We start from the raw sequence: 55,351 nt of genomic DNA, 5'->3' as shown, positions 1-55,351 counted from the left end.
ATCGCATTTCTTGTGTTCATGGCAATCACATTTCTTGTGCTCACGACAATCGCATCTCTTGTGATCACAGCAATCACAATTCTTGTGCTCATGGCAATCGCATCTCTTGTGTTCGCAGCAATCACAATTCTTGTGTTCATGACAATCGCACTTCTTATGTTCGCAACAACATTTGCATGGCGGACATGGCGGACATGGCGGACATGGTGGACATGGTGGACATGGCGGGCATGGTCGACACGGAGGACTTGGTGGCTTAGGCGGAGGACTTGGTGGCTTAGGCGGAGGACTTGGTGGCTTAGGTGGTAGAAGTGGCTTTATTGGTGGGCACGGACGTTTAGGTTCGCATCTACATGGCTCACAGTCACAGTTACATTTCTTCGTTATATATCACCCATTAAATTTGAATTATTTAGGTCTTCTAACTATCAATATGTTCAATGTGGATAGCTTGTCAGTGTTTTTGACTATACATTTTTTATTTATTTAGATGAAAACTAGTAAAAGATTTTAGCCTAAGAAATATGTTTACTAAAATAGAAAAGGTAACTCCCGGAAAAAATAGGAGTTACCCTTATAGTTTAGTTAAAGTGAATCAATTACTTCAGTTGAAATTATATCTTATTTTACTGTTTTGAATCATCATACCTATTACTACAATACCAAACTACTGTGAAAGGTCTTCTAACTATCAATATGTTCTATTTGGGCAGCTCGTCAGTGTCTTTGACTGTATTTACCTTTTTTATTTAGATGAAAATATGTAAAAGATTTTGGCCTAAAAATTATAAAATCTAAAATAGAAAAGGTAACTCTCAAATACAAGAGTTACCTTTAAAAAATTATAGTGAATTAACTTCCTCAGTTGAAATTACTTCCTTATTTGATTGTCTTTTATGCAACCATTGATAAATAATTGGAATTACTAAAAAGCTATTTAAAGTAGATGTGATCATCCCACCGATTACAACAATTCCTAATGTCTGTGAAATAACTGTATCACCTTGGTGTGAAAATGCTAGTGGTAATAGTGTTAAAATCGTTGTTGCTGCTGTAATTAAGATTGGTCTAATCCTTGAAAGACTACCAGAAATAACGGCTTCTTCAGTATTCATACCGTTTTTACGATTACGCTCAATCTTATCAACTAGTACGATACCATTTGTTACTACAATTCCAGTTAACATTAAGACACCGATTAGTGCTGCTAAATTCCACTCTCCACCTACTATTACTAAAGAGATCACAACACCACTTAATGCTAGTGGGATACTTAATAATACCGAAACTGGAGCTCTCCATCCCTTAAATAATGATGAAGTAATGACCATTACTAAAAGTATAGAGAAGGCCACGGCAATTGACATATCAAAAATCATTTCTTTAACTTGTTGAGTAATACCTCCCATTGAGTAACTCACTCCTTTAGGAAGAGCTTGTTTACTAATGACGTCATCAACTTGTTTTGAAACTTTACTAATGTCATTTGAAGTAATTTGACCTGTAACGATTGAATAAGGCTCTCCATTGCGTTCATTAATCGTTGAAGGAGCATTATCTTTCGTAATAGATGCAATTTGTTCAAGTTTGACGGTTTTATTACTACTTGTTAAGAAAGTTTCATTTTTAAGGGAATTGATAACATCCTCTGGCGATGCATTTAATTGAACTTGAGTATTTCCACTACTAATTTGATCAAGATACATATCAACTGGCAGACTTATATGGTCAACTACAAATGTAGCATCTTTAGATTGTGACATATAACGGTTAATTACTTTCGTTATATCTGCTAATTGAATTCCATTTTGTTCAATTGCTTGTTGATTAAATGTAATTTTATATTTTGGAAGTCCAAATGTTAAATCTACTTTTCCATCAACACTTAGTCCATCAATTTTAACAAGTTTTGATCTCATTTGATCTGCAATTTTATCTAGTGTAGCTTGATCAGAGCCAGTAAATATGACTTTCAATAAAGAATCATCACCAGCAATACTTTGACTTGAAACAGTATAAGCTACATTTTTAGATAATTGTGGCAGTTGTTTTCCAAGTTCTTTAATGACTTGGTCTGAGTCTTTTTCGTTCTTTAAAACAACAGAAATGTTAGCTACGTTAGGTTTTTGTAGGAAACCACCGCCTTGGTCAAATACATCATCACTTTGTGGCGTATTAGTTGATCCAAAATTAGATAGATAAGATTTTACTTTTGGATTTCCTTTTAATTGATTTTCTACCTTTTGAACCTCAGAATCAACCTGCATTAATGTGCTTCCTTGAGGTAATTCAAGTTTAATTGCCACTTGACCAGTTTTAGCACTTGGTAATAATGAGACTGGTAAAAACGAACCAAATGCTACTGCAAAAATAAATAATAAAGCTGAAATGAAAATTGTAAGTTTTTTCTTTTTTAATGATGATACTAAGATCGGTTTCATTATTGGTTCTAAAGAAACAGCATTTGTTTTCTTTGTATTATTTTTCCAACCCATTAGTGCAAGTGCTGGAATAACAAGGATTGCTACAAAGAACGATATAATTAAAGAGATAACAACAGACCAGGCAAATCCGCTATATGAAGCACTAATAGCTCCACCTACAAAGGCAATTGGAATATAAACAGCAATTGTTGTAAGTGTTGATGCTAAAATCGCAGGTGTCATTTCATAAACTGCTGAACTTAATGAGTATAATAATGATTTATCAGGATTTTGTTCTCTTTTACGGTACATATTATCAAGGATAACGATTGAATCATCAACAATACGACCCATTGCAACAATTAAACCTGAAACGGTTAAAATATTAAGTGTAATACCCATTGATTTTAGGATTGCTGTTGTTGCTAATAAAGAAATTGGTAATGAAATTGCAATGACTAATGTTGATTTTACATTGCGGAAGAAGAAAAATACGCAAATCATTGAGAAAAGACATCCAAGTAAACCTTCACGTATTAAACCGTTTAATGAATCATTTAATTCTTTTTCACGATCTAATTGAGTTGTCAATTTTACAGTACCGTCTTTTACTTGTTGTAAGCTTTGAATTCTTTCCTTCACATTTTTTGCTACATCTGTAATATTTGCACTTTGTGTTTTAATAACGTTTAATTGAACACTTGTTTTTCCATCTGTTCTTGCAATCGTTTTTACATCATTAAGGGCGTGAGTAACAGTTGCGAATGCTGAAAGTGGAATTTGATCACCATCTGAATTTTTGATTTTTACATCATTTAACTGTTTAACATTTAAATTCCATCCATCAAATTTAACTGGAATAGACAATTGATTTTGTAAGATTGTTCCTTCAGGTAAAGATGGAACTGATACAGCTAAAGCTTTATTTAAGTCATCTAAAGTAAGTTTATATTTTGCTAGATCCTTCGTTCTAACGGTTAGTACGTATCCGTCTTTTGCACCACCAAAAACTGATACATCAGATACGCCTGGTACTGTTTTAAGGTGTTGCACAATATCCATTTGAGTTACTGATTTTAAAGTATTATCATCTAATTTATCACTAGTCAAACTGTAAGTTAGGATTGGGAATGAACTAGTTGTAAGTCTAGTAACTAGAGGTTTAGATGTAATTGTCGGAGGTATGTCCGCATTTTCTAAAGCTTTATTTACATCAATTTCGGCTTGCTTCATATCTGTATTCATTGGAAAATACAGACTCATAAAAACTCCACCATCATAGGAGCTAGTTTCAATATCTTGTAAACCTTCTGTTGTTCTTACAGCACTTTCAAGACTATTAGTAATATTTTGTTTTACTTGATCGGCCTGATACATAGGTAGACGCATGCTTACAGTAAGAGTTGAATTGTTTATACCTGGTAAATAATCGCGTTGCATTTGGTAAGCTGAAATAGCACCCCAAGATACAATCATAACGACACAAACAATCATTAAAATTGCTCTTTGCATGGTCCCTTCTATAAATTTTTTCATCTTAAACCTCCTAAGCTTTTTATAAATTGAAAATTATTTCATAAATCAACTCCATGTCATTGTAAAATTCCTAACTGAAACTTTAATGAATAATCAATTAAAATTAGATTAAAATGCTAAAAATACGAATCAAAAGTTCTATAATGGCATGTATAAAAGGAACTTCTAAGACTAGAATCAGTCTTAAAAATAGAATAGAGTTTTTCGAAACACTAAAACTATTAATAGAAATAGGTGAATAAAATGAAGAAAATCTTAATTATCGAGGATGAAGTGAATATTGCTCGAGTTTTAAAATTAGAAATAGAATATGAGGGTTATGAAGTGTTAGTCGAACATAATGGAAAAGCTGGTCTAGAGTCGGCTTTAAGCAATAATGTCGATCTAATTTTATTGGATGTTATGTTGCCTGAATTGAGTGGAATCGAAGTATTAAGAAGAATAAGAAAAACAAATCAATTTGTACCCGTAATTTTATTAACAGCTCGTGATGCTACACATGATAAAATTATCGGTCTTGATTATGGTGCTAATGATTATATTACGAAACCTTTTGAAATCGAAGAAGTATTAGCAAGAATACGTTCGTGTCTAAGATCAAGTAATCTTGTTCATGAATTTAAGAAAAACGAAGACGAAAATCCCACTTTAACGATTGAGGATTTAGTTGTTAATTTAGAAGCTAGAGAAGTAAAGAGGAATGATAAAGTCATTTCATTAACGCCAAAAGAGTATGATTTATTAGTTTATCTATTAACAAATCAAAATAAAATTGTGACAAGAGAAGGGATCATAACAACCGTTTGGGGTTATGAGTATGAAGGGGAAACAAATGTTGTTGATGTGTACATTAGACATTTAAGAAAGAAAATTGAAGAGGACTTTGACGTTCCTTTAATTCGAACTATTCGAGGTGTGGGGTACACAATGAGGAAGGGTTAAGATGAAAATAACGACTAAAATAAATTTGCTAATTACTTCATGGATCTTAATCATTCTTATTTTAATAAACGGGTTAGTTTTTTATTTGTTTATGAAAACAACTGTAAATATGGAAGAACATGTTGTGAGTCAAAAGGCGCATGAAATCTTAAAAAAACAGGATATTCCTATAACATTGAAGATGAATGAAGAGGCATTGTATCCGTTTATGTCAAATCATTCTTATATTCGAATCATTGATCCAAATTCTAAAATTGTGACAGAAATTAGTAATGATAAACTACTGAATCGCATTAAACCTAAGTTCACTAAAAAAGAAGAAACGAGACTAATTCCTTTTAGTGAGCATCAAAATATAGTCGTACGTGTACCGATTTTACAAGACCAAAAAGTAATTGGAACGTTAGAAATTGGAGAGTTGTTAGTAGGACTTGAAGGTCGAAAAGATATGTTATTAACAATAATGGCAATTGTTACTGGCGTTTCTGCAATTTTATCAATGATGGCTGGAAGTTGGTTAACTCGAATCATAATGAACCCAATTACTTCTATGATCACTACAATGGAAGATATTGAAAAAAGTGGGGTTCCAAAAAAGATTTTAATAAAAAATGAAACAAAAGATGAATTGCACAAAATGGCAAGCACGTTTAATCGAATGATTAGTAGGCTACAAGACAACATCGAAAAACAGAAGCAGTTTGTTTCAGATGCATCTCACGAGTTAAAGACTCCTATTACGGTTATTAGTAGCTTTGCTAACTTATTAAGAAGACGTGGTTTTAAAAATGAGGAAATGGCGACAGAAGCAATTGAGACAATTTATTCTGAAGCCAACCGTATGCAAGATTTAACAAAAACGTTATTAACTTTGGCCGAATCGGAGAATTTAAAGAATATCGAAATGAATCCAGTCGATCTAGTTGCTTTGTGTAATACGACTTTAGTACAGCTGCAAAGTGTGTATAAACGAGAAATTACTTTACACGCACAAAAACAGAAAATATTTATAAAAGGTAACGAACTTAAAATTAAACAAGTCATTATTATCTTCTTAGATAATGCTATAAAATACAGTACTGAAAAAATAGAAGTAAATATTAGTTGTACTAGTGAAACAGCTATTCTTCAAATAAAAGACTATGGAATTGGTATTCGAGAGGAAGAATTAGAAAATATATTCGAACGATTTTATCGAGTTGATAAAGCGCGTAGCCGTGAAACTAGTGGTGGCACTGGACTCGGTCTTTCAATTGCTAAAAATATAATTAGCTTGCATAATGGGAAGATTAATATAAAAAGTCTTGAAAATGTAGGAACAGAAGTAGAGGTAGTATTTCCACTAGATGAGAATAAGAGAAAATAATCAGTACAGAGTATTGAAAATTGAGGTTTTAATATGAACGAAATCATCCATTTATTAAATGAATATGGCTATATTATCCTATTTTTATCATTAATGTTGGAATTGATTATAGTTCCTATACCGAATGAAGCATTGATGAGTTATGTAGGTGTTTTATGTTTTCATGGGAAAATGAATATTGTATTATCCATTATTTCTGCCGGGCTTGGAGGAGTAGTTGGGGTAACCATTTCTTATTGGTTAGGATATAAACTTGGTACACCGTTTTTTCGTAAATTTGGACACTATATCCATATGGGTCCAGAAAAGATCGAGAAAATGTCAAAATGGTATGAAAAATATGGAAAGGTATTATTACTAGTTTCTTTTTTTATTCCGGGAATCAGACATTTCGCAAGCATTATTTCTGGAATCATTAAATTACCGTATCGATCCTTTGCTGTCTTTTCCTATATTGGTGTATTTCTTTGGATTGGAACCTTTATATGGTTAGGGCAGGCCATGGGACCTCAATGGGATATCTATCAAGTAGAAATTAAAAAGTGGTTAGTATTAGGTAGCATATTATTAGGATTTATAGTGCTCGCTTTTTTTGTTGTTAAAGCAAATAAGGAAATAATTAAAGAGTCATTACTATTAATTTTTGAATCAAGTTTCAAGAGATTTAAAAGCTTTATGAAAATAAAATTGATCATCTTAATCTGTTTAATTTTTTTCGTTACGTTTTTTATCTTAATGGTCGGGTTAATTCAAGACACAATTAGCAATGAACTTGTTAAATTCAATTCCATATTCAAGACCATTGTTTTTAATTTATTTAATCAAAATTGGCATGGAAGTATGAATTTTATTTATTCATTATCGACTTGGAAGGTTTTAGTGACGATTTCGCTTGCTACAATCTTAGTGATTTTGATAAATAACAAAAATAAGTGGCTAGAATTGCTCTTTTTTATCGCTAGTTTAGCTGGGATTCTTATCCTATCCATAGTGATTCCTTGGATATTCAACTTTATGCTCGGAGGTAATGTAAGTAAAAACTTTCCTAATGAAAAGTCTATGTTGATTTTAACAGTATTAGGTTACTTCATTATTATGTTAATTCGACATAACAAAGCTTATCTACTTAATATCGTAATGTTCTTCTGTTTTATATTTGTTGTTTTACTATTTTCTATAAGCAGTGTCTATTTGCACCACTTATTGCCTAGTGACATTGCTGCTGGGTTTGTATTCAGTTCGGTTTGGTTAAGTGGAATCATATTTTCACTGGAATTGTTTCGATTTGTATCGCTTTTAAAAGTGAATATGCGTGAGGAAAAATTGTTAAAAACGTAAACCCAATAAGCATTCATAATTGGAATAGTGAAAGAGAATCCCTGTAGTATTAGTTGTCTTCCTACGGGGATTCTTTATTTTTGAATGTGACAATAAGTTCTTGATCTTAAATTATGCAGTTAACAAATTACAATAATTCAAGATGTGACGAATGTTTAGTTTACGTTTTCAGTAACTTCAGAAATAGCGTGATAAAGAATATCTAACATTTCGTCAAGCTCCGATTGCTTTGAAGCTAATGGAGGCATAAATACAATAACATTTCCAAGGGGGCGGGTGAGTAGTCCAAGCTCTTTTGCTCTTTTGGTTACTTTCACACCAATTCGTTCGTTCCAATGGAAAGCTTCTTTAGTATCCTTTGATTTTACTAGTTCAATTCCAATCATCAATCCACTTTGACGTATATCTCCAACATGTTTTAACTCATTAAATTGCATCAGTTTCTCTTGGACATAAGATGAGATTGTTTCGACATGTTGTAATAATTTCGTTTTATTAAATAAATCTAGATTCGCTAATGCAACAGCGCATCCAAGGGGATTACCTGTATAACTGTGACCATGAAAGAAAGTTTTTTGTTCTTCGTATGTACCTAAAAATGCTTCATAAATTCTGTTAGTCGTTAAAGTTGCTGCTACTGGTAAATAGCCACCAGTTAGCCCTTTTCCGCAAGTTAAAATATCTGGCGTAACTCCTTCTAGTTCACAAGCAAACATTTTTCCGGTTCGACCAAATCCTGTTGCAACTTCATCAGCTATTAACAATACATCATACTTTATACATAATTCCTGTATAGCTTTTAAATACCCTTTTGGCATGACAATAATACCACTAGCTCCTTGAACAATTGGTTCAATAATTAATGCCGCAATTGAATTAGCCTTTTCGATGAATAGATCTTCAACCTCGTTTAAATAGGATTTTATTATTTCTTCTTCAGTTCCCACATATTTTGAACGATAAAGATGTGGATAGGAAACCTTTATACTTGGGAACAGTAACTCGTTATATGCTTGATGATATAAATCGATTGCTCCTACGGACACTGCTCCGATTGTATCTCCATGATAAGCTTCCTTCATCGTAACAAAAGTATTTTTATCGGATTTCCCTATGTTTCGCCAATATTGATAGGCCATTTTAATCGCAATTTCTACAGAGGTAGCTCCTGAGTCTGAATAAAAAACTTTCTCTAATCCGCTTGGAGAGATTTCAACTAGTCTCTCTGCTAAAAGAATAGCAGGTATATTGGCCATTCCAAGAAGTGTTGAATGGGCAACCTTTTCTAATTGTTCATGAATTGCTTCATTTAATTCTTGAATATTATGACCGTGAACATTTAACCAAATAGAGGATACCCCATCGTAATATTCATTGCCTAATACATCATATAATTTTCGATCTTTTCCATGTGAAATAATTAGCGGATCTTCGTTTAGATAATCCTTCATTTGAGTAAAAGGGTGCCAAAGATACTGCTTATTTTTTTTTGATAAATCTTGATAAAGTTCATGCTTCATATATGTTCCCCCTTGCTTTATATGTTAACCAATTATTGTAGTTAGGTTGACATATATTTCAATTGCATGTTAATTTAATTTTGTAAGTTTGTCAAATTTTGCTAGTTTGTCAAACTCATAATTTAATAGGGGGGATACAATGCAAAATAGGACTTTATCATTAACAGTAATATCATTATTTGCCTCACTAACATCAATTGGAGCTTTTATTAAGATTCCCTTACCAGTAATTCCTTTTACGCTTCAAGTACTTTTCGTATTTTTAGCAGGCTGCCTTTTAGGAAGTAAAAAAGGAATGATGAGTCAATTACTGTATGTTGGAATTGGATTAATCGGAATACCAGTATTTGCATCAGGTGGCGGGCCTGAATATATTTTAAAACCAACATTTGGGTATTTAATCGGTTTCATCGTTGCCGCGTTTGTAATTGGATCAATTGTTGAAAAAACGAAGGAACCAAAACTTAAGAATTTCATTTTTGCTAATGTAATAGGGTTAATGATTGTTTATATTTTAGGCATTACATATGTATACATTTCATTAAACACTTGGTTAGATAGTCCAGTTTCATTAAAACAAGTTCTTATGATGGGACTCGTGTATAGTATTGGGCAAGATTTGTTACTAGCTGTTTTTGGAGGAGTATTGGCAGTGCGCCTACATTCTCATTTTGCAAAAGCTAGAGAAAATGAAAAAAAGGTGGCTGCTTAAGATGGGAAAAGGATATTTTGTAACTGGTATCGATACGAATATTGGCAAAACTTATGTAACTGCTCAAATGGTGGATTGCTTGCAGAACAAAGGAATCGATGCAATCCCTTATAAACCAATTCAAAGTGGAGTAGTTAATATTAACAATAGACTCATAGGGGAAGATACAGCCTTTTATAAAGAGAAACTAGAACTAACTGAAGAGCATGATTACTACAATACATACACAATGAAAACACCTGTTTCACCACATTTAGCTAGTAGACTAGAAGATGTTTTTATTGATGAGCAAGTTATATTAGAAAAATATAAGCAATTAGAAAATAAGCATGATGTTGTATTTGTTGAAGGAGCGGGTGGAGTTGCGGTTCCGTTAAAAGAAAATTTTGGAACGATTGATTTAATAAAACTATTAAACCTACCAGTAATCCTTGTTACATCATTAAAGCTAGGAACAATTAATCATACTGTATTAACAACTGAATATTTAAAATCACACCAAGTTAATCTAATGGGATTATTAATTAATAAAGTACCATCTGTTATGGGTGAAATGGAAAAAGATAATTTAGTTATGCTAGAAAAATTAACAGGTCATAACATTCTAGGTATTATACCGGAACAGTCAGACTTTTTTACAGAAGATCATATTTTTGAAATTCAACAATTATTGACGAAATGATGAATGAAAAGGGGCGATACAAAGTGAATTGGACAAATTTGGCACATGAAGTTATTTTAGGTAAGGAAATTTCAGACGAAGAAGCATTAAGTATATTATCATGTGAAGATGATGATTTACTTTCTCTTTTACAAGGTGCATTTATCATTAGGAAACACTATTATGGAAAAAAAGTTAAACTGAATATGATTATTAATGCTAAAAGTGGTTATTGTCCTGAGGATTGTGGATATTGTTCCCAGTCATCAATTTCTAGTGCACCAATTGAGAAATATCCTTTTCTATCTAAAGAAGAAATTCTTGATGGGGCGAAGCGTGCTTTTGAATTAAAAGCAGGGACATATTGCATTGTTGCAAGTGGGCGCGGACCAACGAATCGAGATGTAAATGTAGTAACTGATGCGGTTAAGGAAATTAAAGAATTATATGGTTTAAAAGTATGTGCTTGCCTGGGGCTTATTAAAGATAACCAAGCAAATGAGCTTAAAGAAGCAGGTGTTGATCGATATAATCATAATTTAAATACTTCAGCTGAGCATCATAATTACATAACAACAACCCATACATATCAGGATCGAATTGATACGGTTGAAAAAGTTAAACAGTCAGGTATTTCTCCGTGTTCAGGAGCTATTATAGGGATGAAAGAAACGAAACAAGATGTTATTTCAATCGCGAGGTCATTACGACAATTGGATGCAGATTCCATTCCGGTAAATTTTTTACATGCTATTGATGGAACGAAACTAGAAGGCGTGAACGAATTAAATCCGCGTTATTGTTTAAAAGTATTAGCACTATTCCGCTTTATAAATCCAACGAAAGAAATTCGAATTTCTGGAGGACGCGAAGTAAATCTGCGTAGTTTACAACCACTAGGACTGTATGCTGCCAATAGTATTTTTATAGGTGATTATTTGACTACAGAAGGTCAGGAGACAAATAGTGACCATGCGATGCTAGAAGATTTAGGGTTTGAGATTGAGTTGGTTGGAAAACAAGAAGAGATATTTTCATAATAAAAAAAACGAAAATCTTAAAATAAGATTTTCGTTTTTTTTTTAAATAGTTAAATAAGTTATTCTTGTATAATTTATGATGCTAAATACTTATCAATAATTCTATTAAGCTCTAATTCTTCTGTTGATGATAAAACAAAATTTGCATGGCTTAAAATAGTAGAATCTCCAATTGCAACAGAGAACATATTTGCAGCATTAATTGCATTAACTCCTGCAGCTGCATCCTCCACACCGATACAGTTTTCAGGGTTAGCTGAAATTGCATTAGCAGCTTTTAGAAATACCTCTGGATCTGGTTTTGAATTAATGACCGTTGCAGCGTCAACTATATGATCAAAATACAAGGTAATTCCTAAAGCATTAGCAACCATTAATGCATTCTTTGAAGCCGAAGCCATCGCAATTTTAATGCCTGCTTTCTTAATTTGAATTAAGAAAGATTCGATTCCTGGTAATAGGTCCTTTTCAGAAATATTCCGGATTAGTTCAACATAATGAGCATTCTTTTTCGTTGCTAACACATCTTTTTCAGCTTCGGAGAAATCATTTTGTCTGTCACCTAATTCTAGGATTCTTTCTAATGAATCTGTTCGGCTTACTCCTTTTAGCGTTTCATTAAACTCTCGGTCAAAAGGAATTCCTAAATCTTCACCTAATTTTTTCCATGCTAAATAATGAAATTCAGCCGTATCAGTAATTACGCCATCTAAGTCAAAAATAATCGCTTCAATTTGTTTATTCAAAATGGTACCCCCATTACTTTATCAATTTATTTTGGCAACTGATTTTCGTTCGACCAGCTTTGTTGGAACAATAATATGCTCTGATTTTTCAGGATCATTTTTTATTCGTTTAAATAGTAAGTCTGTAGCTATTTCTCCAAGCTTCATAATCGGAATTTCAATCCCAGTTAAAGGTGGTGAGAATAAAGGTGAAAAAATGCCATTATTATATCCAATAATTGATATATCTTTCGGAATAGATATTCCTAACTTTGCAGTTGTATTATAAAGTCCAATAACCTTAAGATCATCTATTGCAAAAATTGCAGTAGGTAAATCTTTTGATTTCAAAAGTGATTCGGAAACTTCATATGCTCTTTCCATTGTATAACCACTATCAATAATTCGATCAGGACGAAGAGGAATTCCGTTATCAATTAGACATTTTTTATATCCTTCCAATCTGTCAATCGATACATGGTAATCGAGAGAAGAATGAAGACATGCAATGTCAGTGTGTCCTTGATCGATTAAGTGTTGGACTAATTGATAACTATCGTTAAAATTATCAGTATCCACTGAATAAATATGTTGATAATTTCCTTCAACTCTTCCAATAACTACTACTGGAATTTCATATTTATCTAATTCTTTGAAAAATTCTTCATTTGCAGGTGAACTCAGCATTAGAATTCCCTTAATCATTTTTCCTCGAATTTTCTCGATACATTTATTTAACTCATCTTTGCTATTTTTAGATGTTTGAATAATGACATCGAAATTTTCTACTTCTGATCTCGTTGAAATAGAGTGAATAATTTCAGAGAAAAACGTGTTTCCGGCAGTTGTTTTCGTAGAACGAGACATCACCAATATTGCATCAAAGCCTGATGATGTAAGTGCTCGAGCTAATTTATTTGGCTGATAATTTAATTCTTCAATTGCCTTCATTACTCGATTACGACTTTCTTCTGAAATATTATCTTTATTATTTAGCACTCGAGATACAGTGGACTTTGAAACGTTAGCTACACGAGCAATATCATAAATTGTAGGGCCCATTTGTATACTCCATTCTTGTTTAAAGTAATTTTAGTAAAAACGTTTACATTTTATCGTTATTAATTATTTTTAAAAAAATTAAGATCCTGTAATATTTTAAAAAAATTATATCGAAATATTTTTTTGTTGCTTATAGCTAGGAGCGGCTTCCAAAAAAATACTGTTCATAATATACATTGATAGTAACGATTTATTTTAAAATTTGTCAAGACTGTGAACAGCGAATAGTAAAATTAAACTTGTTTCATGTTGTATTTATTACAAGGGCAATTATAGGGAGAATAGTAAAAAGTAGCAATACTAAATGTTGAGGAATAAAAATAAAACGCTATAAATTATTCTATTAAAGTAAATGGAGTGCAAATAAAAAAATAAATTTTTATAAATATTTTAAATTGACAGTAAGCGCTTTCTATAATATATTGAATTTGGGAGCGGTACCAAACGAGTACCAATTTTTTTTACATCTCTGTGGGAGCGATACCACAAGGAGGGATCATATGAGTAAAATAAAAGAAAGATTAGCTTTTATTTATGAAAATGAAGACATAGATCAGATTAATAGCTTAATAGAGAAACGAATAGAAGAAGCTAAATTGAAAATTACTAAAAAAAGAAAACAAAATTGGGATGAGTCAGATGTTGTTTTAATTACTTATGGCGACCAGTTTCAAGAAGAGGGAAAACCAACATTAGAAACATTTAAAAAAATGTTTGATGAACATTTAGCAAATAAATTTGAACTTGTTCATATTTTACCTTTTTATCCTTATACATCTGATGATGGTTTTTCAGTAGTTGACTATAAAAAAGTAAATCCTGATTTAGGAGATTGGTCACATATTGAGAATTTATCAAAATCAGCAAGAATTATGTTTGATTATGTATGTAATCACATTTCTAGTAAGAGTGAATGGTTCCAAGGCTATTTGAATGGTGAGTCAAAATATAAAGATTACTTCGTCGAAATGGATCCATCAATAGATTTAAGCTCAGTAACTAGACCTAGAGCACTTCCTTTGCTATCAAAGTTTAAATTAGCGAATGATGAGGAAAAATACATTTGGACAACGTTTAGTGACGATCAAATTGATTTGAACTTTAGTAATCCACAAGTTTTATTAGATATGATTGATGTTTTACTGTTTTACCTTGAGCAAGGAGCAGAATATGTAAGACTTGATGCTGTAGGATATATGTGGAAAGAAGTTGGAACTTCTTGTATCCATCTAGAAAAAACACATGAAATCGTAAAATTATTCCGTGATTTATTAGATGAAGCTGCAAAAGGTACAGTAATGATTACTGAAACAAATGTACCTCATTTAGATAATATTTCTTATTTCGGTAACGGACATGATGAGGCACATATGGTGTACCAATTTCCACTGCCTCCATTAGTTTTATACTCACTTCATAAAGGGAATGGACGTGCATTAACAAATTGGGCAAAAAATCTTGAAGGATCTGGAGAAGAAACAACGTTCTTCAACTTCTTGGCTTCTCATGATGGAATTGGTTTAAATCCGATTCGTGGAATTATCCCTGAAGAAGAAATACTTTCATTAGTAGAAGATTTAAAAGTAGAAGGTGCACTAGTAAATTATAAGAAAAATTCAGATGGTACTGAAAGTCCATATGAAATAAATGTAACTTTCTTAGATGGTTTAAATAAACAATCATCGAGTGATGTACTAAGGGTAAAGAAATTCTTATTGGCACATTCAATTTTATTAACATTCCAAGGAGTACCGGCGATTTATATTCAAAGTATGCTTGGTTCAAGAAATGATTATGCAGGTGTAGAAAGAACAGGTATGAATCGTTCGATTAATCGTCAAAAATATTCATTTGTTGAAATTGAAAAAGAATTAAATGAAGTTGGATCATTAAGAAATAAGATTTTTACAGAACTTACAAATATTATTCAAGTCCGTAAAGAAGAAAAACTATTTAATCCGAATACAAAAATGGAAGTACTTGATCTGAATGAAAATGTATTCGCTATTAAACGATTAGATGAAGAAAATAGTATTGTCATTCTTCATAACTTATCAAATGAAAAAGTTATATGCAGTTTCAATGGAAAGTATTTAAATATTTTAACTGAAGAAGTTGAAGAATTTAATGAATATATTTCTTTAGATCCATATCAATACATTTGGTTAAAACCAGTAAATTAGGAGGAAGAACAATGAAGAAATTTCTAAGTATGTTCTTGGTTTTAATGTTAGCTGTTGGATTAGCAGCTTGTGGTGGTAAAAAAGAGAATGGTAAAGTAACGATCGAATTTATGCATTCTTCTGTTGAACAAGAAAGATTAGCAGTTATTACAGATTTAATTTCTAAATTTGAAAAAGCAAATCCAAATATTAAAGTAAAGCAAGTTCCAGTTGAGGAAGATGCTTATAATACAAAAGTTGTAACGTTAGCAAGCTCTGGTAAACTTCCAGCAGTAATTGAAGTTGGACAAGACTATGCAAAAGTGATGGACAAGGACGAATTAATTGATAAAGATGCAGTTAAATCAGTCATCTCTAAAGTTGGAGAAGAAAAGTATTATGAAGGTGCGTTAAAGCTTTTAAAAACTGAGGACGGAAAAAATTATACGGGTGTACCAATTAGTGGTTGGGTTCAAGGAATTTGGTATAACAAGCAAATGCTTGCGGACAAAGGATTCGCAGAACCTAAAAACTGGGATGATGTTTTAAAGATTGCAAAGGCATTTACGAATAGTGGAAGTAAAAAATACGGTATTGCAATTCCAACTGTTGAAGGTGGTTTTTCTGAGCAAGCCTTCTCACAATTTGCTTTATCAAATAATGCAAATATGTTCGATAGTAAAGGTAATTTAACATTAGATACACCTGAAATGAAAGAAGCTGTAAGTTACTACAAAGAATTATCAAAATACACAATGCCAGGTTCTAATGATGTTACTGAAGTAAAAGATGCATTTATGAATGGATCTGCTCCAATGGCAGTTTACTCAACTTATATTCTTCCTTCAGTATATGAAGAAGGAAAAACAAACAATATTGGATTTGTAATTCCAACTGAAAAAACAAAAGCAGTTTATGGAACAGTATCTGCTTACACGATTTCTTCTGGTTTAGATGATGACCAAAAAGCTGCAGCAGAAAAATTAGTAGAGTTTATGGCAAAACCTGAAAATAATACGAAGTTAGTATTAATGTCTCCAGGTGGATCTCAACCAGTAAATAAAGATGTAACAGAAAGCAAAGAATATAAAGAAAATAAAGTTGTAAATTCATTTGGAGAGCTTTCAACTGAAATCGCAAGCGCGTTTGATAACATTCAAGTATTTGGTCTTGTTGATAACAAGAACTTCTTAAAAATGGGTGATGTTACAAGTTCAGGTGCAGTTGCTAAGTTAATTAATGAAGTGACTGTTGGTGGAAAAAGCGTAGATTCTGCTATTAAAGAAGCAGGAGAAAAATTAAAAGGTGTAATAAAATAATTACTTTTAATTCAATTTACCAAGTATTAATTATTTGATTTCTTAATTACTGAAAGTTGTTTAGGAAGAACGAACGCTTGAAAAGCAAGCTAAGTTGCTTTTTAAACAACTTTTCTTTATCACCAATCTATCAAATGAGAGAATAGATTGTTTTTTAGGAGGTAGTATGAAACCGATTGTCCGAAAAAAATCTGATATAAAACTAGCTATGGTACTACTTTTACCAAGTATTTTCCTTCTATTGTTACTAGTTGCTTATCCGATGTTATCTAATATTAAAATAAGTTTCTTTGATCAGCCAATTAACCCTAGACTACCAGCTAAGTTTGTTGGTTTATCTCATTACACGGATGTTATTAAAGATATTGAGTTTTATAAATCTTTAGGAATTACCATTCTATATACAGTATTAACTGTAGTTGGTAGTACTGTAGTTGGTCTAGGTGTTGCATTATTCTTTAATCGACCATTTAAGTTTCGTAAAACTGCTCGATCTTTAATTATCTTATCTTATGTAACGCCATCTATTTCATTAGTTTTTGCCTGGAAATATATGTTTAATAATTCATATGGGATTATTAATTACCTAGGAACGGATGTTTTCCATCTATTTAAAACTGCACCACTATGGTTTGATAATCCAGTTAGTAGTTTTATAGTTGTAGTAGTTTTTGCAATTTGGAAGTATTTCCCTTATGCATTTATTTCGTTTTTAGCAATCTTGCAAACGATTGATAAAACATTATACGAAGCTGCTGATATTGATGGGGCTTCACTTTGGCAAAAGTTTAAGGTTGTAACTTTACCAGCGATTATGCCGGTATTACTAACGGTTGTAACTTTACGATTTATTTGGATGTTTTACATGTTTACAGATGTTTATTTATTAACAAACAAAGTAAATATTTTAGGTATTTATTTATACGAAACAGCGTTTGCTTTCAATAATTTAGGAAAAGCATCGTCAATTTCAGTAATCTTATTCATCATATTATTCATTGTTATTATCGTATCAAGAAAGAGGGTGAACTTAAATGGCAGCAGTAAGTAGCAAAAGAAATAAAATTATTAAGAAAACTGGTTTCTATGTTGTGCTGATTCTAATACTAGGAATCATGTTATTTCCATTCTTTATTATGCTAATGACGTCATTAAAAAGTTCAAAAGAAGCAATTGCAACAAATCCAACAATATTGCCACATGAATGGACTTTCCAGCATTATATTGACATTTTTAATCCAACAATTTTCCCATATTTAAACTACTTCAAAAATAGTTTAATCGTTTCAATAATAGCAGCTTCATTATCAGTAGTACTTGGAATATTAGGAGCATACGCATTATCGAAACTGAAATTTAAAGGAAGAGTCACAATTAATGCTAGTTTTTACACTGTATATATGTTTTCAGGGATTTTACTAGTAGTTCCTTTATTCAAAATCATCTCTGGCTTTGGCTTATATGATACAAAAATGGCTTTGATCATTACGATGATTGTGCAGACTCTTCCAACAGCGATTTTTATGTTAAGAAGTTATTTCGATACAATTCCTGAAGATTTAGAAGAAGCGGCTATGATTGATGGTCTTAGTCGATTAAAAATAATTTTCTATATTATTATTCCTTTATCAATTTCGGGAATCGTTTCTGTTTTCGTATATGCATTTATGATTGCATGGAATGATTATTTATTTGCATCGATTTTCTTATCAAGTTCAGAAAACTTTACGTTACCAATCGGTTTAAATACTTTATTTAGTACACCAGATTATGTGTGGGGTCGTATGATGGCAGCATCTTTAGTTACTGCCTTACCGGTCGTCATTATGTATGCATTATCTGAGCACTTTATTAAAGGGAACTTAACTGAAGGTGGAGTAAAAGGTTAATTCGAAATAATTTTTTACTGAAAGGAAGAAATAAAATGAAAAAATTAGTAGCAGTTGAACCGAGAGTTGCAGCATTAGTCGAGTACGAAGATCGCCCAGTACAACCAAATGAAGTAAAAATTAAAGTAGAATATGCTTCACCAAAGCATGGTACGGAAGTGGTTGATTTTAGAGGACTTAGCCCATTCATAGATGAAGAGTTCAATGAAGAGTGGAAAATGTTTATGCCACGAGAAGAAGGTTCTGCACGTGGAATCGTATTTGGTGAATTTCAATTAGGAAATATGGTTGTAGGTAGCATTTGTGAAATTGGCGATGAGGTGACTGAGTATAAATTAGGTGATCAAGTTTGTACTTATGGTCCAATCATGGAAACTGTAATCGTTAATGCTGTAGATAACTATAAATTACGTAAAATGCCAGAAGGTTCTTCATGGAAGAATGCCGTTTATTATGACCCAGCACAATTTGCGATGAGCGGTGTTAGAGACGCAAATGTTAGAGCGGGTGATTATGTAGTAGTTGTCGGTTTAGGTGCGATTGGACAAATTGCAATTCAATTAGCAAAGAAAGCTGGCGCTAGTATTGTAATTGGTGTAGATCCGATTAGTCACAGATGTGATATCGCTTTAAAAAATGGAGCTGACTATTGCTTCGATCCAACAGCCTGTGATTTAGGATACGAAATTAAAAAAATAACAAATAAATTAGGTGCAGATTCAATTATTGAAACTAGTGGTGTTTCAAGTGCACTTCAAGCGGCGTTAAGAGGAATTGCATACGGTGGAACAATTTCTTATATCGCATTTGCTAAACCTTTCCCAGAAGGATTTAACCTAGGACGTGAAGCTCACTTTAACAATGCAAAGATTGTATTTTCACGAGGCAGTAGTGAACCGAACCCAGATTATCCTCGTTGGTCACGTAAACGTATCGAAAATACTTGTTGGGAATTATTAATGAACGGGTATTTAAATTGTGAAGATTTAATTGAACCAGTTGTTTCATTTAGCGAAGTAGCTGAATCATATATGGAATTTGTTGATCAAAAACCTGAGCTAAGTATTAAGATGGGTGTTCAATTTAATAAGTAAAAGAAGAACTTTGGGAGTGTTTAGCACTCCCCTCTATTTAGGAGTGAATAAAGATGAAAATTGGAACTCAAAATCAAGCATTTTTCCCAGAAAACATAAAAGAAAAATTTAACTATTTAAAAGAAATTGGTTTTGAAGGTTTTGAAATAGATGGTAAATATTTAGTTAATCATTTAGATGAGGTTAAAGAGGCCATCGCAGAGACTGGTTTACCTGTAACTACAGCTTGCGGTGGTTATTATGGATGGATTGGTGACTTTATTGAAGAGCGTCGATTAAAAGGGTTGGCTGATATTGAAGAAATTTTAAAAGCATTAAAAGAGGTTGGAGGAAAAGGGATTGTCGTTCCAGCAGCATGGGGGATGTTTACATTCCGATTACCTCCTATGACTTCACCAAGAAGCTTAGAGGGAGACCGAAAAGCTGTTACTGAATCACTAGAATTTTTAGATAAAGTAGCAGGTGAAACGGGAACTACAATTTACTTAGAACCATTAAACAGATATCAAGATCATATGATTAATACTTTAGCTGATGCTCGTAAATATATTGAAGATAATCAATTTAAAAATGTGAAAATAATTGCTGACTTTTATCACATGAATATTGAAGAAGATGGTATATCAGAAGCACTACACAATAATCGTGATTTAGTTGAACATATACACATTGCAGATAATCACCGTTTCCAACCGGGTAGTGGATCATTAGATTTTAAAAAGCACTTTGAGCAATTAAAGAATGATGGATATGATGGTTATTTAACATTTGAATGTCGTGTTCGTGGAACTAGCTTAGAAGATGAATATATTAAGGCATTTCATCATATAAAAGAAGCTTTAAGTTGAAAGGAGTAGCATTGTGATTAAGAAGAGAGTAGCTATTATTGGCGGGGGACAAATAGCTGAAAAAGTTCACGTTGCTTACTATAAAACTAGAGAAGATTTAGAAGTAGTTGCAGTAGTTGGTGTAAATGAGGAATCACTAAGGAACTTTGCAGAACGTAATAATATTCCAAACTATTACACTGATGCTACTGAATTGTATGCAAAAGAAAGTCCTGACATTGTTAGTGTTTGTACTCCAAATAAATATCATTTTGAAAGTGTTATGCAAGCATTAGAAAATAATTGTGATGTTTTTTGTGAAAAACCACCTGCTATCTTAGCTGAAGATGCTAGAAAAATGTATGAAACAGCGCTAGCGAAGGGACGTATACTTGCCTATGATTTTCATCACCGTTTTGCTGATGATGTATCGATCGTAAAAGAAAAAATAGAGCAAGGTTTATTAGGTGATATTTATTTTGTTAAAGTAAAGGCTTTAAGACGAAATGGAATTCCTGGATGGGGTAACTTCACTAATAAAGAAATCCAAGGTGGTGGACCACTAATCGATTTAGGGATCCATATGCTTGATACTGCATTGTACGTTTTGGACTATCCAAAAGTTAAAAAAGTAACAGCAAAAATGTTTAAGAAAATTGGTCATAAGAAAGAAGAAGGTGCATTTGGTAAATGGGATCCTTCAAAATTTGAAGTAGAAGATTCTTTATTTTCTTATATTGAATTAGAGAATGGATGCTTAATCCAATTAGAAACATCCTTTGCATTAAATATAAAAGAAAAATCAGAAATGAATGTAGAACTTTGTGGAGATCAAGCTGGTGCTTTGATGTTTCCAGCGGAAATCTATACAGATGAAAAAGGAGAGCTTGTAACTCTTTTAAAGAGAGAAGAGGCTGATCCTGACCGTCATTCGAAAAGCATGGCTGCTTTTGTTGATCGTTGCCTAGGGAAGAATGTCATGTTAGCAGATGGAAAACAAGGTTATGCTATCCAACAACTTGTTGAAGCAATCTATCAATCAGCTGAAAAAGGTGAGAGTATATCTTTATGAAAGAAGTAAATGTAATTAACGAAAATAAATTTGATTTACAATCTATCAATAAATACGCAACGATTATGGCTTTAGGTAATGGCTATTTAGGTTTACGAGCAAGTCATGAAGAATACTATTCAGAACAAACTCGGGGAATGTACGTAGCAGGAGTTTATAATAAATTCACATCAAATGATGTTACAGAAATCGTAAATTTACCAGATCTAATTGGTATGAAAATTGAAATAAATGGTGAGATTTTTTCTGTCCTTACAGGTGAAATCCTTTCTTATGAGCGTATTTTAAATATGCAAAAAGGAGAACTAACAAGAGAAGTCGTATGGAAAAACAAAGATGGTAATCGTTTTTGTTTAAAATTTCAACGATTTGTTTCAAAAGATAATTTACATTTACTTGCATCAAAAATTACTGCGATTAGTTTGGATTGCGATGCATCAATGAAAATAACTACTGGTATTGATGCGCAAGTGTCTAATTTTGGCAAGCAACACCTTTTAGAAGAAAACATTCGTGTGATCGATAAAAAAATCATGCATGCGGTATATAGAACGACTGAAAGTAATCATACAATCGCTTTAGCAACAACGTGTAATGTACCTAGTACTAGTGATATTTCTTTTGTGGCAAAGAACCGTCAACTTATGGCAATCATTAAACAAGATATAACCGTTGATCAGCCGTTCGAATTAGAAAAAATAAGTGCAATCTATACTTCACTTGATAAAGTAGAAGAAGAGCCTACACAAGCTAGTGTTCAGGCTGTTCAAGAAAATAGTTCAGCTGGATACGATCGTCTACTAGAAAGTTCAGCTATTAAGTGGAATTATTTTTGGGAACAAAAGCGCGTTAGCATTTCTTCAAATGAAGAGATTGATCAAATCGCAATAGACTTTTCACTTTACCATATTGAAATAATGACACCATCACATGATGAAAGGTTTAGTGTTGGAGCAAAAGGTTTAACTGGTGAAGGCTATAAAGGACATGTATTTTGGGATACAGAAATTTTTATTGCACCTTTTCATTTATTTACTGAACCAGATGTAGCAAGAAAATTATTAACCTATCGATATCTTCATATAAAAGAAGCAAAAGATAAGGCTACTAAAAATGGTTATACTGGAGCTCTTTTCCCTTGGGAAAGTGCATACTCTGGAATGGAGGAAACTCCTGAATATGCAGCTATTAATATATTAACTGGTACTCGTCAAAAGGTTGCTTCAGCTATAGCTGAGCATCATATTGTTGCTGATATTGCTTTTGCAGTATGTCAATACTATGAAAATACAGTTGATGATGTATTTATGGCAAATGAAGGTTTAGAATTGTTAAAGGAAACTGCACGTTTTTGGATTAGTCGTACAACAGATGAAAATGAAGTACTTTCAATTGATGATGTAATTGGACCTGATGAATATACAGAACATATTAACAATAATGCTTATACGAACTATATGGCTTATTATAATGTTCAACAAGCATTATGCTATATGGAAAAATATAATAAAATCGAAGAAGACCTAGTAAAGAGCGGAAATGACTTTTTAAATCGACTTTACTTACCACAACCAAACGTAGATAAAATTATTCCACAGGATGATACATTTTTAACAAAATCTGAAATTGATTTATCGATTTATAAACAGACACAAGGTAGCCAGGCAATACTCTTTGATTATTCACGACAAGAAGTAAATGAGATGCAGATTTTAAAACAGGCTGATGTAGTTATGTTACTATATTTATTCCCAAATTTATTTGATGAAGATGTAGTCAAAAAGAATTTGCATTATTATGAGGAGCATACAATTCATGATTCATCACTTAGTAAAGCGATTCATGCAATTGTTGCTGCAAGATGCGGCGAAAAAGAAAATGCTTATCGACTTTTTCAAGAAGCTTGTTTAATCGATTTAGGACCTAATCCGAAGTCATCAGATGAAGGAATTCATGCAGCATCATTAGGTGCTAATTGGTTAGCAACAATCTTTGGTTTTGCAAACATAACGGTTGAAGCAAATAAGTTAAAGATTAATCCAAACTTACCTAAAAATTGGGACAAACTTTCTTTCCCGTTCCATTGGCAAGGTACAAATCTTGTGATTTCAATTACGCATGAATCTGTAACGGTGACTAAACAAACTGATAAAGAAGTTTCGGTTGAAATTAATGGTGAATTATTTAATTTAACAGATCAAATTATTGCTTCACTTTGAGGAGGAAAAATGAAAGTAGTAATATTACCTGATTCCTTTAAAGAAAGCTTGGATGCAACGAATGTAGCTAATGCCATTCATAAAGGCTTTCATTCCGTATTCCCTAATGCAGAGTATCATTTATTACCATTGGCCGATGGAGGGGAGGGCACTGTTCAAGCTTTAATCGCATCAAATGGTGGTGAAGTAGAAACCATTAATGTAACAGGCCCTCTTAATGAAACTGTTCAAGCTAAAATTGCATTTTCAAAGGATAATAAAACGGCATTTATAGAAATGGCTGAAGCTTGTGGTTTGCATCTTGTCCCCCTTGAAAAACGTGATCCATTACAAACTACTTCCTTTGGTGTTGGCGAATTAATTCTTTATGCTATTGAGCGTGGAGCTTCTGAGCTTATTGTTGGTGTTGGAGGTAGCTCAACAAATGATGGTGGGATTGGGATGGCTAAAGCGCTAGGTTACCAATTCTTCGATCAAAACGGTGGGGAAATTGAATGCAATGGTAAGACATTGCTAAAAGTAGCTTCAATGTCTGATGAAAACAGGTCACCACTATTAGATAAAGTAAAAATCACTATTGCGGCAGATGTTGTTAACACATTGATTGGTAGAAATGGAGCAACATATATATTTGGACCACAGAAAGGACTTTCTGCGGATCAATTAGCTACAGTGGATGAAGCAATGGGAAATTTCTATCAGATTGCTGAGCATTATCTAAATAAATCCGTCTCAGAGATCCCCGGAAGTGGAGCTGGTGGGGGCATGGGTGCAGGCTTAATGCTATTCGCAAATGCTTCAATAAAAAAAGGGATTGAACTGGTTCTTGACCAATTAAATGTTAAAGAAGTATGTAAGGATGCTGACATCGTAATTGTAGGAGAAGGCAGAATGGATGGACAAACAATTTATGGTAAAGCACCTGTTGGGGCGGCTACTTGTGCCCCTGCTAATGCGAAAGTAATTGCAATTTGTGGTAGTATTGGTGATGGGATAGAGGAATTGTATAAACACGGAATCGATGCTATTTTCCCTACGATTCCTGCAATCTTGCCGATTGAAGATGTTATGAAAAACGCTTTTGAAAATATTGAAAGAACTGCAAGAAATATTGCTGTATTGTTAAAATAATTAAAAATAAAAAAGCAGAAAAACATTGTATTAGTTTTTCTGCTTTTTTTGATTTGCCCTTCTATTAAAAATGCCGAAGAACCGTTCTCCCAAAGTTTGGATAGATATATACAACCAAATTTAATTTAAATTCTAGATAAAATTTCCCCACTAATTGCTCCTACAAGTACAATAACCCATGGTGGTAATTTCATAATTACTAACATACTAAATAAGATCGCTACGATTAGAAAGTCAACAATCGAAAATACAGAACTTATCCAAATTGGATTAAAAAAAGCTGAAATTAAGATCCCAACTACTGCTGCGTTTACGCCTAATAAAGCTCTCCTTAATTTCGAACTACGACGCAAACTAGACCAAAATGGGAAAGTACCTATAATAAGTAGGAAAGCAGGTAAAAAGATGGCAATCGTTGCAATTAAACCTCCTCGCCAGCCCAACATTACAGTTCCTAAATAGGATGCAAACGTAAATAATGGTCCAGGTACAGCCTGCGTGACACCATATCCAGCCAAAAATGTTTCTTTGTTTAACCATCCTGTAGGAACAAACTCACGTTCAAGTAAAGGAAGAACAACATGGCCTCCACCAAATACCATTGATCCTGCTCTGTAAAAACTGTCAAATATAGATATCCATTTTGACGCTGTAAATGAACTAATTAAGGGTAATAAAACTAATAATATAAAAAATATAGCCAAACAAATGATTGAAACTTTTTTTGATATATTCGTAACTAATGTAGTTTTATCACTATTTTCATTATCCTGATATAGAAAATATCCGCAAACTGAAGAAATTAAAATGACAGCAATTTGAGTGAATGTCGTTTGCCATATTAGTGTGGCGATCATTGAAAACAAAGCAAGAGCTTTCCTTTTTAAATCAGGCGTCAAGTTCTTTACCATACCTAAAATAGCCTGTGCAACAATAGGTACTGCAACCAGTTTTAGTCCATGGATCCAACCTGAATTTTTTATATCCAAGTCTTGTAGTAATACTGCAAATAATACAAGTACAATGACTGATGGTAATGTAAATCCAATAAATGAGACAATGCCTCCTAAGACACCTGCACGTATTACCCCAATACCAATGCCAACCTGACTGCTTGCTGGTCCAGGTAAAAATTGTGACAAAGCGACTAAGTCAGCATAGTTTTGATCGTCAATCCACTTTTTCCTTTTTACATATTCTTCACGAAAATAACCTAAATGAGCGATTGGTCCACCAAAAGAAGTTAAACCCAGTTTAGTAGAAACAATAAGTATTTCTAACAAAAGAGATAACTTATTATTTTTATGATTAGGATTCATATTTTCCTCCAACAACTGATACATAGAAATAGTATAGTTTGAATCAAAATTTAAACCAATCTCTTTTGGAGGGAATTTACAAAAGATTAACAATCAAAGTTATTCTAAAAACTCTATTTGAAAACAATATTACTGACCTAGTGATAATATCTGATAAACTACATATAAACTGTTTAAGTCTAGGAGGAATGTAGATGGAAAGAATTGATATACAGGCATATATAGAAAATTATCCAATCCTAAAAAAACTGATGAACTTAGAGGAATACCTTTGGTTGAACCCAAATTTTGAGACGTTTCAAAAAGCAATGAAACTGTCACCACTTACTCAAGATGATGTAAACGATGCGGATGAACGATTAAAAAGGTTTGCACCATATATTTCAAAGGTTTTTCCAGAAACAAAAGATACAAATGGCATTATTGAATCTCCTTTTGTACAAATTCCTTCTATGAAACAATCGTTAGAGAAAAATTTCCAACAAACTATATTAGGAGAATTATTTTTAAAATGTGATAGTCATTTACCAATATCAGGATCAATTAAAGCAAGAGGTGGCATTTATGAAATATTAAAGCATGCTGAAAGCCTAGCTATAAAGCATCAGCTATTAACGATTGAAGATGATTACTCAAAAATAGATAGTGATATTTTTAGAGATTTTTTCTCTAACTACTCAATTGCTGTAGGGTCCACTGGTAATTTAGGTATGAGCATTGGCATTATTAGTGCAAAGTTAGGATTTAAAGTAACCGTACATATGTCAGCGGATGCAAAGCAATGGAAAAAAGATTTACTTAGAAGTAAAAATGTAAATGTTATTGAATACGAGGCGGATTATAGTAAGGCAGTAGAAGAAGGACGTATTCAAGCAGAAGCAAATCCTAATTGTTATTTTGTAGACGATGAAAATTCAAATGATTTATTTTTAGGATATGCAGTAGCAGCTTCACGTTTAAAAAAGCAGTTTGAAGAATTAGACATTACAATTGATGAAAATCATCCATTATTTGTTTATTTACCTTGTGGAGTTGGAGGAGGACCTGGTGGTGTGGCATTTGGTCTGAAACTATTATTTGAAGATAATGTTCATTGCTTTTTTGCCGAGCCAACTCATTCTCCTTGTATGTTGATTGGATTAATGACAGGACTCCACGATCAAGTTTCTGTACAAGATTTTGGCATTGATAATAAAACGGATGCAGATGGCCTAGTTGTAGGGAGACCATCTGGATTTGTAGGAAAAATCATGGAGCCTTTTTTAAGCGGTAGCTACACAATAAGTGATGAGAAACTCTATACCATGTTAAAAGAGTTAGTTGATACTGAGGATCTTTATTTAGAACCGTCAGCACTAGCTGGTATGATTGGTCCAATTAAATTATTTAAAGAAGGTAAAGATTATTTACTAAAATATAATTTAATGAAAAAAATGGAAAATAGTACCCATGTCATTTGGGCTACAGGTGGTAGTATGGTCCCGGAAAAAATGATGAAAGAGTACTATCAAAAAGGGTCTCTTTTTAAATAAAATAGATAGTGTAAAATTTTACTAATATTTCAAAAGTGAAAAAATTCTTTTAATGCAGAATAATATGACATATATTTGTATATGTAAATAAGTTTTCTATTTAGATTTTGACGCAAGATATTTTCTTTTTAATTGGTTCTGTTTAAAAATTGATAAATTACTTTAAAAAAGTCATTCCGTCATGAGCGGACTGGCTTCAGTGCATTTTATATAATACCCTATTGGGTATTGGAATACTCGGTTTTATCTTAATTATCTAAACAGAGCTTCCGATTAAAAAGCACACAACATATTCTCATTAGGAGCGATAAAATTGAATTTAGAAAAATATTTTTCACAATTTAGAAAAGAGATTATTGGAAATGAAAAAACATTCGTATCGCCATTTGGTGAAAAGAAAATTATTTATTTAGATTGGGCTGCGAGCGGTAGGTTATATGGACCGGTTGAAGAAAAATTACTTTCAACTTTTGGGCCGTATGTTGCAAATACGCATACGGAATCAAATATAACTGGAAGTACGATGACGAATTGTTACCATGAAGCATTACAGATCATAAAGGAACATGTTAATGCAAGCGCTTCCGACACAATCATAACAGATGGATCAGGAATGACTGGCGTTATGAATAAGTTTCAACGTATTTTAGGGTTGAAAATTCATGAAAATTTCAATTTCCGTTTAAGTATACCTGAGGAAGAAAGACCAGTTGTTTTTATAACAAGCATGGAGCATCATAGCAATCATACTTCATGGTTAGAAACGATTTGTAATGTAGAAGTTGTACCGAATTGTGCGAACAACGTAGTTGATTTGGAATTTTTAAGAAAACGCCTAGAGTTTTATAAGAATAAACGAAAAGTAATTGGATCATTCAGTGCTTGTTCGAATGTATCTGGATTAATTACACCTTATCATAAGCTTGCTAGACTTATGCATGAATATAATGGTGTTTGTTTTGTGGATTTCTCAGCTTCTGCACCTTATGTTGACATTGATATGCATCCTAGTGATCCAATGGAAAAACTTGATGCGATTCTGTTTTCTCCACATAAGTTTTTAGGAGGGCCTGGTAGTAGTGGAGTTTTAATATTTGACTCTTCTCTATATCAAAATAAAATTCCAGATCATCCAGGTGGAGGAACTGTTGAGTGGACGAATCCATGGGGTGAGAAAAAATATATTAACAATATTCGCGAAAGAGAAGATGGCGGTACTCCAGGATTTCTGCAAACAATTAGAACAGCTCTTGCAATTAAGGTGAAAAATGCAATGGGTACAGTGAATATATTAAATCGTGAAGAAGAATTAGAACACATCGTATTAGATGAACTTAGGTCAATTGAAAATGTAGTAGTACTTGAAAATTCAAGCAATCCACGATTAGGTTTTTATTCTTTTTATTTAAAGGATATTCACCATAATTTAGTTGTTAGATTATTAAATGATCGTTTCGGAATTCAAGTACGAGGTGGCTGTTCATGCGCAGGTACTTATGGACATATGCTTCTGAATATTACAAGAGAAATGTCTAAATCAATTACAGATGAAATCGATAATGGCAATATTAGCGTAAAACCTGGTTGGATTCGTATGAGTGTCCATCCAACGACTACGAATGATGAAGTAGTCATATTCACGAATGCTTTAAAAGATATCATTCAAAATATTGGCGAATGGTCTAATGATTATATTTATTTAAAAGAGAAAAACGACTTTATCCATAAAGACGAAGCAGTTATGGAAGTGGGGACATATTTTGAGATGGAAATGACAGTGAAATCTTAAAATCTCAAAGTAACTCGAACAAAAAAGATCACATTATCGTGATCTTTTTGTTCATTTCTACTTTTAACTTACTAGAAGAAGACTAATTTATTTAAAATTAATTGATTGACATTATACCCTGTGGGGTATATATTCTAAGTAAGAATATTGCACATATATTCTAAAATAAATGCGTAAGCCTTATTTAGTTTTATAAGTTAGGGGTGATTTAATGAAATATGATGATCCAGTAAAAAATAGAATAAAACGAATTGAGGGACAGATTCGTGGAATTTTAAAAATGATAGAAGAGGACAAAGACTGTAAAGATGTCATTACACAGTTATCAGCAGTTAAATCAGCTTTGGATCGTACGATTGGCGTAATAGTAAGCTCAAATTTAGTTGATTGTGTCCGAAATGCGAATGAAAACGGGCAAGATGCCGAAGATTTAGTGAAAGAAGCAGTAAATTTACTTGTAAAAAGTAGATAATATATGGTTTGACACAATTTTTTATTTTTATTATCATATACCCATAGGGGTAATAGTATATATAAGATATATTTTTTGTTTTGTAACATACCCTAGTGGGTATTAAGAGCGAAAAGGAGAAAGAATATGACAACTAAGAAAACAAATATCATTTTATTTAGTGGAGATTATGACAAAGCAATGGCCGCCTATATTATTGCGAACGGTGCAGCAGCTTTTGATCATGAAGTAACTATTTTTCATACATTTTGGGGTTTAAATGCTTTACGAAAAGGCGAACATGTAGCAACAAAAAAAGGTTTTATCGAAAAGATGTTTGGAAAGATGATGCCTAGAGGCGCAGATAAAATGGGACTTTCTAAAATGAATTTTGCTGGTTTTGGACCAAAGATGATTAAGGATATCATTAAAAAGCATAATGCATTGCCTTTACCACAATTAATTGAAATGGCCCAAGAACAAGATATAAATTTAGTAGCATGTACAATGACAATGGATCTGTTAGGTCTACAAACTGAAGAGTTATTAGAGAAAATTCAGTATGCCGGTGTTGCCGCCTACATTGGTGAAGCAGAAGAAGGTCAAGTAAACTTATTTATTTAATTAGAAAGGATTGAATAACATGAAAGAAATTACTTCGATTGAGCTTGAAAATAATTTAAAAACTGGAAAAGAAGTAACGGTTATCGATGTTCGTGAAGTAGATGAAGTTGCAGCAGGGAAAATCCCAGAAGCTATTCATATTCCACTTGGATTAATTGAATTTCGATTACACGAATTAGAAAAATCAAAAGAATATATTATGGTTTGTCGTTCAGGTGCTAGAAGTGGCCGTGCAACAGAATTCCTACAATCACAAGGGTTTAACGTTAAAAACATGGTAGGCGGAATGCTTTCTTGGGAAGGGAACGTAGAATAATTTTTTTCGATTAAATAGATACCCCAAGTGGTATTTTAAGTATGGAGGTTGTCAGATGGAACTGATTAAATCAAACGTGAAATTAGATGCAAAAGGATTAGCTTGTCCAATGCCGATTGTGAAGACTAGAAAAGCAATGAAGGAATTAGAAAATGGGCAAGTAATCGAGGTTCAAGCGACGGATAAAGGATCTAAAGCAGACATTAAAGCTTGGGCGGATAGCACTGGAAATCAATATTTAGGAACAATCGAAAATGGAGAAGTATTACTTCATTATTTAAGAAAATCATCAGATGAAAATACAATTGAAAAAAAATTTGAAAACGTCATTTCGAATGATCAATTAAGTCAAAAACTACAAAACGAAAATATAATCGTTTTAGATGTAAGAGAAGAAGCAGAATATGTATTTAATCATATACCAAATGCGGTATCAATCCCTTTAGGTGAATTGGAGAACCGTATGACAGAATTAAATAAAGAAAATGAAATATATATCGTTTGCAGAACTGGAAACCGCAGTGACCTTGCTGCTCAATTACTAGTTTCTAGCGGCTTTACTAACGTGTTTAATGTAATACCTGGAATGACTGAATGGTCTGGGGAAACAGTAAGCATAAAAGGTTAATCTAATTTTTAAAAATAAAAATATACTATGGGGGGTATAAAAGATGGCAGTCACAGCAATGTCTGCAAAAGAGATTACAAAAAAAATATTTGATAAAGAAGAACTATTTATTCTAGATGTACGAAATACTGATGATTATAGCGATTGGAAAATAGAAGGTTCAAATTTTGAACATTTAAATATACCTTATTTCGATTTACTTGATGGGGTTGAAGACATTTTAGATAAGATTCCTACAAGTACAGATGTTTTAGTTGTGTGTGCTAAAGAAGGATCTTCCATCATGATTGCAGAGATGCTTTCAGACGAGGGACTGGACGTATCTTATCTTAAAGGCGGAATGAAAGAGTGGAGTGAACATTTAGAACCAGTAAAAATTGCAGATTTGAAAAATGGTGGAGAGCTGTATCAATTTGTCAGAATCGGTAAGGGATGTTTATCCTACATGGTTATCTCAAATAATGAGGCTGCTATTATTGATGCTACTCGAATGACGGATATCTACATTGATTTTGCAAATACAAAGAGCGCAAAAATTACAAATGTATTTGATACTCACCTTCATGCAGACCATATTTCTGGCGGAAGAAAAATTGCTGAGATTACGGGAGCAACATACTGGTTACCGCCAAAGGATGCTATAGAGGTTACTTTTAAATACAGTCCATTAGAGGATGGTAATAAGGTAATGATTGGTGAAACAGCAATCAGTATTGAGGCTTTTTATACACCAGGTCATACAATCGGATCAACTTCATTTGTCATTGATGAAAAGTTCTTACTTTCTGGTGACATATTATTTATCGATTCAATTGGAAGACCCGATCTTGCTGGAATGGCAGAGGACTGGGTAGGGGATTTACGCGAAACCCTTTATAAAAAATACCGAAACTTATCGTTTGAATTAATCGTGCTTCCATCACATTTTATGGTGATTAGTGAATTGAACGAAGATGGTAGTGTTTATAAAAAACTAGGATATTTATTTGATCAGAATCATGGATTGAACATTGAAAGTGAAAGTGAGTTTAGAAAGTTAGTAACTGAGAACTTACCACCTCAACCAAACTCATATCAAGAAATCCGTGAAGTAAATATGGGTAAAATTAATTTGGATGAAGATAAACAGAGAGAAATGGAAATTGGTCCAAATCGCTGTGCAGTACGATAATGAGACTTGGAGGAGAATAAAATGGAAGCTACAAAATTATTAGATGCAAAAGGCTTAGCATGTCCAATTCCAATTGTAAAAACAAGAAAAGCAATTGCAGAGATCGAAGCAGGCGAAGTATTAGAAATTCATGTCACTGATAAAGGTGCTAAAAACGACCTTGCAGCTTGGGCTAAATCAGGTGGACACGAATTATTAAATTATACCGAAGAAGACAATGTTTTAAAATTTTGGATTAAAAAGGGATAAGTTAATAGATTAATAGGAAAAGGAGAGTTAAGAGTCACATCTCCTTTTCTATTATAGGAGGACTTTAAATGGAGTGGACCTTAATTTTAGTACTTTTCTTAGTTGGTTTTTTTGGGTCCTTTATTTCAGGGATGGTAGGAATTGGTGGAGCGATTATAAATTATCCAATGCTCCTATTTATTCCACCATTATTAGGATTTGCTGCTTTCACTCCACATCAAGTTTCAGGTATAAGTGCCGTCCAAGTAGTATTTGCAACTTTAGGTGGAGTATTAAGCTATCGTAAAAGCGGTTATCTAAACAAAAAAGTAATATTAAGTATGGGAATAAGTGTACTAATTGGAAGTTTTCTTGGTGGGTTTGGTTCAAATCTACTTTCAGAACATGGAATTAATCTTGTTTACGGAATTTTAGCGATGATTGCGGTCGTTTTAATGTTTATTCCTAGAAAAAACGTCGAGATGTCAGTAAATGGTCAAATTTCAATTAATGTATGGCTTGCTTCAGGTTTGGCATTTATCGTTGGAACTAGTGCAGGTATTGTTGGTGCAGGAGGAGCATTTTTGTTAGTACCAATCATGTTAACGATCTTAAAAATACCAACTCGTGTGACAATTGCTTCGTCATTAGCCATAACATTTATCTCTTCAATAGGCGTAACGATTGGGAAAATCTCTACTGGTCAGGTTGAAATTTTGCCTACAATTATTGTTGTAATTGCAAGTTTAATCGCCTCACCATTAGGTGCAAAAATAGGCAAAAAAACAAAAACGCAGGTTTTACGAGGGATTCTAGCAGTTTTAATTGGTTTTACCGCTTTGAAAATTTGGATTACGATTATTAAATCATGGATTAGCTGAATAAGAAATAACTGTAAAAAAACAGAAAAACTATTTTTGGGAGGTTTTCTGTTTTTTTATTGGTCTTTATTATGGTGCTCCATGTAAGGTCCTTTTTGTTGCTTCTTATTGCAATATTCTTAAATAAAATTTGCTAATTTTGTACTTATTTAATTAAAATGGAACTAGTCGTTTTTTTTAATAGCCTTAACTATAAAATTAAATTGAAATGGAGAATGGATTAAATGTCAAATCAAAATGAAACAAACGCTTTACCGCCAAAAACATGTACGATTGAACGCCTTGTTACGCTTCAAGAGGATGTCGAAAAGGTATTGGCAGGACAAAAAACTGCTACTCGCCGAAACGGAAGATATGCAGATGTTGGGGAAGTGATGACCCTTCAAAATAATCAGTATGTTGTTGAAAAAGTTTATTCTCAAGCCCTTGGTGAATTGACAGATGAGGATGCTAAGCAGGAAGGCTATCCGACTGTAGAAGAGTATAAGCAATCAATCCTGTCAATCCATCCTGGAATGCCTTGGCTGCCAAAAATGAGGGTATGGGTTCATGAGTTTCGTCTCATCCAAGATTAATTTTTATGCTGTATAGACTGCTTCTTTACATACATATTGCTAGTGTAATTTTATCGATTGGTCCTTTTTTTGTATTGATTCCGATACTCAAAAAGCTGCATACCACACAGTCTGCGATACAACAGAGCTATTTGGATGTATTCCGGTTTGCTGTCAGATTGGCAAAGCATGCTGGGCACGTACTGGTTGGATCAGGGGTCTTGTTGGTACTAGCGGGCCATTGGTCGTGGAAGACATCTTGGATTGTGATGACGATTCTTCTTTTGGTGAGTTCATTATTTTTCCTAGCTAGAGCCTTTTCACCGACCATTCGGAAATTCAGTGAACCAAACCATGATAAGAAATTGTTGATTCACTTGCTTCGTCGTTCAATCTGGATTTATATCGTTCTTTTGATGATAATGCTATGGTTCATGGTGGTAAAGCCTACATTATGGTAGGCACAATTCAATAAAGCAGACAGGTTCTCGTTTATCGAAGAAGCCTTGTCTGCTTTTTTGTCTTACTCTTAGATGAAATACTATTAAAAACTCAAAAAAATAAGTATCTCGACCTATTCCAAACGGTATATGAAATAGGTTTTTTGATTTGAATATGAAGGACCTAAGACTTATGTCAAACAGTGTGTTTAATAAAATTGCTATTTTCTAACACAATTTTTACTAAAAAATTTAAAATTAATTCTTGACGGATTTTAAAAAGAGAGATAACATGAACTCAATAATTTAAAAACTTAATAAATTCTATTACTTATCCAGAGAGGTGGAGGGACTGGCCCTGCGATACCTCGGCAACGGGTTTGTTGTTTCGTAACAAATACCGTGCTAATTCCTGCAAATCGTTCATGCGATTTGAAAGATAAGAAGTAAAGTGGCTTATGTATTTTAACCCCTTTTCTTATCTGTTTTGTTGGATAAGAAGAGGGGTTTTTTGATGTGGTGCCATAGGAGAAAAAGGGGGAAATATAGATATAAATCCTAGTTTTCAAATCTGTTTACTTGGTTATGGTGATTGAAATAACTTGCATTGGGGGAAGTAATTTGATTGAGATTAAAAATGTCTCCAAGGTTTATCCTGGAAGGCCACCAATTAAAGCTTTAAATAATACTAATATGAAAATTGAGAAAGGGGAGATCTTTGGGATCATTGGTTTTTCCGGAGCAGGAAAAAGTACATTGATTCGTTGTTTAAATCGACTTGAAGAGCCAACAGAAGGATCAGTTCTCATTGATGGTTTGGACCTAATGACATTAAAAGATGAAGAGTTACGTAAGACACGTAGAAAAATTGGTGTCGTATTCCAACACTTTAATCTACTTTCTGCAAAAACGGTATTTGATAATATAGCAATGCCACTATACCTTGAAGGAAAAAAGAAACGAGATGTTCAGGAAAAGGTAATGGAATTAATTGAATTTGTTGGACTTACAGGGAAGCAAGATGTATTTCCGGGACACTTATCGGGAGGACAAAAGCAAAGAGTGGGAATTGCAAGGGCACTCGTAACAGATCCAGATCTTTTGCTATGTGATGAAGCTACATCTGCATTAGACCCTGAAACAACAAAGAATGTATTAGAGCTTTTAAGGAAGGTAAATAAATCCTATAATCTTACGATTTTCCTTATTACCCATGAAATGAGTGTAATTCGTGATCTATGTGATAAAGTGGCCGTCATTGATAATGGTGAAATTGTTGAAGAAGGTAATGTTTACGACGTATTTACGAATCCACAAAAAAGTATTACAAAGAATTTTGTTAACACAGTATTACAAAACGAGGTGCCATCTAAGTTATCGAAATCATTATCAAAGGGAAAATATTATCAATTAGTCTTCCTAGGTGACAAGGCAGGCAACCCATTATTATCAGAGGTTCTTAAAAAATTCGATATTCATTTAAATATTCTTTATGGATCGATTACAGAGCTACAAGAAAGACCTTATGGGAATTTGCTTGTGGCACTAGAAGGAACAAAAGAGGAAAGCGCAAAAGCAATTAAATTTATTTCGGAAAAGGGGATAGACGTAAGGGAGGTTGAGTTAAGTGGAGCTTAATTGGGAATTCTTTTGGCCGCAGTTTTTGCAGGCAACTCAAGATACATTTCTAACTGTGCTAGGGTCATTTATTTTTGGCACAATCATAGGATTGCCGTTAGGTATTATCCTAGTTGTAACAAGGCCAGGTCATATAATGGAAAACAAGCCTTTATTTACGTTGTTAAATACCATTATCAATATTGTCCGATCTGTACCATTTATTATTTTACTAGTTGCTATTATTCCATTTACTAGATTATTGACGGGAACGTCCATTGGCGTAGTTGCAGCAATTGTTCCACTTTCGATCTTTGTAGGACCATATTTGGCAAGATTGATTGAGAACTCCATGCTAGAAGTCGATAAGGGAGTGCTAGAAACAGCCTATTCAATGGGAGCAACAAAGTTTCAAATCATCGTGAAGTTTATTTTGCCTGAAGCGATTCCATCGTTGATTCTTTCATTTACAACAGCAACGATTGGATTGATTGGATCGACTGCTGCAGCTGGTGCTGTTGGTGCTGGTGGATTAGGTGACTTAGCTATTACATACGGTTATCAGCGCTTTGAAACATTGGTTATTATCATTACTGTTTTATTACTAGTAGTTATTGTTCAAATCATACAAAGTTTAGGAAATACGTGGTCAAGATATGTAAGGAGGAAAAGAGGATGAAAAAGTTTTTTACTATTTTTGCAGCATTATTATTAACAGTTTCGGTATTATCAGCATGTGGTTCCAAAGCATCATCAGGTAATGGAAAAGAGAGAACGGTTAAGATTGGAATTAACGGTGATGACTATGAACTTTGGAATATTGTACAAAAACAAGTAAAAAGTGAAGGCATTAAATTGAAAATTATTTCATTTTCAGATTATGTTCAACCTAACACAGCACTTAATGACGGTAGTCTTGATTTAAATGCTTTTCAAACGATTACTTATATGAACCAATTTAAAGGTGATCATAATTTAGATATTTCTGCGATTGGCTCGACGGTGATTGCCCCAATGGGTATTTACTCCCATAAATTTAAAAAGCTAAGTGATCTTCCAGATGGAGCAACGATTACGATACCAAATGATGTTACGAACGCAGGCCGTGCACTTAAACTATTACAATCTTCAAAGTTAATTAGTTTAGTAGATAATTTTGACCCTAAAGGAAGTATTGAACAAATTAAAGAAAATCCAAAGCATTTAAAAATCAAACCGATTGCTGCAGGGCAAACTGCTAGATCATTGGATGATGTGGCAGCAGCTATCATCAATAATGGGTTTGCCGTTCAAGCGGGCTTAGACCCTGCAAAGGATCCACTTTATAAAGAAGATCCTAATGATAAAGCAGCTATGCCGTATATCAATGTTATTGCATCTCGTACAAAGAATAAAAATGACAAGGACTTTGCAAAGATTGTAAAGGCTTATCAATCAAAAGAAGTTCATGATTACATTATTAAACGTGACAAAGGTGCTACGGTTCCAGTAGTCATTTCAATTGATAAAATTAAAAATCTATAAAGCTAGTTCATGCTTATACAAAAGAATAGAAGGGAGATAAGTTTAAATGACGGTCAAAATTGAAACACAAAGAGAACAAATTGTGAAAAGTATTGAGGAATCGAAGGAAGTTTATCTTGAAATTAGCCACAAGATTCATGAGAAACCTGAAATTGGCAATCAAGAATTTTTTGCATCAGAAACATATACTAAAATTCTAGTAGAAGCTGGTTTCGATGTCACACGTAATATTGCGGGACATGAAACAGGCTTTGTAGCAAGGAAAAAGTCATCTAAGCAAGGCCCAACCATCGCTTTTTTAGCAGAATACGATGCACTACCTGGTCTTGGTCATGCATGCGGACATAATATTATTGGAACAACAAGTGTAGCAGCAGGAATCGCTCTTGCTGAAGTCATTTCTGAGACTGGCGGAGAGGTTGTCATATTTGGAACACCTGCAGAAGAGGGTGGACCAAACGGAAGTGCAAAGGGGAGTTTCGTAAAAAATGGTTTACTAGAAGGCGTTGATGCAGCTCTTATGCTCCACCCAAGTGGTAAAACAGGTTTGTCGAGTCCATCTTTGGCAGTAGACCCATTAGACTTCCACTTTTATGGAAGAGCAGCTCATGCTGCTGGCTCACCAGAGCATGGAATCAATGCCTTAGATGCAGTAATCCAGTTATTCAATGGCATTAATGCCCTTCGTCAGCAACTTCCTAGTGATGTTCGCATACACGGAATTATTACTCATGGAGGCGATGCACCAAATATTATTCCTGAGTATGCTTCAGCAAGATTTTTCATCCGTGCTAGTACTTGGAAGCGTACGGAGGAAGTATCTACTAAGATTCGTAATATTGCCGAAGGAGCAGCACTTGCAACTGGTAGTACAGTGAAAATTGAAAGATTCCAAAATGAAGTCCATGATTTTATTATCAATCAATCTCTTGATGAGATTGTAGGTGAAGAACTAAGCCTATTGGGTGAAATAGTGAATGGCAAAAGCGGTGGTCTTGGATCCACTGATGCTGGAAACGTAAGCCATGTTGTTCCAACTTCTCACGCATATATTAAAATTGGACCTGATGATTTAATTGCTCATACGAATGAATTCCGTGAAGCTGCAAGGTCGCCACTTGGTGATCATGCTTTAGTAACGGGGGCAAAAGTATTGGCTCTGACGGGATATCGTTTAATAACTGATAAAAATCTTTTGGAAAAGGTTCAAAATGAATTTCAACAAACAGAAAAATAGCTAGATTGAACGGCCAGAAAGATGGACTGAATTACCATCTTTTTGACCGTTTTATTTTTTAAAGCTCAATTATTTGTTCTATTTATATAGTAGTCTTCTGTTAACTTCTCCTTACGTTAATTCCGTAGTAAAAAATATAGGTTTACATTACCTCATTTCAATTTTTATCAAAACGTAATCTCAATTTTACTAAATCTTAAATTTTAAAGATTAAACTAAAACTTAGATATGTTTTCTACAAGTTTATCACTCTATAAATTTTTGATAGGGGTAATTTAATATGGTTTCTTTAAGTAAAGTAAAAGATTTATCAGATGAAAGTGTTAAATATGCACAACAGCATCTAGCAAACGAAAGGACATATTTAGCATGGCTGCGGACTGCAATCTCAATTACTGGTGTAGGGTTTTTAACAACTTCACTACACTTTACAATTAAAATTAGTAATAACCATTTCATCAATACATTAGCAATTTTTCTTGGCATATATGCATGTGTTGTTGGTTTAATTTCTGGAGTATTAGCTACTATTCAGTACAGTAAAAAGCGGAAAGAAATTCAAAATGGAAAGTTTATACCTGCACATAATTCAATTATTCTTGTATCAATCCTGTTTTCTTTTTTAATATTCATGATTGTGCTGTATTTGTCTTTATTATTATTTAATTAAACCTGAATAGTTCATTTATTTCACTGATATTTTTATAGGGATATTTTTATCAAAATCGAATATTACATAAAGTGGACACTAAAATGAATGGAGTGATTGATATTTTTTATCCAGAGTCTCGGTTTGAATCGATTAATGGAATGGAGCTTCATTTTACAGAATGGGGAGAAAGAAAAAATCCAACAGTTGTTTGCTGGCATGGTTTAACTAGGAATGGTAGGGATTTTGATATTTTAGCTCGTCATTTAGCTAAGGATTATCATGTAATTTCCCCAGATACGATTGGACGAGGATTAAGTCAGTGGAGTACCTCTCCTGAGCAAGATTACTGTTTTGAAAACTATGTAAATATAGCGATTGGTTTATTAGACCGTTTAGAAATTGAACAAGTTCGTTGGGTAGGGACTTCGATGGGTGGAGCAATTGGAATGCGACTTGCTGGTACGCCGAAACACCTAAACCGTATTTCTCATTTAGTCTTAAATGATATCGGGGCAGGAGCTTCAGAAAACCAACCACAAGATATTGAAGGAATTAAGAGAATTATTAGCTATGTTGGTACACCACCTCAATTTAAAACATTTACTGAATTGAAGAATTACTATAAGATAATTTATCATTCATTTGGTGTTTCGAGTGAAGAAGAATGGAATGATTTTACGCAAAATTCTTGCCGTAGAAGAGATGAGGGTGGAATAGGTCCTGATTATGATCCTAAAATTGCATTACAATTTCAACACACTGAGGATTTAACTTTGTGGAATTACTGGGAGGCTATTCAGTCCAAGATTTTACTCATTCGAGGAGAAGTTTCGGACGTCTTGCCACTTGATGTAGCATTAAAAATGAAGGAAACGCAGAAGTTTGAAATGGAAACAATACCTAAAGTTGGTCATGCACCTGCATTAAATACGAATGAGCAAATCTCAATTATTGATAAATTTTTAAAAGAAGCTTAGATTGTATTTGATCTATTTGAAATTGTGGGTTGTTCCTTTTGTCGGGTTAACTGACTAAGGAGCGACCTTTTTTATTGAAAATATAATTGATGAACTATGTTGATTTAGCAGTGGGGGATCATAGTGCACTTTTCATTTGTAGATGGGATGATTGCCCTTTTTTATAAATATTTTATTCTATAGTAAGAATAAGGGCATACTTGCATATTTTCCATTTGGTAATAGCAAATATTGTACAATTTTCATGTCATAATACCTTATTAGATTTTATCAGACAAGCTAGCATTATTTCATAAAAATCTAAATGGTCATAAAGCATAAAAAACAGAAAAATCTGTGGTTTTTTCTGTTTTTTTACGCTTTGTTAAATGATCGATGCAATCTTTCAATCCCTTAATCAAATACTCAACAGTTTTAATAGATAGACTCTCTTTATGCAAATTTTCTTTAAAAGAGACAGTAAAAAAAGATTGAACAAATGTCATTCTAACATCTGTTCAATCTTTTTTGTTTCAATATATTATTTAAAGAATGTTGCCCAAAGTAAATATGCATTTAATACTGCAATAACTGAAGCAATTGTCCAAGCAACTGATTTAAGCCAAGTTCTATTAACGAATTTACCCATTTTCTTAGCATCACTAGTGAACATGACAAGTGGTATAACTGCGAAAGATAGCTGTAAAGATAAGATTACCTGACTTAGTATTAATAAATCTGCAGTTCCATTTGCTCCATAAAAATAAGTGACGATTAGAGCTGGTGTAACGGCAATTAATCGAGTTATTAATCTTCTTATCCAAGGTTTAAGCTTAATATTTAAAAAGCCTTCCATTACAATTTGCCCTGCTAAAGTACCTGTTAAAGTAGAATTTTGACCTGAAGCCAATAATGCCAATCCAAAAAATGTACTTGCTAAAGTCGTTCCTAGTAATGGAGTAAGTAGCTGGAATGCATCTTCAATTGATGCAACGTTTGTATGACCTGATTTGTAGAAAGTTGAAGCAGCTAATATTAAAATTGCTGCGTTTACAAACAATGCAATCATTAATGCAACTGTAGAGTCAATTGTAGCAAATTTAATTGCTTCCTTTTTACCAGCATCAGATACATCAAACTTTCTAGTTTGAACGATTGAAGAGTGCAGATATAAGTTATGAGGCATAACAGTTGCCCCTAAAATTCCTAAAGAAATATAAAGCATTTTTGGATCTGTAATAACTTGAGAACTTGGAATAAATCCACCAAATACAGCTTTTACATCAGGTTGAGACATAATCAACTCAAAAACAAAACTACCTGTTATTAATATGATCAATGAAATTACAAAAGCCTCGATATACCTAAATCCTTTATTTTGTAGAAGTAAAACAAGTAATATATCTAAAGTTGTCAAACAAATTCCATAAAACAACGGAATCCCAAATAATAGATTTAAAGCGATCGCTGACCCTATTAATTCAGCTAGGTCACATGCGGCAATTGCGGCTTCACAAAGCACCCAAAGTATAAATGATACAGGTTTACTAAAGTGGTCTCGGCATGCCTGAGCTAAATCTCTACCGGTAACGATACCTAATTTAGCAGCTAATGATTGTAGAATGATGGCCATAAGATTAGAAATTAAAATAACTGATAATAAAGTGTAATTAAAAGCAGATCCACCTGCTATTGAAGTTGCCCAGTTTCCAGGATCCATATATCCAACTGCAACTAAATATCCTGGGCCAGCAAATGCTAGAAACTTACGGAAATTACTAGCTTTCTTTGGAACAGATAATGAACGATGAACCTCTTGCAAACTAGGTTGTGTATGTTCCTGTCTCCATCCGGCTTCTTTATATATGACTTTTTCTTGTGATTCTTGTGACATGTTTCCCACCACCTGTTTTATTGTACACATCAAATAGTTTTTCCCTAGGGAAAGTTTTTTAAATTATATGCTGATTTTAACACAATAGTTCCCAAATGTAATAAAAAATTTTTGATAACTTCGTAAATTTTTAGTAAACAGTTAATATACGTAGAATATTTTCGTTTTCTTTTGTTTTTGCATTTTTATTATTTCTTATTCAATTCATTCAGATAGTTCTTTTTTTTTAGTATGCTGAAGTTTATTATCGAGTTATTTATTTTTAAGTGTGATATACTAGTCGAAAAATTCAGTTATATTTTTAGGAGCTTATAAAAAAATTAAACTATTTGGGAGAGAGTTCTATGAAGTTTGTATTAGTATTCGGGCCTCAAGCAGTCGGAAAAATGACTGTAGGGCATGAACTAGAAAAAATAACAGATTTAAAATTGTTTCATAATCACATGACAATCGATTTGGTTAGTAAATTTTTTGATTATGGAACAAAGGAAGGGAGTAGATTGGTTAATTTATTTCGAAATGAAATATTTGAAGAGGTGTCAAAAAGTAACTTATATGGAATTATTTTTACATATGTGTGGGCTCTGGATCATAAATCTGATTGGGAGTATGTCGAGAAAGTTTGTACCATATTTGAGTCAAAAGGGGCAACAATCTATTTTGTTGAACTTGAAGCAGAATTAGATGAGAGACTTGTTCGAAATAAAACTCCTCACAGATTAGAACATAAGCCAACAAAAAGAGATATTGAATGGTCTGAAAACAATTTAATCAAGACAATGGAAAAATTTAGATTAAATTCGATAGAAGGGGAAATTCAGAAGGAAAATTATCTAAAAATAAATAACACAAATATGAGTGCAGAAGAAGTAGCTAAATTAATAAAAGAAAGATTTGCTTTGTAAGTAAATAAAAAGGAAGAAGATGAAAATAGCTAACTCATAAAGGGTTCATGAGTAAGAAAAAAAGGAAGAAGATGAAAATAGCTTACTCATAAAAGGTTCATGAGTAAGTAAAAAAGAGAGAAGATGAAAATAGCTTACTCATAAAAGGTTCATGAGTAAGTAAAAAACAAAAAAGATAAAAATAAGGTACTCATAAGCTGGCTGTAGTGGAAATCAACCAAACGCTACTCCTTTTAAGAAAACTTGATAATTAATTGACAAGATCGTTTTTCAACAGCGTGAAAAACCACCTAATTAAATTTAGGTGGTTTTTGTTTTTTATTAGTTGCTGTTAGGATCAGTGTCGTCGTGGTATGTACTTCCACCAGTTTGAGCATTAAATGTCCAATCAACTTTTAACTTGTCGCCTTGGAATTCATTTTGATCTTGTCCATTATCAACAAACTCGAATAATACGAAAATCTTTTCTTTTTGACCTGCTGCAATGCCGTCAGGGTCTTTTGTACTACCTACAAATTGAGTAATTGCTGTTAAATCAGGAGTTTGATTTTGTAGGTCATATAATGTTGTATCAACAACCTCGTTTGTAGCACTGCTAGTGTTATACATAATTGTTACTTTAATATTTTTAGCTAAATCTTCAGTGTTATTATTTTTTACGTCTTCAATTTGATATTTTGTGTTTAATAGAACTTTATTAATATCTAAAGTACCATTGTTTTCTAACGTAAATTCACGATATACTTCATCACCAGGTTTTAAATTGCTAATGTTTACAACAGCATTAGGATTCATACCTAAGTCTAATGTACCTGCTGCAAATGTATTATCAGTCTTAATTGTATCGCTGAAATATGCAAAAGTACCTCCACTAATTAATGATAAACCGACTGCTCCACTCATTACAACTTGACCAATTCTCTTAGTAAAACTCATTTCATTTCCCCCTTAAGGTTTATTTATTAAACTCTTAAGCTTTTATTTTGTACTTAAGAGATCTAACCAACTTCATCCTGCAGTTTTTTGTTCAAACTCTTTTCTTAATTGGAATAAATTGCGTAGCGCAAAAAGAGTTAAAAGGATACCTGGAACAATTAACAATAGTGCTGATCCAGCTTTTGAGCTTACAAAACTTAATGCATAGCCAACATATGGAATCGTGAAATTAGTATATTTTCCTACAATATTCTGAGGGTACACTGTCCATAAGTCTTGGGCGTTATTGTTATCGCCCTTTGTTTTATATGAAGTTTCACCATTTATATGATGGACGGCAGCTATTCTGTGGGTAATCAGCTTATTGTCCATTTGAAAGGTAACAATGTCGCCTTTTTGATATGATGATGGATTTGCACCTAGCTTAACGGCAATAATTGAACCAGTATGAAATGTAGGTTCCATTGATCCAGATAAAACAGCTTTTAATTGATAGCCTAAAATGGTAGAATCTCCACCTGTAAACCTTGATGAAATCACAATAAAAGCTAAGAAACACAAGATGACAATAGAAATACTTTTAAAAATATTACCTACAATTGATAAAATTTTCTTCAACATGAGAGATCACCTATTCATTTTGAGTTTTATTTGCTGAATTATTAGAATTTTCGTTTGGGATTGAATCCGTATTGGAATGATCAGTTATCTGGTTCAAAACTGAATCTGTATCGGTATGATCAGAATCCTGCTTTGGAATTGATTCTGTATCAGAATTATTGGAATCCCGACTCTGCATTGAATCTATATTAGAGTTATTAGAATCCTGGCTTGGAAGTGAATCCGTATCAGAACTATTAGAACTTTGGCCCTGACCAGAATCGGTAGCATTTTTAGGTTCACTAGTATCGTTATTAATCATTTCTTTACTTTTACCTAGCAGGGTTTGAATTGTAGATTTAATGGACGCTATCTTTTGAAGATCAATTGTTTCATTTAATTGCTGGATTAATTGATTAACAACCTGGTAGCCTTTTCTCTCATATTCATAGTTACTTTGTTCAGTTTCAGGAAGTTCATGAATTTGATTGTGATAAGAGTTCAACTGCTCTTGAATACTTTGTAAACTCTTAATCTCATTATTTAATTCTTGTTCCTCATTAAGAACAATAGTAAGTAAATTTGACAATTCAGAGCCAGTACCATTAATTGATGTCTTTAGGATCGACTTATATAAATGATTAGCTCTTGTTGAATGATCTTTAGCAGTTATTTCTAATTGTTGGATTGTTTTAGGAAACACAATTGCTGCTGAAACGACTTGTTCTGAAGATGCTTGACTAGAAAAAGTTGCCTCTGTTTGACCAACTGTTTGCATTGCCAAGTAAAATTGAATAGAACATAAACTTACGATGATGGAGACTTTTTTTCTTGCTAGTTTCAAATTTTCACTCCTTTGCAAAAGCCCTGTTGAAATTCATTATTGCTCAGTTGTCGGAAAATTGAAACCGGGTTATTTTTGAGCCAATTATCGGTAGTATTTTGTCATAAATAGTCGATTTTAACGTGAAAAGCTTAAAAAACAGCCCGAAAAGAACCCGACTTCGACATATTGATTTAATTTAGAATTTTCTCAATAATGAAAATTGCAATCGCACAAAATTAAATAAGGGGTGAAAGTTTTGAAATTGAAAAAAGAGAAAAGAATGAGAAGAAAAGCAATTCCAGCAGTAATGGCATTAACTGTAGCATTTGGAGGAGGTTTAACAACTTTACCTTCATTTGTAAATGTAAAAGCAAGTGCAGCAACAGTTGATCAAGCTCTAAGTAAGGATGAAATTGTAAAAGCTTTTCTTAATTCAAAAGTAGAAGGTCTTGCAAGGTCAGGTTCCGCATGGGAACAATTTAAAGTTATTAGTGAACAAGCTGACAGTACGACAAATACTTACCATGTCAGAACAGTTGAACAGTACAAAGGAATTCCAATTTATGGATCTGGACAAGCTGTTGCACTAGACGCAAATAACAATGTATACGCATCATTTGGTAATATAACTCAAAAATTATCACGTACAATTATTCCAACTGAAGCGGCTATTTCTAAAGAAGATGCAGAAGCAACGGCTAAGGAGAGTATCGAATCTCAAATTGGCACTGTTAAAAATTATGATGGAATTGATACTGAATTAACAATTTACCCACATAATGGAAAGTATTATTTAACATATTTAGTTAAGGCTTCAACTTCTGTGCCAGCACCTGGTTACTTCCATTATTTTGTGGATGCAACTAATGGAGAAATAATCGACAGCTTTGATGCAATTGACAACTTAGCTGACCCAGCAAAACTTACTGTTGCGGTTGGAAGAGGGTTAGACGTATTTGGCAAAATGCAGTCATTCCCTGTAGGAAAAGACACTACAACTGGAACTAGTTATTTATATGGTGGATCAATTGCTGGTGGTACTACAACGTCACCAAATATCGTGCCACTTGCAACTTTCGATGCTCATCGTATGGGTGAAACTCCATTTATTCTTCTTTCAGCACTATTCGGATTTACAGGATTTGAAATAGAAACAAAAAGTTCAACTAATTTCTTCTATGATCCTGCAGGAGTTTCAGCTCATATGAATTCTGATAAGGTAAACAAATATTATCAAACTGTTCACAAGCGTAACAGTTTAGATAATAAAGGAATGACGTTAATCAGCACGGTCCATATCGGATCAAAATGGAATAATGCAGCTTGGAACGGAAAGCAAATGCTATACGGAGATGGTGATGGAATTGTTCTTGGTTCTTTAGCAGGCGGATTGGACGTTACAGGTCACGAAATGACACATGGTGTAATCTCAAATACTGCAAACCTTACGTATCAAGATGAGTCTGGTGCAATTAATGAATCATTGGCAGATATCTTCGGAGCATTAGCTGAAATGAATGCTGCAGGTGCTACAGTTCCATCTGATTGGGAGATGGGTGAAGATATCTACACTCCTACAAAAGATGGTGATGGAGGACTTCGTTCGTTAAGCAATCCAAAATCTAAGTCACTTAGTCCTATTTATGGTTTAAAGGATAATAAATATCCAGATAATTACGCGGATCGTTATTTAGGTACAGAAGATAAAGGTGGCGTACACATTAACAGTAGTATTAATAATAAGGCTGCATACTTAATCGCTGAGGGCGGCACACATAACGGCATTACAGTAACTAAATTACAACGTACAGTAGCAGAAAAAATTTACTACCGTGCATTAACAATGTATTTAACACCTTCTTCTGGTTTTAAAGAAATGCGTGAAGCTGCTATTCAAGCTGCTCGTGATTTATACCCAGATAGCAAGACTACTGGTCAACCATCAACACAAACAAAAGCAGTAATGGATGCATATACTGCTGTAGGTGTTCAATAATAAATATACTTAAAAACCATGAACAAACTTGTCTTGTTCATGGTTTTCTTATTAACTATTAACTTTTACCTATTATACATTAGAATTAGTATTAAATTACTATTTTTTCTTATTAATTTTTCATTAGAATAACTTAATAATTTGTGTGTATAGCATGATGGAATCTATTCTTAACTATTGTATATTTAGTATAAGTTTTAGGATAGGAGGAGCAATCAATGATCGAAGGAGAAGTTATAAAATTTTATCGTACTAAAGCCGGGCTAACACAAGAAGAACTAGGAAAAGGAATCTGCTCTTCCAAGCACGTAGGAAAAATTGAAAGAGGGAATACATCCTATTCATCTGAGATTATTACCTTATTTTCTGAACGATTACAAATTGATATTCGAAAAGAAATTGCTAATTTTGAAAATCTAGAAAGGAAACTACAAGATTGGCATACAGCAATTATTAAATTAAGAATGAAGGAAGTTGATTCAAGTAAAAAAGATCTGGAAGAAACCCCTTTTATTAATTCTCCAAAATATGATGCGTGGTATCAATTGCTACTAGCAAGATATTATCTCTTAAAGAACGACTATAAAAACACTTATACAATTATTCTAAGTATACAAGGGAACTATAAAGATCTACCTCCTTTTGAAAGAAATCTCCTTTTGCACGTAATAGGAATTTATTATTTAAATAATTACAATAATTCAAGTACAGAGAATCATCATAAAGCAATACAAACTTTAAAGAAGATTGATCTAAACGAATACGGAAATCCAGAATACTACTATCATTTAGCAGTAGCATATGGATGGGTTGATTCTAAGGTCATGGCTTATGTATACGCAGAAAAAGCGCTTAAATATTTTAAAGATACAAGTAATTATTTACGTGCCATAAATGCTGAATCGATTATGCTTTTACAATCTAGCAACGATGGGCACTTAGACTTTAAAAATTTGAAACAATCATATAAGAATCTGATTCATGATAGTGAAACACTCAATGCACCAGATAAAACAGGGATGTTATTAAATAACTTTGCTTTGGAATATTATAAAAGAAAAGATTATGAAAAAGCCCAAAAATATTATAAAGCAGCATTACAATTGGAGAAAAAGCCATCGGTAATTTATCTTCAACGACTGAATAATTATCTTAAAAGTTCATTTGAAGGTAAATTAATGCGCAAATCTGCTTTATTAAATAGTGCTCAAAAAGGACTAACAATCGCGAATAATTTAAAGAATCAACATTATCAAATTCTTTTCACTTTATTGATCTATTTGATTGAAAATAAAACGAAAGAGTATATACAGTACATAGAAAAGACCGCTTTTCCATACTTTAAGTCACGAAATCATACTATTTTCATGAAACGATATGGTAAGGAGTTGTATGATTATTATGTGAAAGAAAAAGAGTTTGAGAAGGCAGTTGAAATGTCTAACTTCTTAATAGGTGTTATTAAAATACATAACTAAAGGACTGTTGTAGAACAGTTCTTTTATTTTTTATTTTTCAGATTAAAAAATGAGTTTGACGAATAAAGTTGCACTCAAATAAAATTATCAATAATGATTAAAAGTGCCACTAAATTTAATTGGCAACTAATTTTTTCAATAATATGCAAAAAAGTTCCATAAAGGAACTTTTTTTTAACATTATTATGTTGAAATAATAATCTCGGAAGTAGGGACAAATATTACTATTTCTAACACAATTCTATTATGATTGACTCTTTTCGAAATGGTTGTTGTTTATAAACCGATCATTTTTAAAACACACAGTAAATAAAGAAGCTGGTTGGAAACAAGGTGTAGGGTTTCTGTAGGGCTATCAGAAAAGTGGAAATTTGAGATGTCTCCCGGTTATATTCAACTAGACATCTCTTTAAAAAGCAACAAGATTTACGAAAACAGCCATTTATACTACATATTAATATTATGTTTAAATATAAAGAAATGTATGGGGGACAAACTATATTACAGAAATTTTTTTATTCATGTTATAATACATCCGCATTTCTGCCCATGAAAAATAGTAAAAGGATATTAAAATTAAAATATGATATGATTTTTAAAATAATTGGACTAAATATAAAGATTGGGGATAAATTATGATTCGAATTTTAATTGTGGATGATGATTCTCATATAAGAGAGTTATTGAAAATGTATTTACAAACTGAAGGCTATACGACATTTGAAGCAGCTAACGGAGACGAAGCTTCTGCATTGCTTGAGCAGCAACAAATTAATTTAGCGATTGTAGATATAATGATGCCAGGTAAAGATGGGTACCAGCTTTGTGAAGAAATAAGAGAGTATTATGATTTTCCAGTAATATTGTTAACTGCAAAAAGTGAGCTTTCTGATAAAGAGAAAGGTTTTGCAGTAGGCACAGATGACTATTTGACTAAACCATTTGAACCAAAAGAAATACTATTCCGGATTAAGGCACTGTTAAGAAGATACAATATGATTAGTGCTCAAAAAATAAAACTGAACGAAACCGTTATCGATCGAAAAAGCTATGAAGTTTACTGTAATGGAAAATTACTTATGCTTCCAATGAAGGAATTTGAATTATTATCTCAATTGGCAAGTTATCCGGATCGAATTTTTACACGTGATGAGCTGATTCAATTAATTTGGGGTGCTGATTTTGAAGGTGATGATCGAACAATAAATGTTCATATTAAACGTTTACGCGAAAGATTTTCTAGTTTAACGAATGACTTTAGTATAAAAACCGTTCGCGGTGTTGGCTATAAATTGGAGGTCACTAGAAAGTGAAAACTTTATACATAAGAATTGTTCTTACAATCCTCGGTGTAATGATTTGTAGCAGTTTATTGGCTTTCTTTCTTTCAAATGTGTATTACCACTATAATCTAAAGCCTTATAATGATAAAAAATTAACTAAAATGGCTTTAGACGTTGGTGCTTTTTATGAAAAAAATAATGATATCGAATTAAGCAATTACTTAAAAAGTATTAGTAAATTGGGATATCAAATTTTATTAGTAGATCAACAAGGAAATCAGTCTTTTTATGGTGGTTCTTTTAGAGAAAAAAAACTAGATCGTAAAGTGATTGATTCTGTTTTAAACGGAAAGGTCTATCATGGAATTGCCGAATTTCCTACATCATTATTTGTGACTGGTTTTTTTGATAATACATTGAGTAATACAGTTGGTGTTCCTATAAAGTCGACTACTAATCATTTGGCGCTTTTTATGCGTCCAAATGTACAGCTTCAATTTGGTGAATTACGTATACTCTTTTCTATTCTCCTTTTACTGACAATTGTATTAAGTATCGTATTCGTTCTAGTTAGTACAAGATATATTGTAAAACCGATTATTAAATTAACTGAAGCAACTAAAAAAATTGCAGAAGGAAAATATAATGTTCAATTGCAAATTAAACGCCAAGACGAAATAGGAAAACTTGCTAATCACTTTTCGCATATGTCACAAAGATTAGGACAAATTGAAGCGATGCGTCAGGAGTTTGTTTCGAATGTATCTCATGAAATTCAATCACCACTTGCATCGATACAAGGTTTTTCGCAGTCACTACAAACAGAAAAATTAACAGAAGAACAAAAGAATCATTACTTATCGATTATAGAAGAAGAAAGTAAAAGAATGTCTTTGTTAAGTAAACAATTATTAACGTTAGCTGCCTTGGATAAGGAAGAAAGTATATTGCAAAAAACATCTTTTGATGTTGCCGAACAAATTAAACAAGTAGTTTTTACAACTGAATGGAGTTGGAGAAACAAAGAGTTGGCCATTGATTTGGAATTACCACAAACTTTTGTGTATGCTGATAAGAATCTACTGCATCAAGTTTGGACAAATTTAATGACGAATAGCATTAAATTTAATCATGAAGGTGGGTCAATCTCAATAAAACTGAGTAGTAATGAAGAGTATGTTCAAATTGAATTTCAAGATACTGGAATTGGCATTTCCGAAAATGATCTAGAACAAATATTTAATCGATTTTTTATTGCTGATAAATCAAGAAATCGAAAGGAATCCAGTAGTGGCTTAGGTTTAGCCATTGTTAAACAAATCATTGAATTACATAATGGCCATATAGAAGTAAGCAGTAAAGTAGGCGAAGGAACTAAATTTCATCTATTTATACCTAATATTAAAGAGTTCTGATTTTTAATTGTAATCGACTGTTCACCTGTTGTTCATCTAACATTCCTATACTTTAAATTACAAAGAGTGATTCTACTTTTTACACTCTTTAAAATTTAGTATGTTAAAGGAGATGAATGACAGGTGTTTCTTGCATTAAGGGAATTTAAACACGCAAAATTACGATTTTTATTAATAAGTCTAATCATGATCCTTATATCATTCCTAGTATTATTCGTTTCAGGATTAGCGAAAGGATTATCTTTTGATAATGCTTCTTCTATTGATAGCATGGCCTCAAATTATTTTGTTTTACAAAAGGAATCGGGTAAACAAATTAATCATTCAATGTTAACGGAAAATCAAATAAATGAAGTTCAGAAATTTGTTACTGACAAGAATTCCGCTACTTTAGGAGTTCAAATGACTACGTTTCTAAAGGATGGAACATCTAAAAAAATTGATGCTACCTTATTTGGAATTGATGTGAATGGTTTAGCGTCTCCAAAGGTAATTGAAGGAGAAATGATTAATAATTCAACAAAGAATGAAGTTGTAGGAGATATTTCTTTAAAAGAAAAAGGAATCAAGCTTGGGGACAATATTTCAGATCAAATCTCGGGTAAAGAATTTAAAGTTGTTGGATTTACCGAGAATCAATCATATAGTCACGCACCGGTTATCCATATGAATTACAAAGAGTGGTCGATGGTGAATAGTAAGAATTCATTTAATGCAATTGCGTTAAAAACAAACGAAAGTACGGCAAAAAAGGTAAGTGAAAAAGTCTCAGGAGTAGAAGTAATTAATAAAAATCAGGCATTAAAAGGCATACCTGGTTATAAAGAAGAACAGGGTTCTTTATTAATGATGATTGTATTTCTATTCTTTATCGGAGCATTTGTGTTAGCAGTCTTTTTCTATATCATTACGATACAAAAAATCAATCAATTTGGCGTGCTAAAAGCAATTGGTTCAAAAACTAGTTATTTAGCTAAGAATATTATTTTTCAAGTTTTAACACTTACACTATTAAGTCTAATGATAAGTATTTCAATCACATTTGGATTATCTAAAGTATTACCTGCTAGCTTACCTTTTGTATTTGATGCTCAGTTAATCATCGGAAGTTCATTATTATTCCTATTTGTAGCAATAGTCGGCTCGTTAATATCTTTATTAAAAGTAGTAAAAATTGATGCGATTGAAGCAATAGGGAGGGCTTTTTAATGAGTAATAAACTAGTACTAGATAATATTAGCAAAACATACAATGACGGAGATTCTTTAGCAACAACGGTATTAGATCAAGTTTCTATGCAAGTAAAAGCTGGTGAACTAGTGGCAGTTGTAGGACCGTCTGGTTCAGGTAAAAGTACCTTCCTTTCAATAGCAGGAGCATTACTATCTCCGACTAGTGGGAGAATTTTAATAGATGATATTGAAATAAGTAAACTCCCAGCAAATAAACTGAATGAATTTAGATTATCTAAAATCGGATTCATTTTTCAAATGTCTAATTTAATCCCGTATTTAACAGTTAAAGATCAGCTTCTATTAATAGCTGAATTAGCTGGAATAAAAAACAAAGTTGCAGAGAAGAAAGCTAACGAATTACTTGAACAATTAGGATTATCAAAGAGGATGGGAAACTATCCAGAAAATTTATCAGGAGGAGAGAGACAACGAGTAGCCATTGCACGAGCACTAATGAATGATCCAGAAGTGATCTTTGCGGATGAACCTACAGCTAGTCTCGATTCTGAAAGAGGAAGATCAGTAGTTGAAATGCTATCTAAAGAAGTAAAGCAAAGACAAAAAGCTGCGATAATGGTCACTCATGATAAAAGGATGCTAGACTTGTGTGACCGTGTTGTTTATATTGAAAATGGAAAACTTACTGAACAAATTTAAAGATGAGCCCGTTTTAAATGAACGGGTTTTTTTTTTTTGTTTGAGCAACGTGCTAAATTAGATACTTTTGAAGCTGTTATGAGTATGGAATATTGGCTACCAATTTTCTAAATAAACAAAAACCCGTTCAAATCGAACGGGTTCATTTTTATAGATGGAATCGATCCAAAAGATTCGATTTAGCAAGATCAATTACATCACTTGCATGGCCATTTAATACAGCTTTTAATGTCCATAGTGTAAATCCATGCGCCTGTTCAATGCTTACTTTAGGAGGCATTGCTAGTTCTTGACGGTTTACTAAAACATCGATTAATGCCGGTCCATTGTGTTCAAACGCACGTTGTACAGCGGATTCTAAATCAGCAGGGTCTTCTACACGAATTCCTTCAATCCCCATCGCTTGAGCTAATGATGCAAAGTTAGGGTTTTCTAAAGTTGTACCAGTTTCTAGGTAACCAGCAGCTTTCATTTCTAATTCTACGAAACTTAGTGCACTATTATTAAAAACAACTATTTTTACAGGTAATTTATGCTGATGTATTGTTAATAAATCACCCATTAACATTGATAATCCACCATCTCCGCACATTGCGACAACTTGGCGATCTGGTTTTGAAACTTGAGCACCAATTGCTTGAGGCATGGCATTAGCCATAGTTCCGTGATTAAATGATCCAAGTAATCTTCTTTTTCCATTCATTTGTAAATATCTTGCAGACCATAATGTTGGCGTACCGACGTCACATGTAAATATAGCATCTTCACTTGCAAGATCACTTACAATCTTAGTTAAATACTGAGGGTGGATTGGCGTGCGTCCTGGTTTTCCTACAGCAAATTTATCTAAATCTTCACGTACATTTTTGTATGCTGAAACATACTTTTCTAGATGGCTTGAGTCTTTTACATCTGTTAAGAGAGGTAATAACTGACTAATTGTCTCTTTAACATCTCCACATAGTCCATAAGTAAGTGCAGCTCGTCGACCTAAATGTTCAGCTCGAATATCTACTTGCAAAATAACTGCATCGTCCGGATAAAATTGTCGATAAGGGAAATCTGTTCCAAGCATCAATAAGACATCGCAATCCATAATAGCGTGATATCCTGAAGAGTAGCCAATTAATCCAGTTAACCCAGCATTGTATGGATTATCGTATTCAAGG

Annotated in this window: 50 protein-coding genes and 1 riboswitch (1 of these 51 cut by a window edge); of the genes, 40 read left to right on the top strand and 10 right to left on the bottom strand. The window is 32.9% G+C overall.

What is annotated here, in order from left to right; all coding sequences use genetic code 11:
* Positions 1–172: 172 nt before the first annotated feature.
* On the top strand, positions 173–490 hold the full coding sequence (locus tag ABEY15_RS06650) for a hypothetical protein (protein ID WP_429889252.1): 318 nt from the start codon (positions 173–175) through the stop codon (positions 488–490).
* Positions 491–842: 352 nt separating this feature from the next.
* Here ABEY15_RS06650 and ABEY15_RS06645 read toward each other — a convergent pair whose 3' ends face one another.
* Entirely contained in the window at positions 843–3,959 is a 3,117-nt protein-coding gene (locus tag ABEY15_RS06645; protein ID WP_429889251.1) for an efflux RND transporter permease subunit, read from the bottom strand.
* A 243-nt stretch (positions 3,960–4,202) separates the two neighbouring features.
* Between ABEY15_RS06645 and ABEY15_RS06640 the strand changes: the two genes are divergently transcribed.
* Genes ABEY15_RS06640 through ABEY15_RS06630 form a run of 3 tightly spaced genes read left to right on the top strand, consistent with a single transcriptional unit; the run spans position 4,203 to position 7,605 of the window.
* A complete protein-coding gene (locus ABEY15_RS06640) occupies positions 4,203–4,901 on the top strand; it encodes a response regulator transcription factor (protein ID WP_429889250.1) in 699 nt (232 codons plus the stop codon).
* Position 4,902: 1 nt separating this feature from the next.
* Positions 4,903–6,267: an ATP-binding protein gene (locus tag ABEY15_RS06635; RefSeq protein WP_429889248.1), complete on the top strand. Its 1,365-nt coding sequence runs from the start codon at positions 4,903–4,905 to the stop codon at positions 6,265–6,267.
* 33 nt (positions 6,268–6,300) lie between these two features.
* On the top strand, positions 6,301–7,605 hold the full coding sequence (locus tag ABEY15_RS06630) for a VTT domain-containing protein (RefSeq protein WP_429889246.1): 1,305 nt from the start codon (positions 6,301–6,303) through the stop codon (positions 7,603–7,605).
* Between the two features lie 155 nt (positions 7,606–7,760).
* On the opposite strand, the gene bioA is transcribed toward ABEY15_RS06630, so the two are convergent.
* The gene (gene bioA / locus ABEY15_RS06625; protein ID WP_429889244.1) at positions 7,761–9,125 is read right to left on the bottom strand and encodes an adenosylmethionine--8-amino-7-oxononanoate transaminase; all 1,365 of its coding nucleotides are present in this window, start codon (positions 9,123–9,125) and stop codon (positions 7,761–7,763) included.
* Positions 9,126–9,264: 139 nt separating this feature from the next.
* Between bioA and ABEY15_RS06620 the strand changes: the two genes are divergently transcribed.
* Genes ABEY15_RS06620 through bioB form a run of 3 tightly spaced genes read left to right on the top strand, consistent with a single transcriptional unit; the run spans position 9,265 to position 11,538 of the window.
* Positions 9,265–9,837 (top strand): biotin transporter BioY, encoded by a 573-nt coding sequence (locus ABEY15_RS06620; RefSeq protein ID WP_429889242.1) that lies wholly within the window; start codon positions 9,265–9,267, stop codon positions 9,835–9,837.
* 1 nt (position 9,838) lies between these two features.
* Positions 9,839–10,519: a dethiobiotin synthase gene (gene bioD / locus ABEY15_RS06615; RefSeq protein WP_429889241.1), complete on the top strand. Its 681-nt coding sequence runs from the start codon at positions 9,839–9,841 to the stop codon at positions 10,517–10,519.
* A 23-nt stretch (positions 10,520–10,542) separates the two neighbouring features.
* Positions 10,543–11,538 carry a biotin synthase BioB gene (gene bioB, locus ABEY15_RS06610; protein WP_429889240.1) on the top strand — a complete coding sequence of 332 codons (996 nt, stop codon included), beginning with the start codon at positions 10,543–10,545 and terminating at the stop codon, positions 11,536–11,538.
* Positions 11,539–11,612: 74 nt separating this feature from the next.
* Here bioB and pgmB read toward each other — a convergent pair whose 3' ends face one another.
* Complete coding sequence (gene pgmB, locus ABEY15_RS06605) at positions 11,613–12,284, bottom strand: beta-phosphoglucomutase (protein WP_429889239.1); 672 nt, start codon at positions 12,282–12,284, stop codon at positions 11,613–11,615.
* 21 nt (positions 12,285–12,305) lie between these two features.
* The gene (locus tag ABEY15_RS06600) at positions 12,306–13,325 is read right to left on the bottom strand and encodes a LacI family DNA-binding transcriptional regulator (protein ID WP_429889237.1); all 1,020 of its coding nucleotides are present in this window, start codon (positions 13,323–13,325) and stop codon (positions 12,306–12,308) included.
* A gap of 500 nt (positions 13,326–13,825) precedes the next feature.
* Between ABEY15_RS06600 and ABEY15_RS06595 the strand changes: the two genes are divergently transcribed.
* The 9 genes from ABEY15_RS06595 (at position 13,826) to ABEY15_RS06555 (ending at position 25,038) form a co-directional block, all read left to right on the top strand.
* Positions 13,826–15,508 carry a sugar phosphorylase gene (locus ABEY15_RS06595; protein WP_429889235.1) on the top strand — a complete coding sequence of 561 codons (1,683 nt, stop codon included), beginning with the start codon at positions 13,826–13,828 and terminating at the stop codon, positions 15,506–15,508.
* A gap of 11 nt (positions 15,509–15,519) precedes the next feature.
* Positions 15,520–16,806, top strand: a complete 1,287-nt coding sequence (locus tag ABEY15_RS06590; RefSeq protein WP_429889233.1) for an ABC transporter substrate-binding protein — start codon at positions 15,520–15,522, stop codon at positions 16,804–16,806.
* 166 nt (positions 16,807–16,972) lie between these two features.
* Positions 16,973–17,857 (top strand): carbohydrate ABC transporter permease, encoded by an 885-nt coding sequence (locus ABEY15_RS06585; RefSeq protein WP_429889231.1) that lies wholly within the window; start codon positions 16,973–16,975, stop codon positions 17,855–17,857.
* Complete coding sequence (locus ABEY15_RS06580; RefSeq protein ID WP_429889229.1) at positions 17,841–18,695, top strand: carbohydrate ABC transporter permease; 855 nt, start codon at positions 17,841–17,843, stop codon at positions 18,693–18,695. Before ABEY15_RS06585 ends, ABEY15_RS06580 begins: the two co-directional genes overlap by 17 nt.
* A gap of 35 nt (positions 18,696–18,730) precedes the next feature.
* Positions 18,731–19,789: a zinc-dependent alcohol dehydrogenase gene (locus ABEY15_RS06575; RefSeq protein ID WP_429889228.1), complete on the top strand. Its 1,059-nt coding sequence runs from the start codon at positions 18,731–18,733 to the stop codon at positions 19,787–19,789.
* A 53-nt stretch (positions 19,790–19,842) separates the two neighbouring features.
* Positions 19,843–20,637, top strand: a complete 795-nt coding sequence (locus ABEY15_RS06570; protein WP_429889227.1) for a sugar phosphate isomerase/epimerase family protein — start codon at positions 19,843–19,845, stop codon at positions 20,635–20,637.
* Positions 20,638–20,653: 16 nt separating this feature from the next.
* Entirely contained in the window at positions 20,654–21,688 is a 1,035-nt protein-coding gene (locus tag ABEY15_RS06565) for a Gfo/Idh/MocA family protein (RefSeq protein ID WP_429889270.1), read from the top strand.
* Positions 21,685–23,907: a glycoside hydrolase family 65 protein gene (locus tag ABEY15_RS06560; RefSeq protein ID WP_429889226.1), complete on the top strand. Its 2,223-nt coding sequence runs from the start codon at positions 21,685–21,687 to the stop codon at positions 23,905–23,907. Before ABEY15_RS06565 ends, ABEY15_RS06560 begins: the two co-directional genes overlap by 4 nt.
* A 9-nt stretch (positions 23,908–23,916) precedes the next feature.
* Positions 23,917–25,038: a glycerate kinase gene (locus tag ABEY15_RS06555; RefSeq protein ID WP_429889224.1), complete on the top strand. Its 1,122-nt coding sequence runs from the start codon at positions 23,917–23,919 to the stop codon at positions 25,036–25,038.
* 125 nt (positions 25,039–25,163) lie between these two features.
* Here the strand turns inward: ABEY15_RS06555 and ABEY15_RS06550 are convergent, their stop codons facing one another.
* Positions 25,164–26,357 (bottom strand): chromate transporter, encoded by a 1,194-nt coding sequence (locus ABEY15_RS06550; protein ID WP_429889223.1) that lies wholly within the window; start codon positions 26,355–26,357, stop codon positions 25,164–25,166.
* 194 nt (positions 26,358–26,551) lie between these two features.
* On the opposite strand from ABEY15_RS06550, the gene ABEY15_RS06545 reads away from it, so the two are divergent.
* The 17 genes from ABEY15_RS06545 to ABEY15_RS06465 all read left to right on the top strand — a co-directional run bounded on the left by ABEY15_RS06545 (position 26,552) and on the right by ABEY15_RS06465 (position 40,978).
* Complete coding sequence (locus ABEY15_RS06545) at positions 26,552–27,889, top strand: D-serine ammonia-lyase (protein ID WP_429889222.1); 1,338 nt, start codon at positions 26,552–26,554, stop codon at positions 27,887–27,889.
* Between the two features lie 313 nt (positions 27,890–28,202).
* The gene (locus ABEY15_RS06540) at positions 28,203–29,678 is read left to right on the top strand and encodes an aminotransferase class V-fold PLP-dependent enzyme (protein ID WP_429889220.1); all 1,476 of its coding nucleotides are present in this window, start codon (positions 28,203–28,205) and stop codon (positions 29,676–29,678) included.
* Between the two features lie 211 nt (positions 29,679–29,889).
* Positions 29,890–30,150, top strand: a complete 261-nt coding sequence (locus ABEY15_RS06535) for a metal-sensitive transcriptional regulator (RefSeq protein WP_429889219.1) — start codon at positions 29,890–29,892, stop codon at positions 30,148–30,150.
* A gap of 126 nt (positions 30,151–30,276) precedes the next feature.
* Entirely contained in the window at positions 30,277–30,753 is a 477-nt protein-coding gene (locus ABEY15_RS06530) for a DsrE/DsrF/DrsH-like family protein (protein ID WP_429889218.1), read from the top strand.
* 19 nt (positions 30,754–30,772) lie between these two features.
* Positions 30,773–31,069 (top strand): rhodanese-like domain-containing protein, encoded by a 297-nt coding sequence (locus ABEY15_RS06525; RefSeq protein WP_429889217.1) that lies wholly within the window; start codon positions 30,773–30,775, stop codon positions 31,067–31,069.
* Between the two features lie 55 nt (positions 31,070–31,124).
* Positions 31,125–31,697, top strand: a complete 573-nt coding sequence (locus ABEY15_RS06520; RefSeq protein ID WP_429889216.1) for a sulfurtransferase TusA family protein — start codon at positions 31,125–31,127, stop codon at positions 31,695–31,697.
* Positions 31,698–31,740: 43 nt separating this feature from the next.
* Positions 31,741–32,868: an MBL fold metallo-hydrolase gene (locus tag ABEY15_RS06515; protein ID WP_429889215.1), complete on the top strand. Its 1,128-nt coding sequence runs from the start codon at positions 31,741–31,743 to the stop codon at positions 32,866–32,868.
* A gap of 21 nt (positions 32,869–32,889) precedes the next feature.
* Complete coding sequence (locus ABEY15_RS06510; RefSeq protein ID WP_088014286.1) at positions 32,890–33,117, top strand: sulfurtransferase TusA family protein; 228 nt, start codon at positions 32,890–32,892, stop codon at positions 33,115–33,117.
* A gap of 68 nt (positions 33,118–33,185) precedes the next feature.
* Positions 33,186–33,977: a sulfite exporter TauE/SafE family protein gene (locus tag ABEY15_RS06505; RefSeq protein ID WP_429889213.1), complete on the top strand. Its 792-nt coding sequence runs from the start codon at positions 33,186–33,188 to the stop codon at positions 33,975–33,977.
* A 224-nt stretch (positions 33,978–34,201) separates the two neighbouring features.
* Positions 34,202–34,552, top strand: coding sequence for an ASCH domain-containing protein (locus ABEY15_RS06500; RefSeq protein ID WP_429889212.1), 351 nt, complete (start codon positions 34,202–34,204; stop codon positions 34,550–34,552).
* A 5-nt stretch (positions 34,553–34,557) separates the two neighbouring features.
* Positions 34,558–34,992, top strand: coding sequence for a hypothetical protein (locus ABEY15_RS06495; protein ID WP_429889211.1), 435 nt, complete (start codon positions 34,558–34,560; stop codon positions 34,990–34,992).
* A gap of 307 nt (positions 34,993–35,299) precedes the next feature.
* Positions 35,300–35,417, top strand: a riboswitch (SAM riboswitch).
* A 175-nt stretch (positions 35,418–35,592) separates the two neighbouring features.
* Positions 35,593–36,609, top strand: coding sequence for a methionine ABC transporter ATP-binding protein (locus ABEY15_RS06490; RefSeq protein ID WP_429889209.1), 1,017 nt, complete (start codon positions 35,593–35,595; stop codon positions 36,607–36,609).
* Positions 36,599–37,267, top strand: coding sequence for a methionine ABC transporter permease (locus ABEY15_RS06485; RefSeq protein WP_429889207.1), 669 nt, complete (start codon positions 36,599–36,601; stop codon positions 37,265–37,267). The genes ABEY15_RS06490 and ABEY15_RS06485 overlap by 11 nt, the downstream gene beginning before the upstream one ends.
* On the top strand, positions 37,264–38,112 hold the full coding sequence (locus tag ABEY15_RS06480; RefSeq protein WP_429889206.1) for a MetQ/NlpA family ABC transporter substrate-binding protein: 849 nt from the start codon (positions 37,264–37,266) through the stop codon (positions 38,110–38,112). The genes ABEY15_RS06485 and ABEY15_RS06480 overlap by 4 nt, the downstream gene beginning before the upstream one ends.
* 46 nt (positions 38,113–38,158) lie before the next feature.
* The gene (locus ABEY15_RS06475) at positions 38,159–39,349 is read left to right on the top strand and encodes a M20 family metallopeptidase (protein ID WP_429889205.1); all 1,191 of its coding nucleotides are present in this window, start codon (positions 38,159–38,161) and stop codon (positions 39,347–39,349) included.
* Positions 39,350–39,629: 280 nt separating this feature from the next.
* Positions 39,630–40,019 carry a YidH family protein gene (locus ABEY15_RS06470; protein ID WP_429889204.1) on the top strand — a complete coding sequence of 130 codons (390 nt, stop codon included), beginning with the start codon at positions 39,630–39,632 and terminating at the stop codon, positions 40,017–40,019.
* Positions 40,020–40,102: 83 nt separating this feature from the next.
* Positions 40,103–40,978 (top strand): alpha/beta fold hydrolase, encoded by an 876-nt coding sequence (locus tag ABEY15_RS06465; protein WP_429889203.1) that lies wholly within the window; start codon positions 40,103–40,105, stop codon positions 40,976–40,978.
* Between the two features lie 520 nt (positions 40,979–41,498).
* Here ABEY15_RS06465 and ABEY15_RS06460 read toward each other — a convergent pair.
* On the bottom strand, positions 41,499–42,851 hold the full coding sequence (locus tag ABEY15_RS06460) for an Nramp family divalent metal transporter (protein WP_429889202.1): 1,353 nt from the start codon (positions 42,849–42,851) through the stop codon (positions 41,499–41,501).
* 344 nt (positions 42,852–43,195) lie between these two features.
* Between ABEY15_RS06460 and ABEY15_RS06455 the strand changes: the two genes are divergently transcribed.
* Positions 43,196–43,756: a shikimate kinase gene (locus tag ABEY15_RS06455; protein ID WP_429889200.1), complete on the top strand. Its 561-nt coding sequence runs from the start codon at positions 43,196–43,198 to the stop codon at positions 43,754–43,756.
* Between the two features lie 321 nt (positions 43,757–44,077).
* On the opposite strand, the gene ABEY15_RS06450 is transcribed toward ABEY15_RS06455, so the two are convergent.
* The 3 genes from ABEY15_RS06450 to ABEY15_RS06440 all read right to left on the bottom strand — a co-directional run bounded on the left by ABEY15_RS06450 (position 44,078) and on the right by ABEY15_RS06440 (position 46,136).
* Positions 44,078–44,692 carry a TasA family protein gene (locus ABEY15_RS06450; protein WP_429889199.1) on the bottom strand — a complete coding sequence of 205 codons (615 nt, stop codon included), beginning with the start codon at positions 44,690–44,692 and terminating at the stop codon, positions 44,078–44,080.
* Between the two features lie 72 nt (positions 44,693–44,764).
* Positions 44,765–45,310 (bottom strand): signal peptidase I SipW, encoded by a 546-nt coding sequence (gene sipW / locus ABEY15_RS06445; protein WP_429889269.1) that lies wholly within the window; start codon positions 45,308–45,310, stop codon positions 44,765–44,767.
* A 13-nt stretch (positions 45,311–45,323) separates the two neighbouring features.
* On the bottom strand, positions 45,324–46,136 hold the full coding sequence (locus ABEY15_RS06440; RefSeq protein ID WP_429889197.1) for a DUF4047 domain-containing protein: 813 nt from the start codon (positions 46,134–46,136) through the stop codon (positions 45,324–45,326).
* Between the two features lie 262 nt (positions 46,137–46,398).
* Between ABEY15_RS06440 and ABEY15_RS06435 the strand changes: the two genes are divergently transcribed.
* The 6 genes from ABEY15_RS06435 to ABEY15_RS06410 all read left to right on the top strand — a co-directional run bounded on the left by ABEY15_RS06435 (position 46,399) and on the right by ABEY15_RS06410 (position 54,182).
* Entirely contained in the window at positions 46,399–48,114 is a 1,716-nt protein-coding gene (locus ABEY15_RS06435; protein ID WP_429889267.1) for a M4 family metallopeptidase, read from the top strand.
* A 218-nt stretch (positions 48,115–48,332) separates the two neighbouring features.
* Positions 48,333–49,592 carry a helix-turn-helix domain-containing protein gene (locus ABEY15_RS06430; protein ID WP_429889195.1) on the top strand — a complete coding sequence of 420 codons (1,260 nt, stop codon included), beginning with the start codon at positions 48,333–48,335 and terminating at the stop codon, positions 49,590–49,592.
* 635 nt (positions 49,593–50,227) lie between these two features.
* The gene (locus ABEY15_RS06425) at positions 50,228–50,905 is read left to right on the top strand and encodes a response regulator transcription factor (RefSeq protein WP_429889194.1); all 678 of its coding nucleotides are present in this window, start codon (positions 50,228–50,230) and stop codon (positions 50,903–50,905) included.
* Entirely contained in the window at positions 50,902–52,290 is a 1,389-nt protein-coding gene (locus ABEY15_RS06420; protein ID WP_429889193.1) for a sensor histidine kinase, read from the top strand. The genes ABEY15_RS06425 and ABEY15_RS06420 overlap by 4 nt, the downstream gene beginning before the upstream one ends.
* A 123-nt stretch (positions 52,291–52,413) precedes the next feature.
* Positions 52,414–53,499, top strand: coding sequence for an ABC transporter permease (locus ABEY15_RS06415; protein ID WP_429889192.1), 1,086 nt, complete (start codon positions 52,414–52,416; stop codon positions 53,497–53,499).
* A complete protein-coding gene (locus ABEY15_RS06410; protein WP_429889191.1) occupies positions 53,499–54,182 on the top strand; it encodes an ABC transporter ATP-binding protein in 684 nt (227 codons plus the stop codon). Before ABEY15_RS06415 ends, ABEY15_RS06410 begins: the two co-directional genes overlap by 1 nt.
* A gap of 148 nt (positions 54,183–54,330) precedes the next feature.
* Here the strand turns inward: ABEY15_RS06410 and poxB are convergent, their stop codons facing one another.
* Positions 54,331–55,351 carry the 3' portion of a ubiquinone-dependent pyruvate dehydrogenase gene (gene poxB / locus ABEY15_RS06405; RefSeq protein ID WP_429889189.1) on the bottom strand. 716 nt of this gene lie beyond the right edge of the window, so the window shows 1,021 of its 1,737 coding nt (coding positions 717–1,737); its start codon lies beyond the right edge, outside the window; its stop codon occupies positions 54,331–54,333.

This window comes from Gottfriedia acidiceleris, assembly GCF_050457485.1.
Classification (GTDB): Bacteria; Bacillota; Bacilli; order Bacillales; family Bacillaceae_G; genus Gottfriedia; species Gottfriedia acidiceleris_D.
The sequence above is the reverse complement of the archived record's forward strand: the minus strand, read 5'-3'. Positions and strand labels throughout refer to the sequence as shown.

Excerpts from the sequence above, each read along its gene's own strand:
- ABEY15_RS06645 (WP_429889251.1), bottom strand. The coding sequence starts at position 3,959 with ATGAAAAAATTTATAGAAGGGACCATGCAAAGAGCAATTTTAATGATT.
- ABEY15_RS06640 (WP_429889250.1), top strand. The coding sequence starts at position 4,203 with ATGAAGAAAATCTTAATTATCGAGGATGAAGTGAATATTGCTCGAGTT.
- ABEY15_RS06635 (WP_429889248.1), top strand. The coding sequence starts at position 4,903 with ATGAAAATAACGACTAAAATAAATTTGCTAATTACTTCATGGATCTTA.
- ABEY15_RS06630 (WP_429889246.1), top strand. The coding sequence starts at position 6,301 with ATGAACGAAATCATCCATTTATTAAATGAATATGGCTATATTATCCTA.
- bioA (WP_429889244.1), bottom strand. The coding sequence starts at position 9,125 with ATGAAGCATGAACTTTATCAAGATTTATCAAAAAAAAATAAGCAGTAT.
- ABEY15_RS06620 (WP_429889242.1), top strand. The coding sequence starts at position 9,265 with ATGCAAAATAGGACTTTATCATTAACAGTAATATCATTATTTGCCTCA.
- bioD (WP_429889241.1), top strand. The coding sequence starts at position 9,839 with ATGGGAAAAGGATATTTTGTAACTGGTATCGATACGAATATTGGCAAA.
- ABEY15_RS06600 (WP_429889237.1), bottom strand. The coding sequence starts at position 13,325 with ATGGGCCCTACAATTTATGATATTGCTCGTGTAGCTAACGTTTCAAAG.
- ABEY15_RS06595 (WP_429889235.1), top strand. The coding sequence starts at position 13,826 with ATGAGTAAAATAAAAGAAAGATTAGCTTTTATTTATGAAAATGAAGAC.
- ABEY15_RS06590 (WP_429889233.1), top strand. The coding sequence starts at position 15,520 with ATGAAGAAATTTCTAAGTATGTTCTTGGTTTTAATGTTAGCTGTTGGA.
- ABEY15_RS06585 (WP_429889231.1), top strand. The coding sequence starts at position 16,973 with ATGAAACCGATTGTCCGAAAAAAATCTGATATAAAACTAGCTATGGTA.
- ABEY15_RS06580 (WP_429889229.1), top strand. The coding sequence starts at position 17,841 with ATGGCAGCAGTAAGTAGCAAAAGAAATAAAATTATTAAGAAAACTGGT.
- ABEY15_RS06575 (WP_429889228.1), top strand. The coding sequence starts at position 18,731 with ATGAAAAAATTAGTAGCAGTTGAACCGAGAGTTGCAGCATTAGTCGAG.
- ABEY15_RS06570 (WP_429889227.1), top strand. The coding sequence starts at position 19,843 with ATGAAAATTGGAACTCAAAATCAAGCATTTTTCCCAGAAAACATAAAA.
- ABEY15_RS06560 (WP_429889226.1), top strand. The coding sequence starts at position 21,685 with ATGAAAGAAGTAAATGTAATTAACGAAAATAAATTTGATTTACAATCT.
- ABEY15_RS06555 (WP_429889224.1), top strand. The coding sequence starts at position 23,917 with ATGAAAGTAGTAATATTACCTGATTCCTTTAAAGAAAGCTTGGATGCA.
- ABEY15_RS06550 (WP_429889223.1), bottom strand. The coding sequence starts at position 26,357 with ATGAATCCTAATCATAAAAATAATAAGTTATCTCTTTTGTTAGAAATA.
- ABEY15_RS06545 (WP_429889222.1), top strand. The coding sequence starts at position 26,552 with ATGGAAAGAATTGATATACAGGCATATATAGAAAATTATCCAATCCTA.
- ABEY15_RS06535 (WP_429889219.1), top strand. The coding sequence starts at position 29,890 with ATGAAATATGATGATCCAGTAAAAAATAGAATAAAACGAATTGAGGGA.
- ABEY15_RS06530 (WP_429889218.1), top strand. The coding sequence starts at position 30,277 with ATGACAACTAAGAAAACAAATATCATTTTATTTAGTGGAGATTATGAC.
- ABEY15_RS06525 (WP_429889217.1), top strand. The coding sequence starts at position 30,773 with ATGAAAGAAATTACTTCGATTGAGCTTGAAAATAATTTAAAAACTGGA.
- ABEY15_RS06520 (WP_429889216.1), top strand. The coding sequence starts at position 31,125 with ATGGAACTGATTAAATCAAACGTGAAATTAGATGCAAAAGGATTAGCT.
- ABEY15_RS06515 (WP_429889215.1), top strand. The coding sequence starts at position 31,741 with ATGGCAGTCACAGCAATGTCTGCAAAAGAGATTACAAAAAAAATATTT.
- ABEY15_RS06510 (WP_088014286.1), top strand. The coding sequence starts at position 32,890 with ATGGAAGCTACAAAATTATTAGATGCAAAAGGCTTAGCATGTCCAATT.
- ABEY15_RS06505 (WP_429889213.1), top strand. The coding sequence starts at position 33,186 with ATGGAGTGGACCTTAATTTTAGTACTTTTCTTAGTTGGTTTTTTTGGG.
- ABEY15_RS06500 (WP_429889212.1), top strand. The coding sequence starts at position 34,202 with ATGTCAAATCAAAATGAAACAAACGCTTTACCGCCAAAAACATGTACG.
- ABEY15_RS06495 (WP_429889211.1), top strand. The coding sequence starts at position 34,558 with ATGCTGTATAGACTGCTTCTTTACATACATATTGCTAGTGTAATTTTA.
- ABEY15_RS06480 (WP_429889206.1), top strand. The coding sequence starts at position 37,264 with ATGAAAAAGTTTTTTACTATTTTTGCAGCATTATTATTAACAGTTTCG.
- ABEY15_RS06475 (WP_429889205.1), top strand. The coding sequence starts at position 38,159 with ATGACGGTCAAAATTGAAACACAAAGAGAACAAATTGTGAAAAGTATT.
- ABEY15_RS06470 (WP_429889204.1), top strand. The coding sequence starts at position 39,630 with ATGGTTTCTTTAAGTAAAGTAAAAGATTTATCAGATGAAAGTGTTAAA.
- ABEY15_RS06465 (WP_429889203.1), top strand. The coding sequence starts at position 40,103 with ATGAATGGAGTGATTGATATTTTTTATCCAGAGTCTCGGTTTGAATCG.
- ABEY15_RS06460 (WP_429889202.1), bottom strand. The coding sequence starts at position 42,851 with ATGTCACAAGAATCACAAGAAAAAGTCATATATAAAGAAGCCGGATGG.
- ABEY15_RS06455 (WP_429889200.1), top strand. The coding sequence starts at position 43,196 with ATGAAGTTTGTATTAGTATTCGGGCCTCAAGCAGTCGGAAAAATGACT.
- ABEY15_RS06450 (WP_429889199.1), bottom strand. The coding sequence starts at position 44,692 with ATGAGTTTTACTAAGAGAATTGGTCAAGTTGTAATGAGTGGAGCAGTC.
- ABEY15_RS06435 (WP_429889267.1), top strand. The coding sequence starts at position 46,399 with ATGAGAAGAAAAGCAATTCCAGCAGTAATGGCATTAACTGTAGCATTT.
- ABEY15_RS06430 (WP_429889195.1), top strand. The coding sequence starts at position 48,333 with ATGATCGAAGGAGAAGTTATAAAATTTTATCGTACTAAAGCCGGGCTA.
- ABEY15_RS06425 (WP_429889194.1), top strand. The coding sequence starts at position 50,228 with ATGATTCGAATTTTAATTGTGGATGATGATTCTCATATAAGAGAGTTA.
- ABEY15_RS06410 (WP_429889191.1), top strand. The coding sequence starts at position 53,499 with ATGAGTAATAAACTAGTACTAGATAATATTAGCAAAACATACAATGAC.